The following is a 57,671-nucleotide window of genomic DNA, read 5'->3' as shown; positions in this document are numbered from 1 at the left end:
GCCAATACCAGCATCGACTTCATCAAATATGAGTGTGGGTGTAAATGATGCCTTGCTAGTGATGACGCTGATGGCTAAGCTAATACGCGCTAATTCACCGCCGGAAGCTACTTTTGCTAAAGAGCGCGGTGTGCTTCCAGCATGGCCTGCAACCAGGAACTCAATTTGCTCGAGACCATGAGTGCCACCTTCGGCCAAAGGTAGTAAGGCAATCTCCAGTTGTCCACCCGCCATCGATAGGTCCTGCATCGCAGTGGTAACTTGTTTACCCAAATCTAGCGCAGCCTTGTTACGTTTTTGTGAGAGTTGCTTTGCTTGTTTGAGATAGGCAGGCTCTTCTTGTTTCACTCTCTCACGTAAGGCCTCTATATTTTGCGAGGCCGTTAATGCCTCTAAACGTTCGGTAGTATCTAAAAGAAGCTTTGGTAAGTCATCTGCTTCGGTGCGGTATTTTCTGGCTGCACCATGAAGCGCTTGCATGCGCTCCTCCACCTCGCTAAGGCGTGCGGGATCTAAATCGAGTTTTTGTAGGTAGCGATTGAGACCATGCACTGCTTCATCTATCTGAATTTGGGCTGACTCTAAGGCTTGACTGATATCGCTCAGTCCGGAGTCATGCTCTGCTAGTGCGCTGATATTAGCGCTAGCCTTAGAGAGGGTAGATTCGACAGAGTTATCCGCATCACTCAGAGCATCAATTGCCTCTTGGCAACCGCTCATAATTTTTGCGCCATTGGCTAGGCGTGCATGCTCACTTTGAATGGTGGTCCATTCGCCTTCCTGTGGAGAGAGCTCATTGAGCTCCTCCAATTGCCATTCCAAACGCTCTCGCTCGCGTTCAATATCTTGTCCAGCATTTTCAGCTTGCTCTAGTCTGCGACGCGATTCATTCAGAGTTTTAAATAATTGGAAGACCTCAGTAACTAAATCTAGATGATTAGCATGGCGATCTAGTAGTTCGCGCTGCGCGCCACCTTTGAGTAAAAGTTGATGCGCATGTTGACCATGAATATCTACCAATTGATCGCCTGCCTCTCGCAGTTGCGCTAAGGTTGCTACGCTACCATTAATAAAAGCGCGGCTACGGCCATTGGCCTCTACAGTTCTTTTCAGTAAAAGACTTTGCCCATCATCTTCCAGTGGAAAACCTTGCTCATCCAGCCATTGATTGAAGTGTTTAATTTGCTGTGCGTCAATCCGAAAGAGTGCGCTAATTTCTGCACGACTGCAGCCTTCACGAATTTGGCTGCTATCTGCACGTTCGCCCAATACCAAAGCTAACGCATCTAAGAGGATGGATTTACCAGCGCCTGTTTCACCAGTCAGGACTGTAAACCCAGAGGAAAAGTCAAGTTCTAGCTGGTCAACAATGACAAAGTCGCGAAGCGATAGTGTTTGTAGCATGCTTTAGCGTACCAAAAAATTCGACATCAGAATGTCGATGGGTACTCATTCCAATGTAACTTCTCTCGCAAGGTTTTGTAGTCACTATGACTGCGAGGGTGAAGTAGGGTGATTGTTTTTTCAGATTGACTGACTTCAATGATGTCACCTGATTGCAAATGAGTTTGTGATTGCATGTCAAAGTTCACAATCACTTCTCTGCCATCAACCACTTCGATTCTCACCACAATGTCTTGAGGTAAGACGATGGGGCGATTAGATAAAGAGTGCGGTGCAATTGGTGCCAATAGTATTCCGGCAACCCGTGGATGCAGAATCGGCCCGCCAGCAGAAAGGGCGTAAGCCGTTGAACCGGTAGGGGTGGACACGATCAACCCATCTGATCGCTGGTTATACATAAATGAACCGTTGACGCGCACTGCGAGCTCGACCATTCCTGATATTCCGGAGCGATTAACCACTACATCATTCAGGGCGAGGGCTTGATTAATTTTTTTGCCATCACGCATCACCACTGCAGCTAGTAGCGTTCTGGTATCGGCTTCGTAATCACCAGCAATAATTTGCGGCAAAACCGCTTGAACGTTTTGGATGGGGATGTCGGTCATATAGCCCAAGCGGCCCATATTGATGCCAACCAGGGGGACATTGCTGCCGGCCAGTTGACGACCAATTCCAAGCATTGTCCCGTCACCCCCTAAAACTACTGCTAAATCAATAGCTCCCGCAAACTCCTCTACTTTTTTGATCGGGTAGGCAGTTAGGCTTAAGTGGCTTGCGGTGGAACTTTCAACGTAAACCTCGCAGCCTTGCTGTCCGAGTAGTGCTGCCAGGTCCTTAAGACGCTCTTGAATGCCGTCAGCCTGATATTTACCGACAAGCGCAACCCGGCCAAAGGCCTTTTTGCTGGAATTTGGGTATGGGCTTAACATATAACGATTAAACCATACGCATAAAATCCCTTCCACCATGGATGATCGTTCCCGCGCCTTACTGAAAACCCTCATCGAGCGCTATATCGAAGAGGGGCAGCCTATTGGCTCACGCACCCTATCTCGATTCTCGGGATTGGATCTTTCTGCGGCCACGATTCGCAATGTCATGGCGGATTTAGAGGAAATGGGCTTGGTAACTAGCCCCCATACCTCAGCGGGTCGCATCCCAACCCCAAGGGGCTATCGCCTCTTTGTGGATACGATGGTGACCGTTCGCCCCCTAGAAGAAATTGCCGCCCGTGAGATGGAAAAGGGGCTTTTGCCAGATTCACCCCAAAGGGTGCTCAACTCCGCTGCGCAAATTCTGTCTAATTTGACTCATTTTGCCGGGGTGGTGATGACGCCCAAGCGGGCTCAGGTCTTCAAGCATATTGAATTCTTGAGGCTTGGTGAGGGCAAAATCTTGCTCATTATGGTTACACCTGAAGGCGATGTTCAAAACCGCATCCTTCCGACCTCGCAGGACTACACCCCAAGTCAACTAGTTGAGGCTGGAAATTACATCAATACTCAGTTTGCCGGCAAGAGTTTTGCAGAAGTGCGTGCGCACCTTGCCTCTGATTTGGATAATTTGCGAAGTGATATCTCGGGGCTGATGGCTCTGGCATTGCACAGTGGCGTTAGTGATTACGGTATGGGTCAAGGAGATATGCTGCTATCAGGTGAGCGGCGTTTACTGAATGTTGGAGATCTCAGTACGAATTTGGATAAGTTACGCAAGATGTTCGATATGCTCGAGCAAAAGTCGGTCCTCATGCAGTTGCTAGACGTATCTAGTCATGCCGATGGTATTCAAATTTTTATTGGCGGCGAAAGTGATTTGCTGCCTTATGAAGATTTGGCGGTCATCAGTGCGCCTTACAGTGTAGATGGTCAGATCGTGGGAACCCTTGGCGTAATTGGACCCACTCGTATGGCATACGATCGGGTGATTCCGATTGTCGATATCACCTCTAAGTTGTTATCGGGCGCTTTAAGTGCGCCAATAAGTTCTTAGTAATATTTATATCTTTTAGCTCTCCTTAATAAAGACGGATCTTCCTTGAATCAAAATCCCCACTTACGCCCTTCTAAGACAGCAGTGTTGTTGCTCAACTTGGGTACTCCTTCTGCTCCAACCGCTAAGGCAGTCAGAGCCTATCTCAAAGAATTTTTATCTGATCCACGCGTCGTAGAAATCCCCCGCATTATTTGGTGGTGTATTTTGAATGGCATTATTTTGCCGATTCGTAGTGGGGCGTCTGCAAAAAAATATGCCTCAATTTGGTTGCCAAAATTGGGTTCACCTTTGATGCATTACTCCCGCCTGCAAGCAAAAGAGTTGGGCGAGAAATTCGCTCATCACGGTGAAGTAGTGTTGGTAGATTTAGCCATGCGTTATGGCCAACCCTCCACCCAGCAAGCCTTGGAAGCCTTGCAGGCACAGGGTATGGAGCGTCTTTTGTTGCTGCCGCTGTATCCGCAGTATTCGGCAACTACTACTGCGTCGAGTTTTGATGAAGTGTTTCGCGTGCTGAGTACTTGGCGCAATCAACCCGAGTTGCGTTTGGTTAAGTACTATCACGACAACCCTGCCTATATTTCAGCATTACGTGACCAAGTACTCGGCGCATGGGACAAAGATGGTCGCCCAGATTTTGCTGCTGGTGATCGCTTTGTAATGTCTTTTCATGGATTACCCAAGCGCAATTTAATGAAGGGCGACCCCTATCACTGTGAGTGCTTGAAAACTGGCCGCCTACTTGGTGAGTCATTGGGTCTAGTGCCTGGACAGTACTTAGTGACTTTTCAATCTCGCTTTGGTAAGGCAGAGTGGCTCAAGCCTTACACGGCTCCGATGATTGAAGAGTTGAGTAAAGCAGGCTGCAAACGAGTCGATATTTTTTGCCCAGGATTTCCGGCCGATTGCTTAGAAACCTTAGAAGAAATTGCGATGGAAGCACGTGAGATCTTTTTGGAGCATGGCGGCAAAGACTACCGCTACATTCCTTGCTTGAATAGCAATCCTAAGTGGATCGATGCAATGTACGACATTGCTCACCAGCATCTATCTGGTTGGAGTTTAGGTGTTGAGTCAGATGCGATATTGCAGGAGCGTGAGCGCTTAGCTGAGTTAGCTAAAGCGAGGATTGCGTAGCTTGGTGCACTTGAAATTGACTAAATCGGCCCCATATCGTTGAGAAGTAGCTATCCTGATAGAAAAGTGAATTTGTACCTATGACCCAAGAAAATCAAAATCCATCTCCCGAGCAAGAAAATACTGCCGCCGATCCTCAGGCTGAAACTGGTGCACAAGCAGCTCCTGCAAATGCCGAAGCAAAGACTTCAGAGCAAGAAATTGCCGAGTTAAATCAAAAACTCACCGAGATGCAGGATAACTATCTCCGCGCTAAAGCCGAGGGTGAGAATATTCGTCGCCGTGCCGCTGAAGATATTTCTAAAGCGCATAAATTTGCGATTGAGAGTTTTGCTGAGCATCTCGTGCCGGTAACCGACAGTCTGTACGCTGCCCTGAACGCAGAGACTGTAGACGCCAAAGCTTTTAAAGAGGGTCTAGAGATCACCCTAAAACAACTGCTATCCGCCTTTGAAAAAGGTCGATTGACTGAGATTAATCCTGCTGTAGGTGACAAGTTTGATCCTCACCACCATCAGGCCATTGCTTCAGTTCCCTCAGACCAAGAGGCTAATACCGTGGTTTCAGTCCTGCAAAGGGGTTATTCCATTGCGGACCGCATTCTGCGCCCAGCCTTGGTCACCGTCAGCGCTCCCAAATAAGCTATTAAAAGCCCCTAAATGGGGTTTTCTGGTTCAAAAAAGATAAAAAAGGCGGAAATCTGCCTTTTTTGCTTTTGAACCCTTGAATTTCTCTTCTTCGACCCCATTTATTCCACATCGAATGATTCGCAGTTTGACAAAGTTACACATAACTTAATTTTTTGGAGCCATTATGGGAAAGATTATCGGAATTGACTTGGGAACCACGAACTCGTGTGTTTCAGTTGTTGAAAACAATGCACCTAAAGTTGTCGAGAACGCAGAAGGCGGTCGCACAACTCCATCCATCATCGCTTATGTTGAAGATGGCGAAGTATTGGTTGGTGCGCCTGCAAAGCGCCAATCAGTGACCAATCCTAAAAACACCATTTACGCAGTGAAGCGTTTGATGGGTCGTAAATTTACTGATGCGGAAGTACAAAAAGACATCGGCTTGATGCCTTATAAAATTGTTCAAGCGGACAACGGCGATGCTTGGGTTGAAGCTCGCGACAAAAAAATGGCACCACAACAAGTGTCTGCAGAAATTCTGCGCAAAATGAAAAAGACTGCCGAAGATTACCTCGGCGAAGAAGTGACTGAGGCGGTGATTACTGTGCCAGCTTACTTTAACGATAGCCAGCGTCAAGCAACGAAAGATGCGGGTCGTATCGCTGGTTTAGATGTGAAGCGCATCATCAATGAGCCAACTGCTGCGGCATTGGCATTCGGCTTAGACAAGCAAGACAAGGTCGATCGCAAGATTGCCGTATATGACTTAGGCGGCGGTACATTCGACGTATCCATTATTGAGATTGCTAACGTTGATGGTGAGAAGCAGTTCGAAGTGCTTTCTACTAACGGCGATACCTTCTTGGGTGGTGAAGATTTTGACCAGCGCATCATTGACTGGATCATTGCTGAGTTCAAGAAAGAGCAAGGCGTTGATTTGAGTAAGGACGTATTGGCACTGCAGCGTTTGAAAGACGCTGCCGAAAAAGCCAAGATCGAATTATCCTCTGCACAACAAACCGAGATCAATTTGCCATACGTGACTGCTGATGCAGGCGGTCCTAAGCATTTGAACTTGAAGTTGACCCGCGCTAAGTTGGAATCTTTGGTAGAAGAGTTGATCAACCGTACGGCTGGTCCTTGCTTGACTGCAATTAAAGATGCTGGCGTGAATCCTGCTGATATTGATGATGTGATTTTGGTTGGCGGTCAAACCCGCATGCCTGCTGTTCAGGACAAGGTAAAAGAAATTTTCGGCAAAGAGCCACGCAAAGATGTGAATCCCGATGAAGCAGTTGCAGTTGGTGCTGCGATTCAGGGATCTGTATTGTCTGGTGATCGTAAAGACGTATTGCTTCTGGACGTAACTCCATTGTCTTTGGGTATCGAAACCTTGGGCGGCGTGATGACCAAGATGATTCCGAAAAACACGACTATTCCGACTAAGCATTCACAGGTTTACTCTACGGCGGAAGATAACCAGCCTGCGGTAACCATTAAGTGCTTCCAAGGTGAGCGTGAGATGGCCGTTGCCAACAAATTGCTCGGTGAGTTCAATTTGGAAGGTATTGCTCCAGCACAACGCGGTATGCCACAAATTGAAGTGACTTTTGATATTGATGCCAACGGTATTTTGCATGTAACCGCAAAAGACAAAACAACTGGCAAAGAGAACAAGATCACAATTAAGGCAAACTCAGGTTTGACTGAAGAAGAAATTTTACGCATGGTGAAAGATGCTGAAGCGAATGCCGATGAAGATAAAAAAGCATTGGAATTAGTAACGGCACGTAACACTGCTGATGCTTTGGCTCACTCAACTAAGAAAGCTTTGGAAGAGCACGGCTCTGCTTTGGAGGCTTCTGAGAAAGAAGCAATCGAAGCTGCCTTGAAAGAATTGGACGAGGCAATTAAGGGTAGCGATAAAGCTGCGATTGAGGCTAAGACTGAGGCTTTGGGCAAGGCAAGTCAGAAGCTGGGTGAAAAAGCCATGGCTGCTGAGCAAGCTAAAGCTGGCGGCGCTCCTGGCGCAGCGCCTGGTGGTGCACCAGGTGCAGCCCCCGATGCTGACGTAGTAGATGCGGATTTCAAAGAAGTGAATGACAAAAAGTAATCCCTTCATTGATAGCCATTTAACGTAGTTTAGAGGTACTTAAATAACAAGTCGGCCACGTGCCGACTTGTGTCATTCAGGTTGTTGAGAGGAATTTTGTGTCTACAAGTAAACGCGATTATTACGAAGTCTTGGGAGTTGCCAAAGGCGCTAGCGATGAGGAGCTAAAAAAAGCTTATCGAAAAATGGCGATGAAGCATCACCCTGATCGTAACCCCGATAGCAAAACAGCAGAAGCGCAATTTAAAGAAGTTAAAGAGGCGTACGAAACTTTAACGGACCCGAATAAGCGTGCCGCATATGATCAGTATGGTCATGCTGGCGTTGATCAATCTGGTGGTTTTGGTGGCGGCGGCTTTGGTGGCGGTGGTTTTGCTGACGCTTTCGGCGACATCTTTGGTGATATTTTTGGGCAGGGTGGCGGACGTCAGTCGGGACCACAGGTATATAAAGGTGCCGATTTACGTTACAACATGGAGATCACTCTGGAGCAGGCTGCCGAGGGTTACACAACTCAAATTCGGGTACCAAGCTGGAGTAATTGCAAGCCGTGTCATGGCACTGGCGCTGAACCTGGTAGCAAAGCCGAGAGATGTACTACTTGCGCAGGTCATGGCCAGGTCCGTGTCCAGCAAGGTTTCTTCTCCATGCAACAAACTTGCCCTAAGTGCCGCGGCACTGGTGAGTACATTCCTAAGCCATGCAAGACTTGCCATGGCAGCGGTAAACATAAAGAACAAAAGACGCTTGAAATCAAAATCCCTGCGGGTATTGATGATGGTATGCGTGTGCGCTCTGTTGGAAATGGTGAACCCGGCGTCAATGGCGGGCCATCCGGAGATCTTTATGTAGAGGTGAGAGTCAAACCTCATAAAGTATTTGAGCGTGATGGCAGTGACCTGCATGTCCAAATGCCGATCTCATTCGCAACTGCAACGATTGGTGGGGATATCGAAGTTCCAACGCTGTCAGGGCGCGTAGAGTTTCCGATTCCTGAAGGTACACAGACTGGAAAAACATTCCGTTTGCGTAACAAGGGCATTAAAGGTTTGCGCTCTACTATCGTTGGCGATCTCTTTGTCCACGTTGCTGTCGAGACTCCGGTAAAGCTGACCGATGAGCAGAAAAAATTACTGCAGAAATTTGATGACAGCTTGAAGTCAGGTGGCGACAAACACAATCCACATCAAAAGGGTTGGTTTGACGGTGTAAAGAGTTTTTTTAGTTAACTGCTAGCTCAGACTTAACCAGCAAAGCCGTGTTCGGGTCCGGGGAACTTTCCGGATTTCACTTCCCGAACATAGGCTTTGATTGCTGCCTCAATTGAGGCATGGCCATCCATAAAGTTTTTAACAAACTTTGGTGGCTTTCCAGGGCTGATGCCCAACATATCTTGCAGTACCAATACTTGACCTGAGCAATTCACGCCTGCACCGATTCCAATGGTAGGGATGGAAAGCGATTCGGTAATGAGCTTGCCTAATGAAGATGGAATGGCTTCGAGCACAATCATTTGTGCACCAGCCTGTTCACACGCAATGGCCTGCTCAAGCATGAGGCTGGCGGCATCTTTCGATTTACCTTGAACCTTATAACCACCCAGGATGTGAACGGACTGGGGTAGTAGTCCTAAATGGGCGCAAACAGGAACACTGCGTTCTACTAAATACTGAATGATGTCGATTTGCCAATCGCCGCCTTCAAGTTTGACCATGTCGGCGCCAGCACGCATGAGCTCTGCTGCTGAATCTAAGGCCTGAACAGGGTTACCATAGCTGGCAAAAGGTAGGTCGGCAATGATGAATGCATGCGTGTTAGCGCGAGCGACGCATTCGGTGTGATAGGCCACTTGCTTAACAGTTACGGGTGTTGTACTGGAGTGACCTTGAATCACATTGCCTAAGGAGTCCCCAATCAGGATGGTTTCTACTCCACTGCGATTTAACAGGGCTGACATGGTTGAATCGTAAGCCGTCAACATGGTGATTTTTTCACCTTCAGCATGCATGGCATGGAGTTTAGAAATCGTAATTGGCTTTTCGCCTTGTAAGTAACCCATGGCGTGAGTTTAATGAATTAATGCGCTGACTGGCTATAAACCTGTTTTTCACCGCAATTACAGTTGCGGCAAGAGAGTTTTTCAATACGCTGATCGGCTACATTGGGTAAATACGCCTTGAGTTCGCCCCAGTTGGGCAAAAAGAAATCTGGGGCAATTTCTAGTAAGGGAAGTAAAACAAATGAGCGCTCAATGATTCTGGGGTGGGGGATTGTGAGTTCTGTATCTGTTTGAGAAACGCCTTCAAACGCCAGGATGTCCAAATCAATTGTGCGAGGTGCATTTGCGTAAGGACGCTCACGGCCAAATTCTTGCTCGACTGCTTGGCAGACGTGCAAAAGGCCATAAGGGCTGAGTTGCGTTTCAATTTCAATCACAGAATTAATATAGTCTCCCCCGGTAGCTTGAAAGGGCGCGCTTTGGTAGAAACAGCTTTTGCTTAGGATTTGGAGTTCGCAGCGCTGCGCAAGACACACAATCGCATCTGTAATGAGCTGACGCGTGTCACCGATATTTCCACCAAATCCAATAAAAGCTCGAGCCATGCCCATTCCAAACAAGAGAGAGGTACAAAAAACTAGTAGAACTACTTTACTGAATTTTTCTCAAGTCTGCTTAGTCTGCTGCGCTTTCACTGGGCACGGCTACCTTGGCTTTTCTACGGCGACGTTTTTTTGTGGGGGCAGCGCTATTACCAGTCTCGTTTTTGACGCTGGCCATCAAGGCTTCTTGCTCTGCTGGATCGCTTGCGATGAAACTGCTCCACCACTCCCCTAAAGCAGGATTTTTCTCACCCGTGGCGCAACGCAGGAGCATAAAGTCATAACCTGCTCTAAAACGTGGGGATTCAATCAGGCGATAAGGGTAGCGTCCAACACGCTTTTCAAATCGGGACTGCATCGACCAGATTTCTCGCATGTCGCTCTCGAAACGACGCTGAATTACCATGCCGCTGCTTTGGCTGGCAATGGTCTCATCCATTGCATCATGCAATGCGGGAATATTAGAAATCCCTTTAGCGATATTCTTTTTCCAATTATTGAGTAGATCTGGCCACAGCAAAGTCGCAAACAAGAATCCGGCCGAAACACTTTTACCCGATTGGATGCGTTCATCGGTATTGGCGAGCGCAATGCGAACAAAATCATTTGCTTCTTGAGAGTCTGCACTCTGATCCAAGATGTGATCCAGCAAAGGCAGGAGGCCATGATGAAGTCCTGCATCCTTGAGGCCTTGAATCGCAGCCCATGAGTATCCAGACATGAGAAGTTTGAGAATTTCATCAAAGAGGCGAGCAGAAGGTACATCGTGAATCAATTTACCTAATTTGGCGATGGGTGCGCGCGTTGCTGCGTCTAAGGTAAAGCCAGTCTTGGCTGCAAAGCGAATGGCGCGCAGCATACGAATCGGATCTTCACGATAGCGCTTAGCCGGATCACCAATCATGCGCAAGGTTTTCTTCTGCATGTCAGCCATTCCGCCGTGATAGTCGAGTACAGTTTCAGTAGCAGGGTCGTAGTACATCGCATTAATGCTGAAATCTCTGCGCGCAGCATCTTCATGCTGGCTACCCCAGACGTTATCGCGCAAGATACGGCCATTTTCCGCTACATGTTCGCCAGCGTTCTCTAGCAGAGCCCTAAAGGTAGAAACCTCAATAATTTCAGGTTGGCCTTTGCCAAAAAAAGTGACATGCACAATCTGGAAGCGACGACCAATGAGGCGTGCTTTACGAAATAGTTTTTGTACCTGCTCAGGTGTGGCATTGGTTGCCACATCGAAGTCCTTAGGGCCGATGCCTAAAGCTAAATCTCGTACGGCGCCACCCACAATAAATGCATCATAACCAGCCTGCTGCAATGTTTGAGTTACCTTCACAGCATTTTTAGAAAGTAAATCTGGGTCAATGCGGTGAGTTTTTTTAGGGACTCGTTTCGGCGCACCAGAGGTATGGGCTGCAGTATGTCGGATCATGGGATCACGACGCAAAATACGTTTAATAAATTTGGTAATCATGCAAACAGTTCAAGTATGGGCCAGTGACGTTTTAAGGCTTCATCACGTAGGCGAGCATCCGGATTGGTGGCAACTGGATTGCTCACTTTTTCCAGGAGAGGTAAATCATTCATTGAGTCTGAATAAAAATAACTTGTTGGCAATTCATCAAATGTGAGCTTTTGGTTAGCAAGCCAATCATGAACGCGTTGAATTTTGCCTTCCCGAAAACTCGGTATACCCTTGACTTCACCTGTGAAATCAGCGAAAGGCTGATCTCCCACAGTGGCAGGTTCAGTAGCTACCAGATGTTCAATGCCAAAACTTTCTACGATGGGACGAGTAACAAAGCTATTAGTTGCAGTCACAACGCAGCAAAGATCGCCAGCATCTTGGTGGCGCTTCACGAGATCAACCGCCTGTTGACGGAGTTGGCCAGTAATGACCTCCTGCATGAAGGCGTCATGCCATTCTTTGAGCTGTGCGCGGGAATGTTCGGAGAGTGGCTTTAATGCAAAGCTTAGGAACTCTTGAATATTCAGCTTTCCATCTTTGTAGTCTTGATAAAAGCGTTCATTTTGCTGCGCATAGTATTTGCTATCGACTACACCAATGCGCGCCAAGAACTGACCCCATTCATAATCGCTATCGCAGGGGAGAAGAGTATGATCTAAATCGAACAGTGCTAATTGAGTCATGAATATTTATTTAGGCTGCAAGAGCTCTCTAACGAGGGGCAAGGTGACAGCGCGTTTTGTTTCTAGTGAGTAAGCATCTAAAGCATCAATCAATGCCATCAGGTTGGGCATATCTCGATAAAAGCGATTTAGCAACCAAGGCAATACATCTGACGATAAAACCAAGCCGCGCGCTTGCGCTGCTTGTTGTAAGGCTTCTATTTTCTCATCATCACCCAAAAGGTGGGTTTGAAAGACCAAGCCCCATCCCAGGCGGGTGCGCAGGTCTTCTCTCAGTCTTAATGCACCAGGGGCAGCATTACCTGCCATGAAAATATGTATTGCTTCACTACCCTGGATGGCATTCAGAATACGAAATAAGGACGCTACCTGGCGCTCATCAAGTCGATCTACGTCATCAACGGTAATGACTGAGGGTGCAGTACTGGAGCATAGAGCAGGCAGACTTTCCTCGAGATTCACCCAAGAAATGGGTTCATTGGGAGTTAGGGGGAAGTGCTTCAAGTCTAATTGCTGAGCAGCATTGCCGATTGCACCGAGTAAGTGGGTGCGACCAGAGCCTTCTGGCCCCCACCAATAGATCCAGCGTTCATTGAGAGGATTCTCACTGGCTAATCTTGGAGCATTCATTTCCCAGGATTTGGCTATAGCCAACAAGGTAGAGTGCAGCGCTAGATTTTCTCCGGCTAAAAAATTACTTAAGCTGGGTTTAGGTGTGTGACCGATGTCGAGTGCAAACTGTCTTGGTAGTGATGGACTATTCATTGCTGCAGGAATTTACTTTTGATACCACGGACTTTGGGTATAGCGTGACCAGCCATATTGCAAAAGCACTAAACCAACTGCGCTGATGGGTAATGCGAGTAGGATGCCAAAGAAACCAAATAACTTTCCAAATAACAATAGAGCAAAGAGCACAGCAACGGGGTGCAAGCCAATTCGTTCACCCACGAGGCGTGGCGTGAGAAAGAAGCCTTCAATAAATTGACCTAGTCCATACAGCACGAGGACTCCAACAATTGCGCCACCGGGCCCAAACTGCAAAAGGGCCGCAAGGACCGCTAGAGTAAAGCCCAAGGCAATACCAACGTAGGGAATCACAATCATCAGCGCAGTAAAGACGCCTAAGGCGACTGCACCTTGAACCCCAATGATGCTTAAGCCTGCGCTGTAGAAAACGGACATGATCGAAATCACAATCAGCATACCCCGGAGGTATTGCGAGAGTAAGCCATCAGCGTGCATTGCGAGATGGTGAACCGTATCTTGTGCGCGGACCGGAACAATCTTTCTAACAAGTTTGAAAAAATGATTCCAGTCGATCAACAAATAAAACATGACAAATAAGATCAGTACCGCATTCACGAATCCCGCAATAACCGAGCTGCCTGACATCAGTACAGTCTCCAAAGTGGAGGACATGAGCGCATCAGAATTATCGTTGAGGTGCGTGGTAATTTTTTGGGTAGCACTGGATTTGAGGGTGCCCCAATCCACATCAATATGAAATTCACTCAACTTGGGCCCGAGCCAAGATTGGGTGTTTTGGATCCAAGTCGGAAATTGAGCCTTAATTAGGGGGATTTCGGTTTTGACGAGAGTAATAAATAGAGTCAGTATTAAAAATACGACAAGCAGGCCAAAAATCATGGCAATCCCAGCGGCCGCTGCGCGGGGTAGGCGATGCCTCTCAAGCCACAAGCAAACTGGGCGCAAGGCATAAGCCAGAATAAATGCAGTCAGAAAAGGGGTAAAAATTTCAGCCATCGTCCTCGAATCCTCTAGAATTCAATGATTCTACCGACCAAGTAGCGTTTTTTACTAATCTTCTATCTCTGCCATGAACTCATCTACCGATTCTTCCTCAAAAGGCCTTTCCTACCGTGACGCAGGTGTCGATATCGATGCTGGTGATGACTTGGTGGATCGTATTAAGCCTTTGGCCAAGAAAACCATGCGTGAAGGCGTGCTAGCTGGGATTGGCGGCTTTGGCGCCCTGTTTGAGGTCCCAAAGCGCTACAAAGAGCCAGTTTTGGTATCAGGCACTGATGGGGTTGGTACCAAGCTCAGATTGGCCTTTGAGTGGAATCGTCACGATACGATCGGCCAGGATTTGGTGGCGATGAGCGTGAATGACATTTTGGTGCAAGGTGCTGAACCCCTCTTTTTCTTGGATTACTTCGCTTGCGGCAAGCTCACTGTCGACACTGCAGCCACTGTCGTTGGCGGAATAGCGACTGGATGCGAGTTATCTGGTTGTGCACTGATCGGTGGTGAAACTGCAGAGATGCCCGGTATGTATCCTCCAGGTGAATACGACTTAGCCGGCTTTGCTGTTGGTGCAGTTGAAAAATCTAAAATTATTACTGGTGCAACGATTGCCCCAGGAGATGTGGTCTTAGCAATTGCTTCAAGTGGCGCGCATTCCAATGGCTATTCACTAGTTCGTAAAATTATTGAGCGTGCCGGAGCTAAGCCGACTGATGATTTGGGCGGCCGACCTTTGGGTGATGTCGTAATGGCCCCGACACAAATTTACGTCAAGCCATTACTAAAGTTGATCAATGAAATCAATGTGAAGGGTATGGCCCACATTACTGGCGGTGGCCTAGTGGATAACGTGCCACGCGTGCTGCCAGAAAATACTCAAGCAGTATTGCACCGCGATAGCTGGCAAATGCCAGAACTGTTCCGCTGGTTGCAAATGAAGGGTGGCGTAGCCGATGCTGAAATGGTTCGCGTATTTAATTGTGGTATTGGTATGGTGGTGATTGTGTCTGCTTCCCAAGCTGATGCTGCAATTCAATCGCTCAAGGCTGAAGGTTTACATGCCTGGATGGTTGGCGAGGTTGTAGAGCGTCCAGCTGGTGCACCACAAACGATCGTTATTTAATGCCCAGTAAAGCCTATTTATTTAGGCTTTGCTTGCAGTACTCTAGGGCCGCGTTTAACTCGGTTGGGTTAAACGGGTCGAATGTTTTTCTTCCAGAGATTGCACGCAACCAAGTTAATTGTCGTTTGCCAAGCTGCCGAGTAGCTGCCAGCGCTTTGTAGCGCATTTCGGCTTGATCTACTTCACCAGATAAATATTCCCAAACTTGTCGATAGCCCACCGAGCGAATGGCAGGCAGATCACCATGCAGATCGGGATTTTTTTTCAATAGTGCAACTTCTTCTAATAATCCTCCAGTAAGCATTTCATCAAACCGTTTTTCTAAGTTCTGATGTAAGCGGGAGCGATCGCTTGGCTCTAATGAAATGAGATCAATCCATTCTGGAATAGCCGACCCCTCCCTACCATCTTCGCTTGGTGAATCTGCCAACAGTTCCGACATCGGCTTGCCCGTAATTTCATAAACTTCTAAGGCACGTTGTACTCGTTGAGAATCATTGGGTTGTAAACGCGCGGCAGTCATGGGGTCAACTTGAGCTAATTTAGCGTGCATCGCAGGCCAGCTAATTGCTTTACCTTGCTCATCGAGGCGGGCGCGGATTTCTGGGTCTGCTGGCGGTAGAGATGAGAGGCCATATGCCCAGGCTCGCCAGTACAACATCGTGCCACCCACTACAACGGGAATATTTCCCCGATCACGAATTTCCTCACTTAGCCGCTTGGCATCATTTGCAAAACGTGCAGCTGAATAGGATTCGGTGGGTTCCAAGATATCGATGAGGTGATGCTGAACAGCAGCTTGCTCAGCCTGAGTGGGTTTAGCGCTGCCAATATCTAATCCGCGATAGACCAGTGCGGAGTCCATGCTAATTAATTCAATAGTCTGGCCTATGGATTTGGCATGTTTAGCCAATGCCATCGCGAGATGGGTTTTGCCTGCGCCCGTGGGGCCAACAATACAAAGTATGGGTGGCTGATGAGGTAAATGCGTAGGCTGAATGTGAGGTTCAGTTTGCATACCCCATTATAAGAATGAAATAAGCAAGCACTATTGAGATTGAGTGCGCCCTGCCTAATGCAGTTTAGTTTGACTCTCTAGCGTGGCGATATGCTCACGAATATCTGCCGCATCTTCTGCGCCAGGCATTTCGCCTAAGTAGTGATGTAGATCAGCTATCGCAGGTCGCACATATTCTAGTTGTGCAAAGATCAAGCCACGGTCACGAACTTCTTCAGCTGAGTCTGGCAACAAAATCACTAGACGCTCTTGAATGCCTAGCAGACGCTCCCAGCGTTCATCTTCCGAATAAATCATTTTGAGATTTCTCATAAAGCGCGAGAGAATTTCTCGAGAGCTAGAGGCTCGCAAGAAAATATTGAGTGGCAGGCTGAGCTCACCGCGATACCCTTTGGCATCGAGATAGGGGTCGAGCATTTCTTGTAACTGATTTTTGGAAAGAGATTCGCCATTCAACGGATCCATGATGATTTCGCCTTGTTGCAAAGAAATACGCATCATGAAGTGATTGGGAAAAGATACTCCGCGAATATTTAAACCAATTTGCTGTCCAAGCTCCATCATTAAGATAGCTAACGAGATGGGAATGCCGCGGCGACTCTCAATGATCTGGTGGAGGTAAGAATTCTCAGGTGCGTAGAAGTCATTCTGGTTTGGGCCAAAGCCTAACTCGTTGTAAAAGAAATGTTTGAGCAACTGCAGGCGCTGAATCGGTGGTGTGTCCGGAGTAATACGCTGCTTGATTTTGTTGCCCCACTGATCGATCTGATCAAGTACGCCCTGAACATCGAGATCTGGGTAGGCATGTTGTGCAACTGCCACCGCCGCCTCAGTTAGAGGGAGGTGCTCGTCTTCGGCTACGAGGGATGTGAAATAGTCGAGTTGTTGTGTAGGCATAAAGGCTATTTTGCATGACGCAGGAATTTTTGCCAGCGAATTCCGACAAGCCATAAGGCTACGAAATACACTACTGCTGCAGCGGCTAGCCAGGCAGCCAATAAGCCCACTCGAATCCAAGGGCTAGATTGCAGTGCTATCCAATCATGTGCGGTGGCAGCGTAATACATCAGGAGCGCAAAAGGAATTAAGGCAAGCAATAACTGCCCTAAATACTTGAACCACGCAGCGCTAGGTAGGGCACCACGTCGATGCAGGCCTACCCACAGTAGTGCAGCATTTAAGCAGGCGCCAGCGCCAACCGAAAGTGCAAGGCCGGCATGACCTAACCAAGGAACAAACACTAAATTAGCTAATTGGGTTGCCACCAAGACCAGCAAACCAATCTTTACTGGTGTGCGAATATCTTGGCGGGAATAAAAGCCGGGAGCTAAGATCTTCACCAAAATAAGGCCAATTAGTCCAACACCATAGGCTGCCAGAGCACGCTGCGTCATTAATACGTCTAAGGCGCTGAACTTACCGTAGTGATACAAAACTGCTGCTAGCGGCTCTCCAAAAATAAAGAGAGCGATCGCACATGGCGCTGCCAATAAAAAGGTGAGTTGCAGCCCCCAAATTAACAGCTCACCCGCATGCACCAAATCATTTTTTGCATTTGCTTTGCTCAAGCTCGGTAGCAAGACCGTTCCAAGCGCTACCCCCAAAAGGGCTGTTGGAAACTCCATGAGGCGATCAGCATAGGAGAGCCAAGATACGCTACCGGTTTGTAAACGAGATGCAATGTTGGTATTAATGATGAGAGAAATCTGGGCGACTGAAACTGCAAACACTGCAGGCCCCATTAATTTCATGACACGACGGGCATCCGGATTTTTAAAAGCCGCTGTAATTGCCCCGGGTAGAAGTCCCACTCTTGGAAGTAAGCCTAATTGAGCGAGAGCCGGAACTTGAATGGCTAGCTGTAATACGCCGCCCAAGAGTACGCCGATACTCAGGGCATAAATTGGCTGATCTAGATGGGGTGCCAAAAAGATGGCGCTACCAATTAGGGCTAAATTGAGTAAAACTGGAGTAAACGCTGGAATGGCAAAACGGCCAAAGGTATTGAGGATCCCCGCGGAGAGGGAAACCATCGAAATAAGACCAATGTAAGGAAACATGATGCGGGTCATGACTACGCTTGCCTCATAGGCCTGGCCGCCCTCAAAGCCCGTAGCAATCACCAGAATCAATAGAGGAGCGCCGATAACCCCAAGGACTACCGTTAGCAGTAAGGCCCAAAATAAGAGCGTGGCAACAGCATTTACGAGGATTTGGGACTGTTTTACATCCCCTTGACTGGAGATTTCTCCCAAAATGGGCACAAATGCCTGAGAAAAGGCCCCTTCAGCGAAGAGTCTACGTAGCAAATTGGGCAGTCTGAAGGCTACATTAAAGGCGTCAGTCCACTCAGAAGCTCCAAAACTACGGGCAATCAGGGTCTCCCGAAGTAGTCCAGTCATTCGGGAGAGCATGGTGAGGGAGCTGACCTTAGCGGCAGCTGAAAGCAGATTCATGGGCTAATTTTCCCCTATTTATCAAGCGGCTGGGCTTTTTTAGTCCTTTAATGTAAAATCTTGGGTTTTGGTGAGTCAGCTTACAAATTTGGCGAACCCACACAGAATTTTAGTTAACCGTATTTTGTAATTTTTATATAGCAAGGTTTAAAAATGGCCAATACCGCACAAGCGCGTAAACGCGCACGGCAGGCAGTAAAACAGAATGAGCACAACTCTAGCTTGCGTTCAAAGCTTCGTACTTCCATCAAGGCGGTTCGCAAAGCAATTGAAACTGGCGACAAGGATGCTGCTGCTAAAGTATTCGCAGCAACTCAGTCCACAATCGACAAGATTGCCGACAAAAAGATTGCTCACAAAAATACCGCATCACGTCAGAAGTCACGTTTGTCTGCAGCTATTAAGGCGATGGCAGCGTAAGACTTTTATAGATTTAGGCAGACTCTAGAGTAATTTAGAGTCTAAGCCCGCTCCTTATCAGAGCGGGTTTTTGTTTTTAGGGTTGGGATTGTGGTTTCGGTTCGAATTCGCAGGCTTCTTCGATTGGCAGACAATTGTCTTTGGCAAAGTTGATGACAAAGTCGAGCGCTCTCGGATCGAGGTCTCTTAGTCTGGTGTCAATAACAACGCAGGTTACTTTTGCAATAACCACTGGTCTGGCATAAGGTGAGTAAGTAAAGCGGGGATCACCAGCATCGCCTGGTGGGCGAAAAGTGGCCATTACTCCGCAAAGACGTTCGGCCCAGTCGCTAGGTCGAAAAGGTTTGCCAGAGGTTGTAATGCCTTGAATGAAAAGCTTTTTGTGGTTCAAGTTGGCGTAGAAATCGTAGTAAGGAATCGGTGTTACTTAGACCTTAGCTTAACAGTCTGCGAAGGCCCTAAGATAACTTTAGGAACTATTTTCGTGCAGTTCGATGCCCCAAACAATAATGCAAGCTAAAACTCTAGTAGAAAGCTCAACAATGACATCTTTGGCAAAGCCCCAAGTGCCCGGCCAGGTTAAGCATTACTTGCAGTTTGCTGACCTGACGCGTGAAGAATATGACTATCTCCTCAAGCGCTCTGCTTGGCTCAAGACGAAGTTCAAAAGTTACGAGACTTGGCACCCCTTGCACGACCGCACGCTAGCGATGATCTTTGAGAAGCATTCAACTCGTACCCGCCTTTCTTTTGAGGCGGGCATACACCAGCTTGGTGGCCATGCCGTATACCTGAACACCCGAGATACCCAGTTAGGCCGTGGTGAGCCTGTAGAGGACGCTGCGCAGGTGATTTCTAGGATGACGGACATCATCATGATCCGTACTTTTGGCCAAGAGATTATTGAGCGCTTTGCTGCTAATTCTCGAGTGCCCGTGATCAATGGCCTTACCAATGAATACCATCCCTGCCAAGTATTGGCCGATATTTTTACTTTTGTAGAAGCACGTGGCCCGATTCAGGGCAAAACGGTTGCTTGGGTAGGTGATGCCAATAATATGGCCTACACCTGGATTCAGGCGGCGGAATGTTTGGATTTTCAAATTCGCTTTTCTGCCCCTAGCGGTTATCAGTTGGATGACTCCAGATTGACTGCGAAAGCTTTAAAGTATCTGACGATTTGCTCTGATCCAAAAGATGCTTGTAAGGGTGCCGACCTAGTTACTACTGATGTATGGACTAGCATGGGCTACGAGGATGAAAATACTTCCCGTATGTCTGCTTTTAAAGACTGGATGGTCGATGAAGAGCTAATGGCCTTAGCAAAACCAGAAGCTTTGTTTATGCATTGTTTACCAGCGCATCGTGGCGAAGAGGTTTCAGCAGAGGTGATTGATGGTCCTCAAAGCATCGTTTGGGAAGAGGCTGAAAATCGTTTACATGTTCAAAAGGCCTTGATGGAGTATTTACTCTGCGGCCGTTTGGACTAAGTGTTTGAGTAATTTATTTTTGTTATTTATTAGTTAATTTTTTGATTGAATAAAAATCATGTCTGATATTAAAAAAGTAGTTTTAGCGTATTCCGGCGGTCTTGATACTAGTGTGATTCTCAAATGGCTTCAAGATACTTATCAATGTGAGATCGTTACTTTCACAGCTGATTTGGGTCAGGGTGAAGAGTTGGAGCCAGCACGTGCCAAGGCATTGCAGTTTGGCATCAAGCCAAAAAATATCTTTATCGACGACTTGCGTGAAGAGTTTGTGCGCGACTTTGTATTCCCCATGTTCCGCGCTAATACGATTTACGAGGGCGAGTACCTTCTGGGCACTTCCATCGCACGTCCATTGATTGCGAAGCGTCAAATTGAAATTGCTCGTGCAACTGGTGCTGATTCTGTATCGCATGGCGCTACTGGTAAGGGTAATGACCAAGTTCGTTTTGAGTTGGGCTATTACGCCCTTGAGCCAGGAATTAAAGTAATTGCACCATGGCGCGAGTGGGATTTGCTTTCTCGTGAAAAACTCATGGCCTATGCAGAAAAGCATGGCATCCCAGTAGAGATGAAGCATAAGCAAGGCGGCTCACCATATTCTATGGATGCCAACTTATTGCACATCAGTTATGAAGGCCGTCATCTCGAAAGCCCGAATGCTGAAGCAGAAGAATCTATGTGGCGTTGGACGGTCTCTCCTGAGAAAGCTCCAGATGCCCCAGAAATTATTGAAATTGAATTCCGTTCCGGTGATCCGGTGGCAATTAATGGCAAAGCCTATAAGCCACATGAGTTATTAGCTGAACTCAATCGCATCGGCGGCATGCATGGCATTGGTCGTCTTGACTTGGTTGAGAACCGCTTTGTAGGTATGAAGAGCCGTGGCTGCTATGAAACCCCTGGCGGCACTATCTTGTTAAAAGCACACCGCGGAATTGAGAGTATTACTTTAGACCGTGAAGTGGCTCACCTCAAAGATGACCTGATGCCAAGATACGCAAGCTTGATCTACAACGGTCTATGGTGGGCGCCAGAACGCCTGGCTCTACAAACATTGATCGATCACACGCAACAAATGGTGAACGGTGTTGTGCGTCTGAAGCTCTACAAGGGATCTGTTTCTGTGATCTCGCGCGATTCAGCGAACACTTTGTTTGATCAGACTATCGCCACCTTTGATGATGATGGCGGTGCTTATAACCAAGCCGATGCGGGTGGATTTATTAAGCTCAATGCGCTACGTATGCGAATTGCTGAAACTGCAAGACGTAAGCGTGCTTAATAATTTAGATAATCAACAAACTAGTAATTCAGATTAGAAAGAATAAAGATGCAATTTGATCAAGTTTCTGTAGGCAAAAAAGCCAATATATTTTTTGATGGCAAGTGTGTATCCCACACTGTTACCTTGCCAAATGGTATTCGTAAATCTGTTGGCGTGGTGTTGCCCAGTACTTTACGTTTTGACCTAAGCACTAAAGAAATCATGGAGGTAGTTGACGGTAATGCGTTTGTCAGTATTAACGGCGCCCCAGAGGTGGAGTTCAAAGCCGGTCAAAGCTGGGAGGTAGAAAAAGGCGGTTATTTCATCATCCGCGCCGAGTCTCCAGTGCACTATGTTTGTCACTTTGAATAAGTAATTCAGCGAGCAAGGCGATGATTTCTTTTTCGCCCTAAAGAAAACGCAGACCTCGGTCTGCGTTTTTTATTATGGGCACTATTACCAACCCTTTATTTTTTAGGCAGTCCTTGAATGACCGTGCCAGGCAAGATGACTCTCTCCGAGAACCACTGTTTATTCATCTCAAGTGCATAACGTACCGCTGCCTTGGGGCAGTGGTTATTAGTGGTCTCCGCTTGCATCTCTTCAATATTCACAATCTTGCCATCATCGGCAATGAAAGCAATCGATAGCGGAATCTTTGTGTTGTTCATCCAGAAACAATGCCCTGCTTTTTGCTCAAAGATAAAGAGCATGCCGGAGTTGGTGGGCATGCTGGTGCGATTCATGAGTCCAAGCTCACGCGCTTTAGGTGTATCAGCTAACTCTGCCTGAATACGATAGATCCCAGTTTTGAGTTCAACCGTAGGCAGGCCGACATTCTGTTGTGCAAACGAGGGCGCTGAAATGATCCCAGCAATCGCCGTAAGCGAAAAAATGAATTGTTTCATGTGGGGTAAATGCATGGTGTTTTGAGTGGAGCGTCCTAAGTGTGTGAGGGTAATTCTAAGGCAGGGCTAGTAAGACAAGAAAATACAGGCGAAAAAAAACCCAGGAACAAGTCCTGGGTTTTAGTAATGATCTAAAGCAGATTAAGCTGCTTGGATATTAGTAGCTTGTTTGCCCTTAGGACCTTGGGTAATATCAAACGTTACCTTTTGGTTTTCCTTGAGTGTTTTAAACCCAGGCATTGTGATTGCGCTGAAATGCGCAAACAACTCTTCTTCACCATCATCAGGTTTGATAAAGCCAAAACCTTTTGCATCATTGAACCACTTAACAATTCCGGTCGCCATGCGAACTCCATTACATAAACTTAAAACAACCGTGATGAGGGTGAATACTTTTTAATCAGTCTCGCTCTACAACACGCCTAAATAGGACTTTAAATAAAGCCTACCCCTTGATTGTTTGCCCTTTATGGTGGGGTGTCAAGGGGGTGGGTAAATATAGTTACTATTAATCCCCCCTTTTTTTATCGAAAAATGCCCCAATATAGTGTTTAAGGGCCTTTCTTAATGGTTTTTTTGCAACAAAGCTCCGAAATCCTATTTTTTGTATCTGTGTTTAGAATGTTTCATATGAGTCGTACAACGAAAAATCCAACGGTTGGCAATCCAAACAACCCCCACATTGAAGACACTATTCTTCTCGAAAAGCAGGCTGAGAAATTAAAGTCACCTTCGATGTATAAAGTTTTACTATTAAATGACGATTACACGCCAATGGAATTTGTGGTGATGGTCATTCAGGAGTATTTTAATAAGGATCATGAGACAGCTACACGGATCATGTTGCAGGTTCATTTAGTTGGTAAAGGCATTTGCGGTTTATTTACACGTGATGTTGCAGCAACAAAAGTGCATCAAGTTATCGAGCTCTCCCGCGAAGCGGGTCACCCACTACAGTGCACTATGGAGGAAGCATGATTGCCCAGGAATTAGAAGTAAGTTTGCACATGGCGTTTGTTGATGCGCGAGCTTCAAGACATGAATTTATTACGGTGGAGCATTTGCTTGCCGCCTTACTAGACAACGCGACCGCAGTGGAGGTTTTAAAAGCCTGCGCTGTCAATATCGCTGAGCTTCGTGCACAGCTGAAAAATTTTATTAATGACAATACGCCTGTGGTTCCAGGTAGCGATGAAGTTGATACTCAACCAACCCTGGGTTTCCAGCGTGTGATTCAACGCGCCATCATGCATGTGCAATCTACCTCAAATGGTAAGAAAGAAGTTACCGGGGCAAATGTACTCGTAGCTATCTTTGGTGAAAAAGATTCGCATGCAGTGTATTTCTTGCAGCAGCAAGGCGTTACTCGTTTGGATGTAGTGAACTTTATTAGCCACGGTGTACGCAAAGATCAAGCTGAGAGTGTGAAGCCTGCTGAGGCTACCCAAGAGACCGAGGATGCATCGTCTGGCGGCAAAGAGAGTCCTTTAGAGCAATACACCCAGAACCTGAATGTGCTGGCTAAGCAGGGCAAGATTGATCCGCTGATTGGTCGCGATAGTGAAGTTGAGCGCGTCATTCAGGTACTGTGCCGTCGTCGTAAAAATAACCCCCTATTGGTGGGTGAGGCGGGTGTGGGTAAGACTGCGATCGCTGAAGGCTTAGCTTGGAGAATTGTGAAAGGTGATGTCCCTGAGATCTTGGCTGATGCCACTGTCTATTCACTCGATATGGGTGCGCTACTGGCAGGCACTAAGTACCGCGGAGATTTTGAGCAGCGCTTGAAGAGTGTTCTTAAGTCTTTAAAAGATAGCGCCCACGGCGTTTTATTTATCGATGAGATTCATACCTTAATTGGTGCGGGTGCTGCATCGGGTGGTACATTGGATGCAAGCAATTTACTAAAGCCTGCACTATCAAATGGTCAGCTCAAGTGTATCGGCGCAACTACCTTTACTGAGTACCGAGGCATTTTCGAAAAAGATGCTGCTCTATCACGCCGCTTCCAGAAAGTGGATGTGGTTGAGCCAACTGTCGATCAGACTGTGCAAATTTTGCGTGGTTTGAAGTCGCGTTTTGAGGAGCACCACGGAGTTAAATACGCTTCCGCAGCCTTAGTTGCTGCCGCTGAATTATCTTCACGCTATATCAATGACCGTCATTTGCCAGACAAGGCAATTGATGTGATTGATGAGGCTGGTGCAGCGCAACGCATTCTGCCAAAATCTAAGCAGAAGAAAACTATTGGTCGCCCGGAGATTGAAGAGATCGTCGCAAAAATCGCTCGCATACCGCCACAATCTGTAACGGTGGATGATCGTAGCAAGCTGCAAACACTAGATCGAGATATTAAGAGTGTGGTGTTTGGTCAAGATCCTGCCATTGAGGCTCTAGCGAGCGCAATCAAGATGACTCGTGCTGGACTTGGCAAAATCGATAGACCGATTGGCTCATTCTTATTCTCAGGCCCAACTGGTGTAGGTAAGACAGAGGTTGCTAAGCAGCTTGCTTACATCTTAGGTATTGAGCTTCTACGCTTTGACATGTCTGAGTATATGGAGCGTCATGCGGTCAGTCGTTTAATCGGTGCGCCCCCAGGATATGTGGGCTTTGATCAAGGTGGCTTGCTAACTGAGGCTGTTAACAAGAAGCCGCATTGTGTTCTCTTGCTTGATGAGGTTGAAAAAGCACACCCAGATATTTTCAATATCCTTTTGCAGGTCATGGATCATGGCACCCTCACGGACAACAACGGTCGCAAGACCGATTTCCGTAATGTCATCATCATCATGACAACGAATGCTGGTGCTGAAGCAATGCAGAAGTCCACCATTGGCTTTACTAATGCACGTGAGTCTGGCGATGAGATGGCGGATATCAAGAAGTTCTTCACGCCAGAATTCCGTAATCGTTTAGATGCGATTGTTTCCTTCAAGGCGCTTGATGAGACCATCATCATGCGTGTGGTGGATAAGTTCTTGATGCAGTTAGAAGAGCAACTCCATGAGAAGAAGGTGGATGCTACATTTAGTTCGGCATTACGTGCCCATTTGGCTAAACATGGCTTTGATCCACTCATGGGCGCAAGACCAATGCAGCGAATCATTCAAGATACGGTACGCAAAGCACTTGCTGACGAATTACTATTTGGCAAGTTGGCGCAGGGTGGTCACGTGGATGTCGATATTGACGCTGATGGTAAGGTTCAGCTTCAGTTTGATGCTCCAGCAATTCCGGGTAAGCGGCCAAAAGCTGATGTAGCTCCGGTCGAGGAGATTTAAGGAAAATAAAAAACCACCTACGGGTGGTTTTTTATTGGATAAGACTAAAGTATCTAAATTAGCTACGACCTGTACTGCCAAACCCACCAGCCCCACGACTACTCTCAGTAAACTCTTCAACAACTTTGAGTTCTACCTGTTGTACTGGCATGACTACCAATTGCGCTAAGCGCTCCATGGGCTCTAATTTAAATGCTGTGGAGCTGCGATTCCAAGTGCTCACCATCAGTTGACCCTGGTAATCCGAATCAATTAATCCCACTAAATTGCCAAGAACGATCCCATGCTTATGTCCAAGACCAGAGCGCGGCAAGATGAATGCGGCATAACATGGATCTTCTACATAAATCGCTAAACCCGTTGGGACGAGGACTGTTTGTCCAGGAGCAATTTCAATTGCTTGATCAATGCAGGCGCGCAGATCTAATCCAGCGCTTCCAGGGGTTCCATATGCAGGCAATTGATCGCGCATACGCTCATCGAGAATTTTGACTTGAAGTTGTTGCATAGAATTTCCTAAAGCGAGATTAAATTTTCTTGGCGACTAACTGAATCAGCTGACGTGCAAGCTGAAGCTTTTCGGCCTGAGCCATTTTCTTGCTACCACTTTCATCAACGATGAGTAATTGGTTGAGATCGCTACCAAAGGTATCTGGACCAATATTACCGACGATCATTGGAATGCCTTTACGCTTGCGCTTTTCTTCAGCATGCTTTTGGAGATCAGTAGACTCTGCTGCAAAGCCAACGCAGTAAGGATGCAACTTACCACCTTTAGTTTTGACCGTTTTTGCTACATCAGCAAGAATGTCTAGGTTAGCCACAAATTCTAAATCTGGAGCTTGCCTAACTTGGCGCTTAATTTTATCTTTAGCTGGCTTGGCAATACCCCAATCAGCGACTGCAGCAACTGCAAAGAAGATATCGCAGTCAGTAGATTGCATGGTGGCTGCATGCATTTCTTTGGCACTGACCACATTAGTGCGGGTAATTTTTCCAGTTGCCGCTAATGGCGTAGTGAGATCGCAGGGGCCTGTTATTAAGTGCACTTCTGCGCCAGCCTCAACAGCTGCGCGGGCAATGGCGAAGCCCATCTTGCCTGAACTACGGTTGGTGATGCCACGCACCGGATCAATCGCCTCAAAAGTAGGCCCAGCTGTAATCAGTACACGTTTTCCGAGGAGTGATTTCTTCTGAAAAAAGGCTATGAGCTGCTCGGTAATTTCTACGGGCTCAAGCATGCGCCCAAAGCCGACTTCACCACAGGCTTGGAATCCACTTGCAGGGCCGAGTAAGGTGACTTTGTCTGCAATGAGCCGTTCTGCGCTTCTTTGTGTAGCTGCATGCTCCCACATTTGTTTGTTCATGGCGGGAGCCAACAGGAGCGGGCAATCTCTTGCTAGGCACAAAGTACTCAGCAAATCATCAGCCAATCCGAGGGAAAGTTTAGCCATGAGATCCGCACTTGCGGGCGCAATCAAAATTGCATCGGCAGCTCTAGAGAGTTCAATATGTGCCATGTTGTTAGCAATGCTGCTATCCCATTGGCTCGTGTAAACGGGGTTGCCAGTAAGCGCTTGCATGGTGACGGGCGTCACAAATTGCTGTGCAGCTTCTGTCATTACCACTTGGACGCTGGCACCTTCTTGCATTAACTGGCGTGCTAGCTCTGCAGACTTATAGGCCGCAATGCCACCGGAGATGCCGAGAACGATTTTCTTGTTTAAAAGTGATTGCATGGCGCCAGCTTAAAGGGATTGAGGATTTTTGCCAAATGACTTGCGTAACTCGCCCCAAATGATGAGGGCTGCGCCGATACAAATCGCACTATCCGCAATGTTGAATGCTGGCCAATGCCAGTTAGCGTAATGCAGGTCAATGAAGTCCACCACAGCGCCATACATGATGCGATCTAGGACATTACCTAATGCACCACCCAAAATGAGACTAAGAGCCCAACAGAGCATCTTGTCACCTAAGCTCTTTCGCAGCAGCCAAAGAATGTAGGCTGACGCTGCTAAGCCGAGAACTGTAAAGAACCAACGTTGCCATCCAGAGCTTTGCGCTAAAAATGAAAAAGCTGCGCCTGGATTAAACAGCAACAACCAGTTCATAAATGGCAAAACGGGTTCAGGTACTCCTAACTGCAAGTTGCTTAAGGCAGACCATTTACTCAGTTGATCTAGTAAGAGCGTCACGATTGCAATCGCTAGATAACGGAGAAAGGAGAGATTTGTACTCATGATGGGGTGGCGATCTTTTTGCTATGTTCTTTATGCAAAAAGGCGGGATTCACCATTTCCAAAAAGATTGTTGATGCAACGATCGCACAATTCTGGATGCTCAGTGTTAGAGCCAACATCTTGAGTGTGATGCCAGCAACGACCACATTTCTTATATTGACTACCGCGCACGAGTACTTCAAGGCCTGCATTACTGAGCTCTAGTTTGGCGCTAGAAGTAATGGTGACAAAGCGCAAGTCATCTTCAAGAGAATGCAAAATTGCAAAATCGACATCGCCCACTTTGATCGTGAGTTCCGCTTGCAAAGATGAACCGACATTACCAGCTTCACGTTCAATCTCAATGGCTTTAGTGATCTCGGAACGAATTTCTCGAATACGATTCCATTTGGCGAGGAGCTCAGTAGCGTGAGCGATTTCTGGGAAAGTGCCGAAATCTTCCATAAAGATAGACTCTTTGGCTTTTTCATCCGCACCATGCGGGAATGACAACCAGGCTTCCTCAGCGGTAAAGGAGAGGAAAGGAGCTAGCCATTTGAGTAGATTACGGGTGATATGGAAGAGCGCGTTTTGAGCTGCGCGACGCTCTTTCGAGTCCGGAGCGCTCGTGTAAAGACGGTCTTTCAGAATATCTAAGTAAAAGCCGCCCAAATCTTCTGAGCAGAAGGTCAGCATGCGCGCTACAGCGGGCTGGAACTCATAAGCCTGGTAATGCGCTTGTACATCTTGCTGCAACTGATTGGCAAGTGCAACTGCGTAACGATCAATCTCTAACCATTCACTTGCAGGCATCGCATGCTTGCTGGGATCAAAGTCAGATAGGTTGGCCAACAAGAAGCGCAATGTATTGCGAATACGGCGATAGCTTTCTACTACACGTTTCAGAATTTCATCGGAGATGGTCATCTCGCCGGAGTAGTCGGTAGATGCTACCCAGAGACGAATAATCTCCGCACCCAACTTATCGGCAACTTGCTGCGGGGCAATCACGTTACCTACAGACTTGCTCATCTTGCGGCCTTGGCCATCAACCGTGAAGCCGTGCGTCAGCAGTGCTTTGTATGGCGGCTTGCCATCGAGCATGGCACCAGTAAGTAAAGAAGAGTGGAACCACCCACGATGTTGGTCTGAACCCTCTAAATAGAGGTCAGCTAAACGACCATCTGCATTTTCAGCTTCAGGGCAATAGAGTTCAGCACGATGCGAGCCACGAATGACGTGCCAATGCGTAGTGCCAGAGTCAAACCATACATCCAAGGTGTCGCGATTCTTTTCGTATTGAGCCGCTTCATCGCCAAGTAGTTCAGCTACCTCGAGTTTTTGCCAAGCTTCAATACCTTCTTTTTCAACGCGCGAAGCGACTTCTTCAAGCAACTCCACTGTGCGTGGGTGTGGCTCACCACTTTCCTTATGAACAAAGAAAGCCATGGGTACGCCCCATTGGCGTTGACGAGACAAAGTCCAATCAGGACGATTAGCAATCATGCTATTCAAACGTTGCTTACCCCATGCTGGGAAGAACTCGGTATTTTCAATTCCAACTAAGGCCGCTTCGCGCAGACTGGCTTTGCCATCAGATGGTTTTTTATCCATGCTCGCAAACCACTGTGAGGTCGCACGATAAATAATCGGCGACTTATGACGCCAGCAATGCATGTAGGAGTGGGTATAGGTCTGATCTCGCAAGAGGCTTCCTGCTTCACGCATGGCCTCCACAATCTTGGGATTGGCTTTCCAAATATATTCATTGGCAAAGAGTGGGAGCCAAGAGGCATAGACACCATTGCCCATCACTGGGTTCAAGATATCTTTATCAGCCAAGTTGTTTGCTTTACAAGACTTGAAGTCTTCTTCGCCATAGGCTGGTGCAGAATGTACTACGCCAGTACCAGTATCTAAAGTGACGTATTCAGCTGGGTAGATTGGTGAGAGGCGTTTGTATCCCTCATGCAATGCAGCCAGCGGATGCCAGAAAGAAATGTTGGCTAACTGGCTACCCAGACAAGTAGCAATCACTTTACCTGTAAGACCAAAATCTTCTAGACAAGTTTCTACTCGGTCTTTTGCCAAAATGAGCAATTTGTCACCTGTATCTACTAGCGCGTAAGTCAGCTCAGGATGAACATTTAATGCTTGATTGGATGGAATAGTCCAAGGTGTTGTTGTCCAAATCACAATCATTCCAGGCTTAGCTGGGATCTCAGATAGTCCAAATGCTTTTGCCAGTTGCGGGCGTTGCGCATCATCAAAAGCAAATCCCACATCTACTGTTGGATCAGTTTTATCTTGATATTCCACTTCAGCTTCAGCCAGTGCGGAGCCGCAATCGAAACACCAGTTCACTGGCTTTAGGCCTCGGAAAACATAACCTTTTTCCCAGATCTTGCCGAGTGCACGAATTTCATCGGCCTCATTACGGAAGTTCATCGTGAGATACGGGTTATTCCAATCACCCAGCACGCCCAAACGCTCAAAATCTTTTTTCTGCTTATCTACTTGTACCTTAGCGTAGGCACGTGCTTTTGATTGGACTTCAGCAGTCGGTAAATTTTTACCAAATTCTTTTTCAATCTGAATCTCAATCGGCATACCGTGGCAATCCCAGCCAGGAACATATGCAGAGTCAAAGCCCATTAACCAGCGGGACTTTACGATCATGTCTTTGAGAATCTTATTTACTGCATGGCCAATATGAATGTCGCCATTTGCATAGGGAGGACCATCATGCAAAATAAATTTTGGCTGGTGAGCATGTGCCGCACGAATCTTTTCGTAAAGCTTATTTTTCTGCCACTGTGCAACCCATTGCGGTTCACGTTTCGGTAAATCTCCCCGCATCGGAAACGATGTTTCTAGAAGATTAACGGGATAAGAGTTTTCTTTTTCAGACATAAGATTTTTTCTGGAAATAATTTCTGGCATGCGCTGCATCAGATGCAATCGCTTTGGTAAGTGTATCGAGGTCAGAGTACTTCGCCTCATCCCGAATTTTTTCTAAGAGCTCTACGGTAATAATTTTTCCGTAGACATCGGCGTTGTAATCAAAAATATGAGTCTCAAGCAATACGCGACCTTCATCTTCTACCGTTGGTCTCACGCCGAGACTGGCTACAGCAGGCAGTGGCTTATCTCCAAGCCCCAAGACTTGTGCAGTAAAGATGCCAGAGCAGGCAGGCTTGCGGTGATGCAGGTGATTAGCAACAGCGAGATTCAATGTTGGGAACCCTAAAGTACGACCTAGCTTTTGCCCGTGAATGACATGACCGGAGATGCCGTAAGGACGACCCAGTAATTTACTGGCTTGATCCATGTCCCCAATAGCCAAGGCATTGCGTAGTGCCGAGCTGGAAATTCTTTCGCCACCTTCTTGCACGGTATGAATGCTAGAAACTTCAAACCCAAATTGTTCGCCAGCCGCTTTGAGGCTTGCAAAGTTGCCCGCACGTTTAGCACCGTAGCAAAAATCATCGCCAATCAAAATCCATTTGGCATTGAGTCGCTTGACAATGATCTCAGAAACAAATTCTTCGGGAGTAAGGCGCGCAAATGCACTATTGAAATGCTCCACTACTACGCGATCAATGCCAATGTCAGCAAAGGCAGCCAGCTTGTCACGCAAGTTGAGGATTCGTGGTGGCGCCTGTTCTGGGGAAAAGAATTCTTTAGGGTGCGGTTCGAAAGTCATAACGCAGCTAACTAAACCGCGTGCTTGCGCGCCATCCTTCAGCTCTTTGAGCAGTGCGCGATGACCCCTGTGCACGCCATCGAAATTACCAATGGTTAAGGCACAAGCCGGTCCTGCAGAAAACTGGGTAGGGCCACGGAATACGTTCACTAAATCACTTTCAGGGTCGCTTTCGGGGTAACCATCAATTATATTGTGGGCATGCCATCTATCGTCACCTTAATCTCTGGCCGCGGATCTAATTTCGAGGCTATCGTCAAAACAGCTCAAAAAGAGCAGTGGCCGGTTACTTTTGCAGGGGTCATTGCTAACCACTCTGCCGCCAAGGGCCTTGATTTTGCTCGATCTCAGGGGATTCCGGCCTTTGCCATCGAACATCGCGAGCACGCTACTCGAGAGTCTTTTGATGCCGCTCTCATGGCAAAAATCGATGAATTAGGCTCTGATTTAGTGGTTCTAGCGGGTTTTATGAGGATTTTGACCCCGGGATTTATTCGTCATTTCGAGGGTCGCCTGATCAATATTCACCCCGCCTTGCTACCAGCCTTCCCAGGATTGCATACCCATGAGCGCGCTTTGGAGGCTGGAGTAGCTGAACATGGCGCCAGCGTGCATTTTGTTACCGAGGGTGTGGATGAGGGTCCTATCATCTGCCAAGCCTCGGTTCCAGTACTTCCTGGAGATGATGCAGATAGCTTGGCAGCGCGAGTTTTGGCTGCTGAGCATCAGATTTACCCGCGAGCCGTAAAATGGTTCCTAGATGGACGATTGCGAATAGTTGGTAATCAAGTTCAGGTACAACCACCGGAGTCGCAATTAATCAAATTATGAGTAAAGAACGTTCATCCCGCGCAGCTAGCGCTGGCAGTAAATCTGGATCAAGATCTGGGCCACGCTTAGGCCCACAAAAAAGTTATGCTGCTAAATCCAAAGATCCCTTGCGTCGCCCAGAGCGTCGCAATGCGAGTGGCAACATCATTGCACCAGAAGGCCAAAAAAACTTTTCTAATGCAAAGGCTTTGCCTCAGCATGCAATTCATTTAGAGCGCCTGCTTCCAGAGTTACTGAATTTCGAGCAACCAGCTGACCGTGTAGTAAGTCGCTATTTCCGCTCTGAGCCTCAGCTGGGTAACCGTGATCGCGCTTTGATTGCAGAGAGTGCTTTTGCGATCCTGCGTCGCAAGAATGAGTTCTCGCAATTTGCTTCCAGCGGCGAGGGTTCACAGGCTAGACGCTTAGCTCTATTGGGTTTGCTGTCCGCTTTGTCTGAAGGTGGTTTAGGTTCTGCTAACCGTGCTGAGAGTGCTATTGCCGACTTAGCTCACGTATTGAAGATAGGCGAGTACGAATGGTTGCAGCGTTTTGCCACGGTCGATCCATCGGCACTTAATCCCTTAGTTCAGAATAATTTGCCTGAATGGCTTTGGGATGCCTTTGGAAAATATCCCGGTGAAGAATCACGTGAGGCATTAGCTAAGTCACTCATGCATCCAGCCCTTTTGGATTTACGTGCCAACACCATGAAGACGACTCGCGAGCAATTGCTTGTCGAGATGAATGCTCTTGGTGGTCGCTATCAAGCCATTCCAACTCCGTACGCGCCTGATGGTGTTCGAATCATGGGAAAGCCCGCTTTGCAAAATACTGTCAGCTTTAAGACGGGGATGTTTGAGGTTCAAGATGAAGGTAGTCAGTTATTGGCTTACTTACTTGCGCCTAAGCGTGGCGAAATGGTGGTGGACTTTTGTGCTGGCGCCGGCGGTAAGACTTTAGCAATTGGGGCAATCATGCGATCCACAGGTCGTTTGTATGCCCTGGACACATCTGAGCGTCGCTTAGCTAATTTAAAGCCTAGACAAGCCCGTAGCGGCCTCTCTAACGTTCATCCCGTCTGGATTGATAGTGAGAATGACTCCAAGATCAAGCGCTTGGCTGGGAAGATTGATCGCGTCCTAGTGGATGCTCCTTGCAGTGGCATGGGCACATTGCGACGTAATCCGGATCTCAAATGGCGCCAGACTCCAGAGGGTGTTTTGGAGCTCAATCAAAAGCAGATGAATATTCTGGCCTCTGCAAGCCGTTTACTTAAGCAAGGCGGCCGCTTGGTTTATGCCACCTGCAGCCTCTTGCCACAAGAAAACCAGCAAATTGCAGAAGATTTCCTGATAAAGCACCCTAATTTTGAGGTTGTTCCTGCTGCTGAGGTTCTTAAGGCATTGTTTCCAAAGGATAAAATGCCTTTGGGTTGCAGTCCTGACAACCCGTGGTGGCAGTTATGGCCTCATATTCATGGGACTGATGGCTTCTTTGGGGCTGTTTTTCAGAAGAAAGCGGCTATTTCAGCGGCATCTGTCGATAAAGATGACGAAAAGTCGGTAAAAGTCAAAAGCAAGAAAGCTGATAAAGAACTAAAATAGGGTTTTAGACCTATCTGGGGATACCCTTTTGAACACAGTTTCTGGTTTTGATTTATTCCTCAATTGGCTTTCCAATGGCTATTTAAATTGGGCTTGGTGGCAAATCCTGGTTTTTACTTTAGTTGCAACCCATATCACCATTGCTGCGGTCACTATTTTTCTGCATCGCTGCCAAGCGCACCGCGCTCTGGAATTGCATCCCATCGTGTCCCATTTTTTCCGGTTTTGGCTCTGGCTAACAACTGGTATGGTGACCAAAGAATGGGCGGCGATTCATCGTAAGCACCACGCCAAGTGTGAAACTGTGGATGATCCGCATAGCCCGCAAGTTTTGGGTATTCATACTGTGCTTTCTCGTGGTGCTGAGTTATATAAAAACGAATCACGCAATCAGGAGACTTTAGATAAGTTTGGTCATGGCACACCCGATGATTGGCTTGAGCATAACCTCTATGCAAAGTATTCATGGCAAGGCGTAGCCTTGATGTTGATTATCGACGTACTCTTGTTCGGTGCAATTGGTTTAACTGTGTGGGCAGTGCAGATGTTGTGGATCCCTATTACTGCTGCTGGAGTTATTAACGGTATTGGCCACTTCTGGGGTTACCGTAATTACGATTGCGAAGATGCCTCAAGAAACATTTTGCCTTGGGGTATTTTGATTGGTGGCGAAGAGTTACATAACAACCACCACACTTTCGCTACTAGCGCTAAGCTCTCCAGTAAGTGGTATGAGTTTGATATTGGCTGGATGTACATTCAGATCATGAGTGCTGTTGGCTTGGCGAAAGTAAAAAAGACTTCTCCAAAGCCAGTGCTGAGTGACTTGCGTCCTGCGGATCAAAGCACACTCGAAGCCATCATTGCTAATCGTTATGAAATCATGGCCCGCTATAGTAAGACCTTGGGCACCTTCTTTAGCAACGAAGTTCAACACATGCACGTACTCGCAGCTCACTTAAAAGATGCGCGTACTTGGTTGGGCAAAGATGAGTCTCGTTTAACTACAGAAGAAAAAATGAAACTTGAAGAGTTGATGGCAACGAATGCTCAGCTACGAAAGATGATTGAGATGCGTCGTGATTTACAAGCAATCTGGGGCCGATCTAACGCCACAGGTGATCAGCTACTGACTCAATTGCATGTTTGGTGTCAGCATGCTGAAGAGAGTGGTTTATCGAGCCTGCGTGACTTCTCTTTGAGATTGCGTCGCTACGCTTAACGAAATCGAAGACAATAAAAAACCCGCTGATATAGCGGGTTTCTTATTTGCTAAAAATAAATATCAAATCGATGATTTACTTCAGCTTGGTTTCTTTGTAAGCAACGTGCTTGCGAATGGTTGGATCGAATTTCATGATCTCCATTTTTTCAGGTTTTGTACGCTTATTTTTTGATGTTGTATAGAAGTGACCAGTACCAGCTGATGACTCTAATTTAATTTTTTCTCTGCCGCCTTTAGCCATTTGTGCGCTCCTTAAATTTCGCCACGTGCACGGAGATCAGACAAGACAGCATCAATGCCGTTTTTGTCGATCACGCGCAAACCAGCATTGGTTAAGCGCAAGCTAATCCAGCGGTTTTCAGATTCAACCCAGAAACGGCGATTTTGCAAATTCGGCAAAAAGCGACGCTTCGTTTTATTGTTTGCATGGGATACATTGTTGCCAACCATCGGCTTCTTCCCAGTGACTTGGCAAACTTTTGCCATGACATAACTCCATTAATTGCGAAAAAAGAAGATTGTATCAGCCTCCAGCTACTTTGATCTACCCCTAATTGGCTTTAGTTTTGGGGATGAGGAGAAATAGTCGGTAATATTGCTTAAAAACTACCTTTAAGTTAGTAATTACTTCTATTTATCGTCATTTTTCATAAGACCCTCATCAGAAAATGAGAAAAAACCGCCATCACTCACAATGCAGTGATCCAGCAGGGGGATATCGATTAACTGCAAGGCTTTGGCTAGTGTCTTGGTTAATTCTTGATCAGCAATACTCGGTTTTGGGTTTCCGCTGGGATGGTTGTGTGCCACGATCAGAGCACTAGCGTTTCTGGCAAGAGCCTCCTTAAGGATTTCTCGTGGGTAAACGGCGGTATGGCTTAGGGAGCCTCTAAAGAGCTCCTGACACTCAATCAGGCGTAAGCGGGAGTCAAGGTATAGGCATAAGAAGACTTCGTGTGGCAGGCGTCCAAATCTGGCCTGCAAGAACTCTCGGACGTAGCCTGGTGAGGTAAGGACAGAGTCTTGGGAGAGGGTTTCTTCAAGGCTACGCTTTACAAGCTCATAGGCCGCCTGGATTTGTGACCACTTAGAAATGCCCATGCCATGAATCTGGGTTAATTCTTCTGGGGTGCAGGACATGAGACGCGGTAAATTGCCGAAATGATGGAGAAGATCCTCGGCCAGGGCTACGGCAGTTTTGCCTTTAACCCCAACACGAAGAAAAATAGCGAGTAACTCACCATCACTCAGGGCTGCGGCGCCAAGGGCGCGCAGTTTTTCGCGGGGCTGCTCCATTTTTGGCCAATCCGTAATCGGCAAGTGCACGCTACGGTCGGGCCTAGATACAATTACCTTATGACTAAGCTTACGGTTTTGCCCAACTCCTTCCTGACCCTCAACTATCGGCTGACTTTGCCGAGTGGGGATGACTACATCAATACTTTTATCGATCGCCCTGCGACGGTGTTGATGGGTTCTGGACAATTTGCGCCTTGTTTTGAAAAAGTATTAATCGGATTGGGTGTGGGTGATAAGAAAAGTGCCTTATTGCCACCAGAAGAAAGCTTTGGTGAGCGCAAAGAAGAATTAATTCAGTGGGTTTCTCTGAATGCACTTAAAGAGGGTCGCGATGATGATGCGCAATTTAACCCTGGCGATGTCATTGAATTTAATGCGCCTGGTGGCGCTCAATACGCTGGTGTACTGCAATCGATTAACGAAGAAGGCGCCTGGTTTGACTTCAATCACCCACTTGCTGGAAGGCCTGTTACCTTCGAAGCTCAAATTGTTGCGATTTTGTAGCCAATGAACAAACAAACTAATACTCAAGCAGGCGGAGAAAGCACCGCTGAAATTTTGATGGCGCAGCCCCGAGGCTTTTGTGCAGGTGTTGATCGTGCAATCAATATTGTGAATGAAGCGCTCACACGCTTTGGTGCCCCAATTTATGTACGTCATGAGATTGTTCACAATGCTTACGTCGTGAATGAGCTGCGTGATAAGGGTGCTGTGTTTGTTGAGGAGTTGCATGAAGTTCCTAAAGGCGGCATTGTGGTGTTTAGCGCCCACGGTGTTTCTCAAGAAGTTCGTCAAGATGCTGAGGCACGCGGCTTGCAGGTATATGACGCGACTTGCCCCTTGGTCACAAAGGTGCACGTTGAAGTCATTAAGATGTGCAAGGATGGCTTTACGGTGTTGATGATTGGCCATGCGGGGCACCCGGAGGTCGAAGGTACGATGGGTCAGGTTAAGGAAGGTGTTCATCTGATTGAGAAGGTGGCAGATATTGCTAAGTTGCCTTTTACTGAGCATGAAAAAATCGCTTTTGTTACGCAAACGACACTCTCCGTGGATGAGACGAAAGAAATTGTCGATGCCTTAATTCAAAAATTCCCCAATATCGTGCAACCTCGCAAGCAAGATATTTGCTATGCCACTCAAAATCGCCAAGATGCTGTGAAATTTATGGCCCCTCAAGTTGAGGTAGTTATTGTGGTCGGAAGTAAGGCAAGCTCGAACTCGAATCGCTTGCGTGAATTAGCTGAAAAACTAGGTGTACCGGCCTACATGGTCGATGCACCTGAGCAGCTTCAGGCCGAATGGTTTATTGGTAAGAAGCGCGTAGGCCTCACTGCAGGTGCATCAGCTCCTGAAAGCCTAGCCCTTTCGATTGTGGCAAAGATTCAAGAATTTGGACCACGTCACATTCGTAATCTAGAGGGCGTGGTGGAGGATGTCATATTCTCACTGCCAAAGAATTTAGTTGGCTAGTCAGTAAGACCTTTGTTGAGGTAATTGCTGTAATAAAAGATAAAGGGGCCTAGAGCCCCTTTATTGCATTTCATCTGAGTATTTTATTAGCTTAATTGCTTGAGCAACTCTCTCAAAATATTGCACATCTGACGGATTTCATCATCAGAAACATTGAGTGCTGGCATAAAGCGTAGCAAATTAGGTCTTGGTGAATTAATTAATAAGCCTTCTGGAGTTCTATCACGAGCTAATTCAACTAGCTTCGCGCCGATATCACTACTCAACATCAGGGCGCGTAATAGTCCTTCACCGCGCTCGCCATCTAAATTAAATTCTGCGGAGATGGCGAGGAGCTCTTTGCTCAGCAATTCCCCTTTGGTGCGTACAGACTCTAGGAAGCCTGGCGCCAATAATTGCTCGATCACGCTGACACCTACTGCGACCATCAGTGGATTGCCGTTATAGGTACCACCCTGATCGCCAGGAACAAAGCAAGCAACTGCATCAGTTGCCATCAGCGCAGCTAATGGCACGCCACCACCAATACCTTTGCCTAAGGTCATGATGTCTGGTTCGATGCCATAGTGCTGATAGGCAAAGAGAGTGCCAGTGCGACCACAGCCAGCTTGAACTTCATCGACGATCAGCAGAATATTATTTTCTTGGGTAAATTTACGCAGGCTTTGCATAAACTCCTTGGTGGTGGGAATAACGCCACCTTCACCTTGTACCGGCTCAAGCATGACTGCAACTGTTTTATCAGTTACTAGTTTTTTGACGGAATCTAAATCATTCAAATCCGCTTTAAGAAAACCAGGAACTTGTGGGGCAAACATGGTGTCCCAACCTGGTTTACCAGATGCGCTCATCGTCGCCAATGTACGACCATGAAAGCTATGGTCAAAGGTGATGATTTCAAAGGCGCCTGATTTATTCAGTTGCCCCCATTTACGCGCCAACTTAATGGCGCCTTCATTAGCCTCAGCTCCGCTGTTAGCAAAAAATACTTTGTTAAAGCAACTGTTTTCTGTCAAAAGATTCGATAGGCGAATCATTGGCTCGTTATAAAACGCAGGACTCGGATTAATGAGTTTCTTAGCTTGTGCGTTGAGCGCTTCAATCATGCCGGGGTTGCTATGACCGAGACAGTTCACTGCCCAGCCTTGCAAGAAATCCAAATAACGCTTGCCCTGGTTATCAGTCAGCCAGGAGCCTTTGCCTTCAACCATAGTCAACTCTGGTCGCGGGGTGATAAACATCACTGAGTGGGCATCTACGGATTGGGCTGGCTTATTCATATCGTATGCAAAGTGAAATCAAATGAGGTTTCTATTATCGCGCTTAGCAGACTAGTTTGTCGCGAGGTCAGCAGCGCTGGTAAAGGAGTCTGCAAAGAATTCCTCTTCGGGCAGGCTGCACTGGGATGAAAAGTCCTGGCGAGCCGAGTTAACCATTACAGGGGCGCCACAGGCATAGACCTGGTAAGGTCTCATATTGAGATGGTCGGCCATCACAGCTTGGTGCACAAAGCCTGTGCGTCCATGCCATTGATCCTCTGGCAGAGCATCTGAAATGACGGGGATGTACTTAAAGTCAGGGATATCTTTTGCCCATGACTGGCAGAGCTCATTGAGGTAGAGGTCGCTCGGGCGCCGTCCACCCCAATACAGATGCATCGGACGCTGGATCTTTTTGAGCTGCATTTGCTCGATGATGGATTTAATCGGCGCAAAGCCGGTACCCGCTGCAACAAAGATAATAGGTTTCTTGGAGTCTTCTCTTAAAAAGAAGCTGCCTAATGGACCTTCAAAACGCAAAATATCTTTTTCCTTTAACGCGGGGTCTTTTGCACCAAACACTAGGTCGGTAAAGAGTCCACCTTGCAAGTGGCGAATATGCAACTCGAGGGGACCTTCTTGATCGGGTGCATTGGCAATAGAGTAGGCGCGGCGCTGACCATCTTTGAGTAGGAACTCTAAATACTGGCCAGCTAAAAATTGAAAGCGCTCGGCAGCTGGTAATTGCAATTGAAGAATGGCCACATCTGCGCTTGGTTTTGTAATGGTGTTCACGCGACAAGGCACTTTCCGTATGGCGATATCACCAGCCCCTTGAACTTCACGAGCTTCAATGAGAAGGTCTGACTTGGGGTGGGCGCAGCAAAATAAGGTCCCACCGGTGGCCTCATCAGCTGGGCTTAAAGCGGCGGCACTATGCTGGCCATGCTCTACCTGGCCCTCCAGGATTTTGCCTTTGCAAGAACCGCAGGCACCGTTTTTACAGCCATAAGGAAGGGTGATGCCCTGTTGTAGCGCTGCTTCAAGAAGGGTTTCATCCTCCTGGACGGTAAATTGTTTGCCGCTCGCCTTGAGCGTGACTTGATAAGACACTCTCATTCCTTTCAATAAATCGTTACGATGTGATCTATGCAATCTTTTGGTAAATCTCGAATCCTGATCGTTGGCTGTGGTGACATTGGTCTGCGTATTGCCAAGCAGCTCGCTCGAAGTCATCGCGTATACGCCTTAACTTCCCAGAAAACACGTTTTCAGGAGTTGAGAGCGGTTGGCGCGATTCCGATTTTGGGGGATCTGGATAAGCCCGATAGCTTGTGGCGTTTAAGTGGATTAGCGCAAACCGTGATCCACTTGGCACCACCCCAAAATACAGGTCATCGTGATTGCCGAACTCGCAACCTCCTCCGAATTTTAGCCCAAGGCTCTGATACTGTTGGGCGCGTGATTTATGTGAGCACAACGGGCGTTTATGGTGATCACGCAGGCGCTAAGGTAAGCGAAGTGACGCCGGTTAAACCTCAAAGCGAGCGAGCTAAGAGAAGGGTGGATGCAGAAAACTGCCTACGTCTTTGGGCGCCAGCTCATGGAGTTGCCCTCACCATTCTGCGAGTGCCAGGTATTTATGCTGCTGACCGCTTGCCGGTTGATCGCATTCAGGCCGGCACCCCCGCCTTAAATCCAGCTGAGGATGCTTACTCAAACCACATACAGAGTGATGACTTGGCAAGATTAGTGTGTGCTGCCGTTTATCACGGCAAGCCACAACGCGTCATTAATGCTTGCGACGGTGGTGAAACCAAGATGGGTGATTACTTTGATGAAGTAGCTGATGCGTTTGGCTTGGAGCGGCCACCCAGATTGCCAGCTGAGCAGTTGGAGAAAATCGTATCCCCCATGCTGTGGTCTTTTATGCGGGAGTCACGGCGGGTAACGAATACACGGCTAGCAGAATTGAAAACCCCACTACGCTATCCTAGCGTGGCAGAGTTTCTGAAAACTATTTCCAAGAATCCTTAAGTCCGACCGTACGGTTAAATACCGGTTGACCTGGTTTTGATTCGCTTTGATCCGCAACAAAGTAGCCATGGCGCTCAAACTGAAAACGATCTTCCGCTTTGACGTCCTTCATGCACGGCTCTAAGTACGCAGTAATCGTTTGCTTCGAGTGAGGATTGATTGCGTCAAGGAAATTTTTATCCCCACTGTCTGGATGTGGGTCATTAAATAGGTGGTCATAGAGGCGAAGTTGTGCAGGCACAGCTTCCGCAGCGCTGACCCAATGAATATTGCCCTTGACCTTGTAATTATTTGAGCCGGGTGTACCACTCTTACTGTCTGGGAAGTGTGTTGCATTGACTTGAATCACCTTGCCATGAGCATCTACTTCAAATCCGGTGCACTCAATCACAAAGCCATGACGTAAACGTACACGTCCACCAGCTAGATCGCCTACTGGCGGGTAGAGCCTGAAGAACCCCTTGACGGGCTCTTGCATAAAATCATCTTCTTCAATCCACAATTCTTTGGTGAAATGAAACTCACGATTACCCCACTCAGGATGTTGTGGATGGCGCGGTGCTGAGCAAGCCTCGCTCGCGGATGCATCGAAGTTTTCAATCACAAGCTTGAGTGGCTTGAGAACCGCTGTGGCGCGCGGAGCCTTGGCTTCAAGATCATCCCGTAAAGCTTGGTCTAGGGTGCTCATATCAATCCAGCTATCTGCTTTAGAAACACCGATGCGTTCACAGAACAGACGAATACTCTCTGGCGTATAACCTCTGCGACGGATGCCTACAATCGTTGGCATCCTTGGATCATCCCAGCCATCAACATGCTTTTCTTCAACCAATTGCAAGAGCTTGCGTTTGCTAGTGATGGTGTAAGTTAAGTTGAGGCGGGCGAATTCATATTGATGTGGAACAGGACTTTTGAAGATTCCCAGCTCAGCTAATGAGGCAATAATCCAATCGTAGAGCGGGCGATTATTTTCAAACTCCAAAGTGCAGATAGAGTGCGAAACATTTTCTAGGGCATCAGAAATACAGTGCGTGAAATCATACAAAGGATAGATACACCACTTACTGCCAGTGCGATGGTGATCCGTATGGCGAATGCGATAGACCACGGGATCGCGCATCACAATATTTGGATGCGCCATGTCGATCTTCAGGCGCAGTACATGTTCACCATCTTTATATTTGCCATCACGCATCTCGCGGAATAAAGCTAGGCTCTCATCGGGTGTGCGATCGCGGTACGGACTATTTTTTCCAGCTTGGCCAAAGTTGCCACGATTGGTGTGAATATCATCCGCGCTCTGACTATCAACATAGGCCTTGTCATTTTGAATCAGAATTTCTGCGAACTCATAAAGCCGATCAAAGTAATCACTCGCGTGATACAGATGTGTTCCCCAATCAAAGCCAAGCCATTTAACCGCATCCAAAATACTGTCAGCGTACTCAATATCTTCTTTGACTGGATTGGTGTCATCCAAGCGCATATTGCAACGCGCACCGCCCGCTTGATTGTTGTAATCAGCAGCTAAGCCAAAGTTTAAGCAAATACTTTTTGCATGGCCAATATGAAGATAGCCATTGGGTTCTGGTGGAAAGCGAGTAATGATCGAGGGGATAGCTTGACCATCTCGATTAGTGCGATTCTGGTAGGCCCCACTCGCCAGGTCGTGATCGATGATCTGGCGCAAAAAGTTAGAGGGCTCAGCAAGAGTGCCGGCAGGTGATTTTGATGGTTTGCTATCTTGGGACATGCGCCCATTGTAGAGAAAACCCCTGCCTATAAAGAAAAAAGCCCGCAAACTGCTGCGGGCTCATTTCTGGGAGGCACTCGAGAATTACTCTTCTACGAATGCCTCTTCACGGGTTTTCTTAACTGCAGGTAAGGCCACGATCACAACTAGGAGCGCTGCTGCAATCAGCAAACCTAAGGAGAGTGGTCGGGTCACGAAGGTTGTGAAGTCGCCGCGTGATAGCAAGAGGGCGCGACGGAAGTTCTCCTCCATCATTGGCCCAAGCACGAAACCTAAGAGCAATGGAGGTGGTTCGCAACCCAACTTAAAGAAGAGGTAGCCAATTAAACCAAAGGCTGCGGTTACGTAAACGTCAAATACAGTGTTATTAACGGTATACACACCGATACAGCAGAACACCAGAATTGCTGGGTAGAGGAAGCGATAAGGAATCTTCAAGAGCTTTACCCAAATACCAATGAGTGGCAAGTTCAAGAGAATCAACATCACGTTACCAATCCACATAGAGGCGATCAGACCCCAGAACAAGGCTGGGTTACTGGTCATGACTTGTGGGCCAGGCTGAATGTTATGAATTGTCATCGCACCAACCATCAAAGCCATGACGGCATTCGGTGGGATGCCTAAGGTGAGCAATGGGATGAAGGAGGTTTGAGCGGCAGCATTATTTGCTGCTTCAGGACCTGCTACACCCTCAATCGCACCCTTACCAAACTCATGGCTGTACTTGGAAGATTTCTTTTCAACTGAGTAGGCGCCAAAGGCTGCCAAAGCAGCGCCTCCGCCTGGCAGGATGCCCAAAATGGAGCCGATCGTTGTACCGCGCAAGATGGATGGAATCATGCGCTTGATATCTTGCTTAGAGGGAACCATGCTAGTGAGTTTGTTGAGGAAGCCCTCGTCATCACCAGTTTTTTCTAGGTTACCCATAATTTCCGCAAAACCAAAGACGCCCATTGCAACGGCTACGAATCCAATGCCGTCACTTAATTCAGGGATGTCAAAAGCATAGCGTGATACGCCAGAGTTCACGTCAGTACCGATCAAGCCCATCAAGAGACCCAAGATGATCATGCCGATCGCCTTGATTAAGGAGCCTGAAGCAAGTACGACCGCACCAATCAGTCCTAGAACCATCAAGGAGAAGTACTCGGCGGGACCAAACTTAAATGCCAGTTGGGAGAGTGGTGCAGCAAATGCAGCCAACACTAGTGTTGCTACGCAACCGGCAAAGAATGAACCCATGCCGGCAGTAAATAGAGCTACGCCTGCTCGACCATTTCTGGCCATTTGATAACCGTCAATCGCCGTCACCACCGAGGATGTTTCCCCTGGGATGTTGAGCAAAATTGCGGTGGTAGAACCGCCGTACTGTGAGCCGTAGTAAATACCGGCCAACATAATCAAAGCGGCAATTGGAGGCAATGCGTAGGTGGCTGGCAAAAGCATTGCAATTGTCGCAATTGGACCTAGACCTGGCAAAACGCCAATTAATGTACCCAAGATACAGCCAATCAGGCAGTACATCAGATTTTGTAAGGTAAACGCCGTGTCGAAACCGAGCGCTAAATTAGCAAATAAATCCATTTTTAGAGTCCCGGTTCGTTATTGTTGTAGGAATGCTGGTAGTAGTGGGAACTGAAGCTTGAGGCCCACAACAAAGACTGAATAAGTAAAGGTGACTAGAAAGGCAGCATTGATCAAAGAACCTTTCCAAGTGAATTCTTTGCTGGCGCTAGCTGAAACCAGTACCAAGACCACTATAGCTACTAAGAAGCCCATGCGTGGCAGTAATAAGGCATAGAGCACTACCGAGCCTGTAATTTGCGTAATGATCTTCCAGTTGAACTTGGGAATAGACTCAATTGCAGCCTTGGCACCCATAGACTTAATCAGAACTAAAAGTCCTATAAGGGTCATCAGAATACCGAGCCAAAATGGGAAGTAGCCTGGCCCCATCTTGGCTGCAGTACCCATGGGGTACTGGGTAGCTACGATGGTAAAGAAAAGGCCAATAACCATGTACATGATTCCTGCGCCAAAATCCCGTTGATTGCGAATTTTCAAGTTGAGCTCCTCGTATCGACTTAATTGCCGATCTATTTATTGATGTTAGGGATTGTAAGGCAGGATTGAGGTGCTTTACGCAAGGTTTGCCCCCGGCTAGTGCCAATGCGATAATTATTGGCATGAAAGTCTCTCAAATTCGCCAGGCGTACCTGGACTACTTTGCCCAAAAAGGCCATCAAATTGTCCCATCCAGCCCTGTAGTGCCTGGAGACGACCCAACCCTATTGTTTACGAATGCGGGGATGAATCAGTTCAAAGACGTTTTTTTGGGTTTTGACAAGCGTCCTTATAGCCGTGCGACCACAGCGCAAAAATGTATCCGTGCAGGTGGTAAGCACAATGACTTGGATAACGTTGGTTATACAGCGCGTCACCACACCTTCTTTGAAATGCTGGGTAATTTCTCTTTTGGGGATTACTTTAAGAAAGATGCAATTCAGTTTGCCTGGGGCCTATTGACGGATGTCTTTAAGCTGCCAGAAGAAAAGTTACTAGTCACTGTCTACGCAGATGATGATGAGGCTTATGAGATTTGGAATAAGCAAATCGGTGTTCCAGCTGAGCGCATTATTCGCATTGGCGATAACAAAGGTGCTCGTTACGCTTCAGATAACTTCTGGATGATGGGTGATACAGGTCCATGCGGCCCTTGTACTGAAATCTTCTATGACCATGGTCCACATATTGCTGGCGGCCCTCCTGGTAGTCCTGATGAAGATGGCGATCGCTATATTGAGATCTGGAATAACGTATTCATGCAGTTCAATCGCGATGAAGCGGGCAATATGCATCCATTGCCTAAGCCTAGCGTCGATACTGGTATGGGGCTTGAGCGTATTGCGGCAGTGTTGCAGCACGTGCACTCCAACTATGAAATTGACCTCTTTGTGAATTTGCTCAAAGCAGCTAAAGAAGCTGTTGATGCAGCCGGTGGTGATAATTGCGATCCAACTAGTCCGTCTCTCAAAGTCATTGCCGATCACATTCGCGCTTGTAGCTTTATTGTGGTGGATGGTGTGATTCCAGGTAATGCTGGTCGTGGTTATGTTTTGCGTCGCATTACGCGCCGTGCGATTCGTCATGGCTATAAATTGGGCGCGCGCAAACCGTTCTTTTATCAACTCGTTCCCGCCCTCGTAAAAGAGATGGGTCAGGCTTATCCAGAGTTGCAGGCAGCAAAAGATAAAGTGGTTGAGGTAATCAAGCAGGAGGAAGAGCGTTTCTTTCAGACTATTGCTAACGGTATGGAAATTTTGGAAGGTGCACTTGCTGGTGGCGCCAAGACAATTGATGGTGAAACTGCCTTCCGCTTACACGATACCTTTGGCTTCCCATTGGATCTGACTGCTGACGTATGCCGTGAGCGCGATGTTACTGTCGATGCCGAAGGTTTTGACTTGGCAATGCAAAAGCAGCGTGACCAAGCAAGAGCAGCCGGTAAGTTCAAAGTGGCGCAAGGCTTGGAGTACTCCGGTAAGCCAACCCGGTTTCATGGTTACGATACTTTGAAGCATGAGGGCGCTAAAGTCACCGCACTCTATGTCGATGGTTCTGCAGTACAGTCCATCAAGGCTGGTGATGCAGCAGTGATTGTGTTAGACAACACGCCTTTTTACGCTGAGTCTGGTGGACAGGTTGGAGACAAGGGTGAGTTACGAAATGAAGTAGTTCGCTTTGCAGTTGAAGATACCTTCAAGATTCAGGCAGATGTTTTTGGTCATCAGGGTGAAGTACAAGAGGGTGAGCTCAAGGTAGGTGATGTGCTTAATGCCTTGGTAGATGCTCAGCAAAGAACAGAAACAATGCGTAACCACAGTGCTACGCATATTTTGCATAAAGCATTGCGTGAAGTCTTGGGTGATCATGTGCAGCAAAAAGGCTCATTAGTTGATGCCACTAAAACCCGCTTTGACTTTACTCACAATGCACCTATTACTGCGCAAGAAATTCGACGGATAGAGGATATTGTGAATGCTGAAATTTTGGCAAATACTGCGACTTCTGGAAAAGTGATGTCTTTGGATGACGCTCAAAAAACCGGTGCCACAATGCTTTTCGGTGAAAAGTATGCAGACGAAGTTCGTGTACTAGAAATCGGCAGCTCTAAAGAGCTGTGCGGCGGAACTCACGTTGGACGTACTGGTGATATCGGAAGCTTGAAGATTTTTTCTGAAGGTGGTGTAGCGGCTGGCATTCGTCGTGTTGAGGCGGTGACTGGGAAAAATGCCCTGATCTTTTTACAAGGTTTAGAAGACAAAATCAATGAAGCCGCTGCAGTTCTCAAAACTCACCCTGGTGATTTAGTGAGTCGTGTTACTCAACTTCAAGATAGTTTGCGTCAGGCTGAGCGTGAGTTAGATAAGGTGAACTCCAAGCTTGCTGCAAGCCAAGGCGATGAGTTGGCAACACAAGCAGTTGATGTCAATGGCCTTAAAGTATTGGCGGCTCGCCTAGATGGTGCTGATGCTCAGGTCTTACGCGAGACTATGGATGCCTTAAAAGGAAAGCTAAAGACTGCCGCAATTGTTTTGGCTTCAGTGCAGGGTGATAAGGTGAGTCTGATTGCCGGCGTGACTGCGGACTCGATTGCTAAGGTAAAAGCAGGGGACTTAGTCAACTTCGTTGCCCAGCAAGTCGGCGGTAAGGGTGGCGGTAAACCAGAGATGGCGATGGCCGGCGGTACCGACCCAAGCAAGTTAGGGGCTGCTTTAGCCGGCGTAAAAGATTGGGTGGCATCTAAATGAGTGACGTTATCGAATTTAATCTCGAGGTCGATGCGATCGGCATGAATTGCCCGCTCCCAATTTTGCGTACCAAGAAAGCTCTAGCTACCATGCAGTCCGGCGAAGTGCTGAAAGTGAAAGCTACGGATGCTGGTGCTGCGCATGACTTTCCTGCATTTGCAAAACAGACCGGTAATGAACTGCTCGCTAGCAGTACTGAGGGAGACGTATTGGTTTTCTTTCTCAAGAGAAGATAAGGCGCGCTGAGCCTAAAGCTCCAAAGAAAAAGGCAGAAATTATTTTCTGCCTTTTTACTTTTCTCGCACTGGAGATTGATTGTGATGCTTAGGTTAAAGAACGATTCTTTAAGTAAGCGGCAAACTCAGTCTTCACTTCTGGATGCCGTAAAGCAAATTCTACTGACGCCTTGAGGTAGCCAAGCTTGCTCCCGCAGTCATAGCGCACACCGTCGTATTCATAAGCAAATACGGGGTCTTCTTTGAGTAATGAGGCAATCGCATCAGTGAGCTGGATTTCACCGCCAGCGCCGGGCTTCAGATTGCGAATGTGACTAAAGATATCTGAAGAAAGAACATAGCGACCTACTACCGCTAGGTTGGATGGCGCATCCTGAGGCTGCGGCTTTTCCACAATGCCATTTAAGCGATAGATACCTTTGGATACTTCTACTCCGGAAATAATGCCGTAGGAGCTGCTTTTAGAGGGATCAATTTTTTCCACTGCCAAGACAGAGCCATTTTGCTCATCAAAGACTTTGAGCATTTGCTTTAGTACTGGCGGCTGGCCATCGAGCAAGTCATCCGCAAGGATGATGGCAAAAGGCTCATCACGTACGAGCTTTTCTGCGCATAAAACTGCATGACCCAAGCCCAAAGCTTCAGGTTGGCGTACGTAGACACAATCCACATGGCTAGGTTTTACACTTCGTACGATCTCTAAAAGAGCTTGTTTATTTTTTGCTTCAAGTTCGGCCTCAAGCTCGTAAGCTTTATCAAAGTGATCTTCAATGGCACGCTTACTGCGGCCGGTCACGAAAATCATTTCGGTGATGCCAGCAGCAATCGCTTCCTCAACCGCATACTGAATGAGTGGTTTATCCACTACATTGAGCATCTCTTTCGGGCTAGCCTTAGTGGCTGGCAAGAAACGAGTGCCCAAACCCGCAACCGGGAAGACGGCTTTGGTAACGGCTTTAGTGCTTAATGGCATTTCAACTCCGATCAGTTTTATTGAGGCTTTATTTCAGTCGTTCTAATTGTGCAACAAGTTTCTCGTGGTTTTGCTCAAAGCCAGTAAGACGTTGCTTTTCTTGAGCCACCACCTCTTCTGGAGCGCGAGCTACAAAGCTTTCATTGCCAAGCTTGCTACGTGCTTTGGTGATCTCATTAGCTAAGCGTTCGATTTCTTTGCCTAGACGAATTCTCTCGGCTGCCACATCTACTTCAATTTTGAGTAGCAACTTCAGATTACCAACCAAAGCCATTGGTGCGCCGGGGGCATCCTTTTCTAAAGCGGACTCGTCATCGTAGATTTTGACTTCAGATAGCTTGGCTAAAGCAGTTAGGTACGGACTTGCTTTGCTCAAGAAATCTTGTGGCCCACTAATCCAGAGGGGTACCTTGAGTGCAGGAGAGACTTGCATCTCGCCACGTAGATTACGGCAAGCGTCCACAATCGATTTAATCTGGGCAACCCAAGCTTCGCTTTGCTCATCAATCTTATCGAGTTGAGCAACTGGGTATGGCTGCAGCGCAATGGTTTGTTTATCTTGTTTAGCTAGCTCTTTACCAACCTTTGGCCCAACGGTTTGCCAGAGGGTTTCGGTAATGAATGGAATGAGTGGATGCGCCATGCGCAAGATCGTTTCTAAAACACGCAAGAGAGTGCGGCGAGTAGCGCGTTGCTGCGCAGGCGTTCCAGTTTGGAGTTGTACCTTGGCTAACTCTAGATACCAATCGCAATACTCATCCCAAACAAACTGATAGATGCTGTTAGCAATGTTGTCAAAGCGATAGTTCTGAAAGCCTTTAGCAACATCAGCCTCTGTTCTTTGTAATAAAGAAACAATCCAACGATCGGCTGGAGAGAAATCAAGCTGCCCCTCTGGACCGCACTGGCTGTCACAAGGAGCAAAGCCGTTCTCTTGGTCATTGCCAGGGCAATTCATCAGCACAAAACGAGTGGCATTCCAAAGTTTGTTGCAGAAGTTGCGATAGCCTTCACAGCGCTTCTGATCAAAATTAATATTTCGACCTAGTGATGCAAGTGAGGCGAAGGTAAAGCGCAGAGCATCTGTGCCAAATGCAGGAATTCCTTCCGGAAACTCTTTCTTAGTTTTTTTGCCAATGCTTTCAGCTTGCTTTGGATTCATCAAGCCAGTGGTGCGTTTAGCAACTAGATCTTCAATCTTGATACCGTCAATTAAATCGATCGGATCCAAAGTATTACCTTTGGATTTACTCATCTTCTGGCCTTCGGCATCACGTACTAAGCCATGAACATACACCGTATGAAATGGCACCTTGCCAGTAAAGTGACAAGTCATCATGACCATTCTGGCTACCCAGAAGAAAATGATGTCAAAACCAGTAACCAAGACTGATGATGGTAAGAAATGATTCAGGGCAGGCGTTTCTTCTGGCCAGCCTAATGAGCTAAAGGGTACCAAGGCAGAGCTAAACCAAGTATCCAAAACATCAGGATCACGATTCAGTTGACCGGTATAGCCAGCAGTAGCAGCCTTCGCTTTCGCCTCTGCTTCGGAGCGTGCTACAAAAATCTGTCCGTCATCACCATACCAGGCGGGGATTTGATGCCCCCACCAAAGTTGTCGAGAGATGCACCAATCCTGAATATTTTCCAGCCACTGGGAGTAGGTGCTAATCCAGTTTTCTGGAACGAGCTTAATGTCACCATTTTTTACTGCATCTAGCGCAGCGCCTGCGATAGAAGAGCCTGGTTGATATTGGTTATCAGGACTTGGTTTAGATACGGCGACAAACCATTGGTCAGTGAGCATCGGCTCAATGATGGTTTGGGTGCGATCACCACGAGGTACCATCAATTTATGTGGCTGTACTTTTTCTAATAAACCAGCTGTATCTAAGTCTGCAACAATTTGTTTACGGGCAGCAAATCGCTCAAGGCCTTGATAAACCGCAGGTGCATTCTCATTAATCTTGGCATCTAGAGTCAAGACATTGATGAGTGGCAACTGATGGCGTTGTCCAACGGCATAGTCGTTGAAGTCATGTGCAGGTGTCACTTTGACGACACCAGTACCAAAAGCCAAATCAACATAGTCATCGGCAATGATCGGAATCTCGCGATCGCACAGCGGTAACTGTACTGATTTACCAATGAGGTGTTTGTAGCGCTCGTCTTCTGGATTGACCATGACGGCCACGTCACCCAATAAAGTCTCTGGGCGCGTGGTGGCAACGGTTAGGTGTCCGGAGCCATCTGCTAATGGATAGCGGATATGCCACATGGAACCATCTTCTTCCTCACTCACTACCTCTAGATCTGAAACAGCAGTACCGAGGACTGGATCCCAGTTCACCAAACGTTTACCGCGGTAAATTAATCCTTGTTCATGCAGGCGAACGAATACCTCAACAACTGCTTTGGACATCTTGCTGTCCATCGTGAAATATTCTTTACCCCAATCAATTGAGGCACCTAAGCGACGAATCTGACGGGTAATGGTATTGCCAGAAGTTTCTTTCCACTCCCACACTTTTTCTAAGAATTTCTCGCGACCTAAATCATGGCGAGAGATCTTCTGTACATCAAGCTGGCGCTCAACGACAATTTGTGTGGCGATACCAGCATGGTCGGTACCAGGAACCCATAAAGTATTTTTACCGGACATACGGGCATGACGCACCAAGCCGTCCATGATGGTTTGATTAAAAGCGTGACCCATATGCAGTGTGCCGGTCACATTCGGTGGCGGCAACTGAATTGAGAAATCTCCCTTGCCCTCATCTAGGGTAGCGTCGGCAATGCCTCGGCGTTCCCATTCCGGACCCCAATAAGCTTCAATTGGGGCAGGTTCGTAGGATTTGGCTAGTTCGTCTAGTGAACTGGCCGCTGATGAATTAGGGGTATTCGAAGCATTTGGCATAAGAGGCAAATTATAATTGGGGCGATGTACTCAGACCTACTCGCAAACCTTAATCCAGAACAACGCGAGGCAGTGACCCTCCCGCCGGTAAATGAAAATGGCCAAGCCCAGTCAGCCCTGATTTTGGCTGGCGCTGGCAGTGGAAAAACCCGCGTTCTCACGACCCGTATAGCTTGGTTGATCCAAACAGGCCAGGTTTCACCTATTGGCGTCCTAGCGGTGACCTTTACTAATAAGGCCGCTAAAGAGATGATGCTGCGCTTAAGCGCCATGCTGCCTATTAACACTCGAGGCATGTGGATCGGTACTTTTCATGGTCTTTGCAACCGTTTATTGCGTGCGCATCACAAAGAAGCAGGTTTGCCGTCTACTTTTCAGATTTTGGATACCCAGGATCAGCTTTCCGCCATTAAGCGCCTTTTGAAGGGCTTAAAGGTCGATGATGAGAAATACCCACCTAAGCAGTTGCAATATTTCATTGCCCATGCCAAAGAGCGTGGTCAGCGCGCTAAAGAATTATCCGTAGGGGACGACTTTCAGGCGAAGATGGCTCAACTCTATGAAGCCTACGATGAGCAGTGCCAGCGTGAAGGTGTAGTCGACTTTGCTGAACTCTTATTACGTAGTTATGAATTGCTCAAACATAACGAGGCCATTCGGACGCACTACCAAGAGCGCTTCCGTCATATTTTGATTGATGAGTTTCAAGATACCAATGCCTTGCAATACGCTTGGCTCAAATTACTATCTGGTCATGATGCGAGTCGTGTCAATGTCAGCGGCATGGGAAGTAGTGCAGTTTTTGCGGTAGGCGATGATGATCAAAGTATTTATGCATTCCGCGGCGCAGATGTGGAGAACATGCGTTTGTATGAAAAGCAATATCACCCGATGATGGTCAAGCTTGAGCAGAACTACCGCTCACATGGCCACATCTTAGATACGGCCAATTACCTCATTTCCAATAATACGGATCGTCTAGGCAAGAACTTGCGTACCGATGCAGGTCATGGTGAGCTCGTTCGCATCTATGATGCGCCGAGTGATCATGCTGAAGCTGCATGGCTTGTAGATGAAATTAAAGCCCTGGTGAGTAGTGGTATCAAACGCACTGAAATTGCCTTGCTCTACAGAAGCAATGCTCAGTCACGCATTATTGAGCATGCCTTATTTTCTGCAGCGATTCCATATCGGGTTTACGGTGGACTGCGCTTCTTCGAGCGCGCAGAGATTAAACATGCCTTAGCGTATTTACGTCTGCTAGAAAATCCGAATGACGACACCTCCTTCTCGCGCGTAGTGAATTTCCCAACACGCGGTATTGGTGCAAGATCGATTGAGGCTGTGCAAGATGCAGCTCGTGCACAAAATAGTTCTTTGTATTTAGCGGCATCGACATTAGACGGTAAAGCTGGTGCCTCCTTAGGTGGCTTTGTACGCCTGGTGGACCATATGCGTGAAGCTACTCGTTACAACACATTGCCTGAGACAGTGGAATTCGTGATTCAAAACAGTGGTTTGATTCAGCACTACCTTTCAGAGCGCGAAGGCCAGGACCGTGTAGAAAACTTACAAGAATTAATTAACGCTGCAACCGCATTTATTGCAGAAGAAGGTTATGGTCAGGATGCCACTGCTGCCACATTGCCTGGTGAGAATGCCCCTGGCGTAGTCGAGGTCTCGCCGTTGGCTGCATTTCTCTCGCACGCTTCACTTGAGGCCGGTGATAACCAGGCCCAGGCAGGCCAAGATGCTGTGCAGCTGATGACAGTGCACTCTGCTAAAGGCTTGGAGTTCACCTCTGTATTTATTACTGGCTTAGAAGAGGGGTTATTCCCACATGAGAACAGTATTAATGAGCAGCATGGTTTAGAAGAAGAGCGTCGCTTAATGTATGTGGCGATTACACGCGCAAAAGAGCGCCTCTATCTCTCTCACACACAGTCACGGATGTTGCACGGTCAAGTTCGCTACAACATGCCATCTCGCTTCTTAGAAGAGTTGCCATGTGATTCGCTGAAGTGGCTCACTCCAAAAGTCAAAGATGCCCGTTGGGGTGGTACTGGCAATGGAAATGGCGGTCGCTCAGGGTCAACTTGGCAAGATGGCTATACACGTCAGCGTGAGTTTGGATCGAATGATTTCTTTGACAGTGGTAATGAACGCGAGCGACCTGCAAGGCAAATTGGCCGAGTAGGCTCTGCCTCAACCGCCGTAACTAGAATGGCCGCACCACCACGAGGAAATTACCCATTTACGATTGGGCAAAATGTATTCCACACCAAGTTTGGTGAGGGGCGCGTTACAGGCCTAGAGGGTAATGATGCTGATGCGCGCGCTCAGGTAAATTTCAAGCGCCATGGCGTGAAATGGCTGCAGCTCAGTATTGCTAAGCTTGCTGCGATCGATTAAGCGATCAAAGTAGCCGATTCTTTTTCGGCAAAGCATGCCTTCCAAGTAGCAAAGAAAGAGCAGTGCATTACAGTGAGCCCCGCCATAGAAATGGGGGCGATGATAAATGATGCAGCTTGGCCTAGGTCGAGAGCATCAAAGATGGAGCCAATCGTCAAAGGGATGGCGATTAAGATTGCACCCCAAATTGCGAGATAGATGAAGAATGCACCTCGATTAGTCCAGCAAGCAACAGCACTGGAAAAAAGCGCTTGCGCTATGGGCATATCAGACCAAGCAACGAGTACGGGGGAAAACCACATCAACATCGCAACTGGCACATACAGAAGGCCGCCAAAAAAGAGAATTAGATAAATCTGATTAATGGCTTCCGAAGTGATGGGCTTGTCGTTAGTCATCAGTGGGATAAGCAGCTCAAAATCTACCAACATACTTAAGATAAAGCTGAGAGCTAGTATGAGTGCGGCGTAGACCAATCCCAATTGGAGAATACGTTTTCGAACCAAGGGGGTGGATTGCAGGGCAATCACGTATACCGAGGGTCGAATACGCTCTTTTTGAATTGCCAGGCGACAGGCAGTCATAAAGCCCACCGACAAAGTAGGCGTGAGTAATAAGACGGCAAAGATGCCAATCACAGGTACGAGCACTGCAAGTTGCGCTACAAATATATACATGAATACCAGCATCAAAAACCCCAAAGGATTTTGTTTAAAAAGCCAAATGCCTTGACGTATCCAGGTGTAGCCCTCTTTTGGAGCGACGGAGTTCAGTTTCATATTGCCTTACGACTTAAAAGAATATTTTCGAAATGACGGGGGTCATGTGGGGTGAGCATTTGCGCATCACGTGGCAAATAAAAATCCCACAGGCGGGAAATCCAGAATCGCAGAGCTGCAGCACGCACCATCAGGGGCCAGCTTGCCTGTTCTTCTTTGCTTAGTGGGCGAACAGCTTGATAGGCATCCATTAGTGCCTTGAAGCGAGCGGGATCTAAGTCTTGCTTGTTGTCAGCAAGACACCAATCATTTGCAGTAACTGCTAAATCAAATAACCACTTGTCTGTTCCAGCGAAATAAAAGTCGAAGAAACCACCTAGCTGATCTTGAGAGCCATCGCTTGTGCCTTGAGGATCAAATAGCACATTATCTCTAAAAAGGTCGCAATGGCTTGCTCCCTGAGGAAGCAATGCATAAACCTCTGAGGTAAAGAATTGTTCTTGAGTTGCGAGCTCGCTAGTCAGCAATTCTTTTTGTGCATCACTTAAGTGTGACAACACTTGCGGGACTGTTTTTTGCCACCAAGCAAGACTGCGAAGATTCTCTTGAGTATGCTTAAAGTCGCTACTAGCCAAATGCATTTTGGCTAAGTACTCGCCAATCAGAGCGCAATGCTTAGCTTCGGGTGCAAGCCTAGAAACGCCGGGAAGCTTGCTCACAATTGCTGCAGGCTTACCTTTCAGTGTAAATAAAATTTGCCCCTGTTTATTTTCAAGTGGCTTAGGTACTGGAATACTTTTATTAGCCAAGTGGCGCATCAGATCTAGATAGTACGGAAGTTGCTCTGCAGACAGTCTTTCGAAAATAGTCAGAACATACTCTTGTTTTTTGCCATCTTTTTCGGTGTCGAGAAAGAAGTTGGAGTTTTCAATACCACCATGAATTCCACGAATATCGAGAGCCTGTCCGATATCAAAGTCACTTGATATCCAAGCGGAGATATCGCTCAGTTCAATGGGGGTAAAGACGGCCATGAGTAAAGATTAAAAAGGAACTCGGATACTCGGTACGCTGATCAGGTCAGTTTCTTTTGGTACGCCAGGCATGACCGTTGCCGGAGGTGCCATTTCGTAGTTGGTGTAGCGAGTCTTCACATCCACCTGAGTGGGCGCATTGGTATCTTTGTACTCGGTAATTTCAGTACCAGTAGATTCTTTGTGTTGAAAGCTCGGTTTACGACTTTTAGGCGCGCTGGTTGCTTGAGAAGCGCTCACTGCAGGCGCTAAAGGTTGATTATTAATACGCTGCAACTCGGAGGGGCTGAGCGCTTGCGAGTTATTTTGGGCGTGTGCTGAATTTAGGCTAAAAGAGGCGAAAGCCATTAAAAAGCTTGTCAGAACAAGGGTTTGGCTCAAAGAAGAGTGGAGTAAGTTAGTTAGTGCGTGCATCATTTTTCACCTTTTTTAGGCCTCTTTTCAGGAGGATTTGAACCTGATCTGTAGGCAGTTAGCAACTAGATTGTACGATTGCGGTATGACTAAACATAGACTCTTGTTGGTAGACGGCTCTAGCTACCTCTATCGCGCCTTTCATGCCATGCCAGACCTCAGAAATGGGGCAGGTGACCCAACGGGAGCCATCTATGGAATGGTGAATATGATGCGCCGAGCCCGCTCAGAACTCAAGGCTGATCACATTGCCTGTGTTTTTGATGCCAAAGGCAAGACTTTCCGGGATGAAATGTATCCCGAGTACAAAGCGCATCGCTCCCCCATGCCTGAGGATTTGGTAAAACAGATTGAGCCGATCCATGCCATGGTGAAAGCCTTGGGCTGGCCGGTATTAATGGTTTCTGGGGTTGAGGCTGATGATGTGATTGCCACCTTGGCTAGTCAAGCAACTCAGGCTGGCTGGGAGACCATTATTTCTACTGGCGACAAAGATTTGGCCCAGTTAGTGAATGCCTCTGTCACCTTAATTAATACGATGACCAATGAGAAGTTGGACATCAATGGTGTGATTGAAAAATTTGGCGTACCTCCAGAGCGCATCGTAGATTACCTCTCCATCATTGGCGACACGGTCGATAACGTACCGGGCGTTCCTAAGGCCGGCCCTAAAACAGCAAACAAATGGTTGGCTGAGTTTGGTGATTTAGATAATTTGATGGCGAATGCCGATCAAGTAAAAGGTGTTGTAGGTGAAAACTTACGAAATAGTTTGGAGTGGCTTCCACAAGCACGACAACTCATTACCGTCAAAACCGATTGCGATTTATCGCCGCATCTTCCAGGCTTAGATGACCTGCATGCGAAACCTGAAGACGCGCCGCTCTTGCGTGAGTTGTTTGAGCGCTATGCATTTAAGACTTGGTTACGTGACGTGGAGAGGCAGTTAAGTGGTGCAGTTCCTGAGGCCGTCAGTGATTTTGATTTGGCTG

At 47.4% G+C, this 57,671-nt stretch carries 54 protein-coding genes (2 of these 54 only partly in view); 22 read left to right on the top strand and 32 right to left on the bottom strand.

Going from position 1 to position 57,671, the window contains the following annotated elements:
* Together recN and CL55_RS08870 are read right to left on the bottom strand one after the other, a co-directional pair.
* Positions 1 to 1,404 carry the 5' portion of a DNA repair protein RecN gene (gene recN, locus CL55_RS08875; RefSeq protein ID WP_046330759.1) on the bottom strand. The gene continues 267 nt to the left of window position 1, outside the view, so the window shows 1,404 of its 1,671 coding nt (coding positions 1-1,404); the start codon lies at positions 1,402 to 1,404; its stop codon lies off the left edge, out of view.
* Positions 1,405 to 1,430: 26 nt separating this feature from the next.
* A complete protein-coding gene (locus CL55_RS08870) occupies positions 1,431 to 2,336 on the bottom strand; it encodes an NAD kinase (protein WP_046331282.1) in 906 nt (301 codons plus the stop codon).
* Between the two features lie 37 nt (positions 2,337 to 2,373).
* Between CL55_RS08870 and hrcA the strand changes: the two genes are divergently transcribed.
* From hrcA to dnaJ, 5 genes are all read left to right on the top strand, one after another.
* Positions 2,374 to 3,396 carry a heat-inducible transcriptional repressor HrcA gene (hrcA, locus tag CL55_RS08865; RefSeq protein ID WP_046330758.1) on the top strand — a complete coding sequence of 341 codons (1,023 nt, stop codon included), beginning with the start codon at positions 2,374 to 2,376 and terminating at the stop codon, positions 3,394 to 3,396.
* A gap of 45 nt (positions 3,397 to 3,441) precedes the next feature.
* Positions 3,442 to 4,536, top strand: coding sequence for a ferrochelatase (gene hemH, locus CL55_RS08860; RefSeq protein ID WP_046330757.1), 1,095 nt, complete (start codon positions 3,442 to 3,444; stop codon positions 4,534 to 4,536).
* A gap of 80 nt (positions 4,537 to 4,616) precedes the next feature.
* On the top strand, positions 4,617 to 5,177 hold the full coding sequence (grpE, locus tag CL55_RS08855) for a nucleotide exchange factor GrpE (RefSeq protein ID WP_046330756.1): 561 nt from the start codon (positions 4,617 to 4,619) through the stop codon (positions 5,175 to 5,177).
* Positions 5,178 to 5,349: 172 nt separating this feature from the next.
* A complete protein-coding gene (dnaK, locus tag CL55_RS08850) occupies positions 5,350 to 7,281 on the top strand; it encodes a molecular chaperone DnaK (RefSeq protein ID WP_046330755.1) in 1,932 nt (643 codons plus the stop codon).
* Between the two features lie 98 nt (positions 7,282 to 7,379).
* Positions 7,380 to 8,510, top strand: coding sequence for a molecular chaperone DnaJ (gene dnaJ / locus CL55_RS08845; RefSeq protein ID WP_046331281.1), 1,131 nt, complete (start codon positions 7,380 to 7,382; stop codon positions 8,508 to 8,510).
* A 14-nt stretch (positions 8,511 to 8,524) separates the two neighbouring features.
* Here dnaJ and panB read toward each other — a convergent pair whose 3' ends face one another.
* The 6 genes from panB to CL55_RS08815 all read right to left on the bottom strand — a co-directional run bounded on the left by panB (position 8,525) and on the right by CL55_RS08815 (position 13,800).
* Positions 8,525 to 9,340 (bottom strand): 3-methyl-2-oxobutanoate hydroxymethyltransferase, encoded by an 816-nt coding sequence (gene panB / locus CL55_RS08840; RefSeq protein ID WP_046330754.1) that lies wholly within the window; start codon positions 9,338 to 9,340, stop codon positions 8,525 to 8,527.
* A gap of 17 nt (positions 9,341 to 9,357) precedes the next feature.
* On the bottom strand, positions 9,358 to 9,885 hold the full coding sequence (gene folK, locus CL55_RS08835; RefSeq protein ID WP_046330753.1) for a 2-amino-4-hydroxy-6-hydroxymethyldihydropteridine diphosphokinase: 528 nt from the start codon (positions 9,883 to 9,885) through the stop codon (positions 9,358 to 9,360).
* 70 nt (positions 9,886 to 9,955) lie between these two features.
* Positions 9,956 to 11,356: a polynucleotide adenylyltransferase PcnB gene (pcnB, locus tag CL55_RS08830; protein ID WP_046330752.1), complete on the bottom strand. Its 1,401-nt coding sequence runs from the start codon at positions 11,354 to 11,356 to the stop codon at positions 9,956 to 9,958.
* The gene (locus CL55_RS08825; protein ID WP_046330751.1) at positions 11,353 to 12,033 is read right to left on the bottom strand and encodes a histidinol-phosphatase; all 681 of its coding nucleotides are present in this window, start codon (positions 12,031 to 12,033) and stop codon (positions 11,353 to 11,355) included. Before CL55_RS08825 ends, pcnB begins: the two co-directional genes overlap by 4 nt.
* 6 nt (positions 12,034 to 12,039) lie before the next feature.
* A complete protein-coding gene (hda, locus tag CL55_RS08820; protein WP_046330750.1) occupies positions 12,040 to 12,798 on the bottom strand; it encodes a DnaA regulatory inactivator Hda in 759 nt (252 codons plus the stop codon).
* Positions 12,799 to 12,810: 12 nt separating this feature from the next.
* Positions 12,811 to 13,800: an AI-2E family transporter gene (locus tag CL55_RS08815; RefSeq protein WP_046330749.1), complete on the bottom strand. Its 990-nt coding sequence runs from the start codon at positions 13,798 to 13,800 to the stop codon at positions 12,811 to 12,813.
* Between the two features lie 73 nt (positions 13,801 to 13,873).
* Between CL55_RS08815 and purM the strand changes: the two genes are divergently transcribed.
* Positions 13,874 to 14,926 carry a phosphoribosylformylglycinamidine cyclo-ligase gene (purM, locus tag CL55_RS08810; RefSeq protein WP_052728813.1) on the top strand — a complete coding sequence of 351 codons (1,053 nt, stop codon included), beginning with the start codon at positions 13,874 to 13,876 and terminating at the stop codon, positions 14,924 to 14,926.
* A 13-nt stretch (positions 14,927 to 14,939) separates the two neighbouring features.
* Here purM and miaA read toward each other — a convergent pair whose 3' ends face one another.
* Genes miaA through murJ form a run of 3 tightly spaced genes read right to left on the bottom strand, consistent with a single transcriptional unit; the run spans position 14,940 to position 18,400 of the window.
* On the bottom strand, positions 14,940 to 15,944 hold the full coding sequence (miaA, locus tag CL55_RS08805; protein WP_046330747.1) for a tRNA (adenosine(37)-N6)-dimethylallyltransferase MiaA: 1,005 nt from the start codon (positions 15,942 to 15,944) through the stop codon (positions 14,940 to 14,942).
* A gap of 54 nt (positions 15,945 to 15,998) precedes the next feature.
* Positions 15,999 to 16,841 carry a SirB1 family protein gene (locus tag CL55_RS08800; protein WP_046330746.1) on the bottom strand — a complete coding sequence of 281 codons (843 nt, stop codon included), beginning with the start codon at positions 16,839 to 16,841 and terminating at the stop codon, positions 15,999 to 16,001.
* 5 nt (positions 16,842 to 16,846) lie between these two features.
* The gene (murJ, locus tag CL55_RS08795) at positions 16,847 to 18,400 is read right to left on the bottom strand and encodes a murein biosynthesis integral membrane protein MurJ (protein ID WP_046330745.1); all 1,554 of its coding nucleotides are present in this window, start codon (positions 18,398 to 18,400) and stop codon (positions 16,847 to 16,849) included.
* A gap of 153 nt (positions 18,401 to 18,553) precedes the next feature.
* On the opposite strand from murJ, the gene rpsT reads away from it, so the two are divergent.
* The gene (gene rpsT / locus CL55_RS08790; protein ID WP_046330744.1) at positions 18,554 to 18,820 is read left to right on the top strand and encodes a 30S ribosomal protein S20; all 267 of its coding nucleotides are present in this window, start codon (positions 18,554 to 18,556) and stop codon (positions 18,818 to 18,820) included.
* A gap of 76 nt (positions 18,821 to 18,896) precedes the next feature.
* Here the strand turns inward: rpsT and CL55_RS08785 are convergent, their stop codons facing one another.
* On the bottom strand, positions 18,897 to 19,211 hold the full coding sequence (locus tag CL55_RS08785) for a DUF3579 domain-containing protein (protein ID WP_046330743.1): 315 nt from the start codon (positions 19,209 to 19,211) through the stop codon (positions 18,897 to 18,899).
* A gap of 151 nt (positions 19,212 to 19,362) precedes the next feature.
* On the opposite strand from CL55_RS08785, the gene argF reads away from it, so the two are divergent.
* Genes argF through ppnP form a run of 3 tightly spaced genes read left to right on the top strand, consistent with a single transcriptional unit; the run spans position 19,363 to position 21,949 of the window.
* Positions 19,363 to 20,310, top strand: coding sequence for an ornithine carbamoyltransferase (argF, locus tag CL55_RS08780; RefSeq protein WP_205621270.1), 948 nt, complete (start codon positions 19,363 to 19,365; stop codon positions 20,308 to 20,310).
* A gap of 58 nt (positions 20,311 to 20,368) precedes the next feature.
* Positions 20,369 to 21,595, top strand: a complete 1,227-nt coding sequence (locus CL55_RS08775; RefSeq protein WP_046330741.1) for an argininosuccinate synthase — start codon at positions 20,369 to 20,371, stop codon at positions 21,593 to 21,595.
* A 48-nt stretch (positions 21,596 to 21,643) separates the two neighbouring features.
* The gene (gene ppnP, locus CL55_RS08770) at positions 21,644 to 21,949 is read left to right on the top strand and encodes a pyrimidine/purine nucleoside phosphorylase (RefSeq protein WP_046330740.1); all 306 of its coding nucleotides are present in this window, start codon (positions 21,644 to 21,646) and stop codon (positions 21,947 to 21,949) included.
* A 95-nt stretch (positions 21,950 to 22,044) separates the two neighbouring features.
* On the opposite strand, the gene CL55_RS08765 is transcribed toward ppnP, so the two are convergent.
* Positions 22,045 to 22,485, bottom strand: a complete 441-nt coding sequence (locus CL55_RS08765) for a DUF192 domain-containing protein (protein ID WP_046330739.1) — start codon at positions 22,483 to 22,485, stop codon at positions 22,045 to 22,047.
* A 141-nt stretch (positions 22,486 to 22,626) separates the two neighbouring features.
* Entirely contained in the window at positions 22,627 to 22,830 is a 204-nt protein-coding gene (locus CL55_RS08760) for a cold-shock protein (protein ID WP_011903586.1), read from the bottom strand.
* Positions 22,831 to 23,106: 276 nt separating this feature from the next.
* Between CL55_RS08760 and clpS the strand changes: the two genes are divergently transcribed.
* Both clpS and clpA read left to right on the top strand, forming a co-directional pair.
* Positions 23,107 to 23,463 carry an ATP-dependent Clp protease adapter ClpS gene (gene clpS, locus CL55_RS08755; protein ID WP_046331280.1) on the top strand — a complete coding sequence of 119 codons (357 nt, stop codon included), beginning with the start codon at positions 23,107 to 23,109 and terminating at the stop codon, positions 23,461 to 23,463.
* Positions 23,460 to 25,766 (top strand): ATP-dependent Clp protease ATP-binding subunit ClpA, encoded by a 2,307-nt coding sequence (clpA, locus tag CL55_RS08750; protein ID WP_046330738.1) that lies wholly within the window; start codon positions 23,460 to 23,462, stop codon positions 25,764 to 25,766. Before clpS ends, clpA begins: the two co-directional genes overlap by 4 nt.
* Positions 25,767 to 25,824: 58 nt before the next feature.
* On the opposite strand, the gene dut is transcribed toward clpA, so the two are convergent.
* Genes dut through CL55_RS08725 form a run of 5 tightly spaced genes read right to left on the bottom strand, consistent with a single transcriptional unit; the run spans position 25,825 to position 31,844 of the window.
* On the bottom strand, positions 25,825 to 26,274 hold the full coding sequence (gene dut, locus CL55_RS08745; RefSeq protein WP_046330737.1) for a dUTP diphosphatase: 450 nt from the start codon (positions 26,272 to 26,274) through the stop codon (positions 25,825 to 25,827).
* Between the two features lie 19 nt (positions 26,275 to 26,293).
* The gene (coaBC, locus tag CL55_RS08740; protein ID WP_046330736.1) at positions 26,294 to 27,505 is read right to left on the bottom strand and encodes a bifunctional phosphopantothenoylcysteine decarboxylase/phosphopantothenate--cysteine ligase CoaBC; all 1,212 of its coding nucleotides are present in this window, start codon (positions 27,503 to 27,505) and stop codon (positions 26,294 to 26,296) included.
* A gap of 9 nt (positions 27,506 to 27,514) precedes the next feature.
* A complete protein-coding gene (gene lspA, locus CL55_RS08735; RefSeq protein ID WP_046330735.1) occupies positions 27,515 to 28,009 on the bottom strand; it encodes a signal peptidase II in 495 nt (164 codons plus the stop codon).
* A gap of 30 nt (positions 28,010 to 28,039) precedes the next feature.
* Positions 28,040 to 30,901 (bottom strand): isoleucine--tRNA ligase, encoded by a 2,862-nt coding sequence (gene ileS, locus CL55_RS08730; protein WP_046331279.1) that lies wholly within the window; start codon positions 30,899 to 30,901, stop codon positions 28,040 to 28,042.
* The gene (locus CL55_RS08725) at positions 30,894 to 31,844 is read right to left on the bottom strand and encodes a bifunctional riboflavin kinase/FAD synthetase (RefSeq protein ID WP_046330734.1); all 951 of its coding nucleotides are present in this window, start codon (positions 31,842 to 31,844) and stop codon (positions 30,894 to 30,896) included. Before CL55_RS08725 ends, ileS begins: the two co-directional genes overlap by 8 nt.
* A 51-nt stretch (positions 31,845 to 31,895) precedes the next feature.
* On the opposite strand from CL55_RS08725, the gene purN reads away from it, so the two are divergent.
* From purN to CL55_RS08710, 3 genes are read left to right on the top strand one after another with little or no spacing between them, the layout of a single operon-like run.
* On the top strand, positions 31,896 to 32,525 hold the full coding sequence (gene purN / locus CL55_RS08720) for a phosphoribosylglycinamide formyltransferase (RefSeq protein ID WP_046330733.1): 630 nt from the start codon (positions 31,896 to 31,898) through the stop codon (positions 32,523 to 32,525).
* The gene (locus CL55_RS08715) at positions 32,522 to 34,111 is read left to right on the top strand and encodes an RsmB/NOP family class I SAM-dependent RNA methyltransferase (RefSeq protein ID WP_046330732.1); all 1,590 of its coding nucleotides are present in this window, start codon (positions 32,522 to 32,524) and stop codon (positions 34,109 to 34,111) included. The genes purN and CL55_RS08715 overlap by 4 nt, the downstream gene beginning before the upstream one ends.
* 28 nt (positions 34,112 to 34,139) lie before the next feature.
* Positions 34,140 to 35,333, top strand: coding sequence for a DesA family fatty acid desaturase (locus tag CL55_RS08710; protein WP_046330731.1), 1,194 nt, complete (start codon positions 34,140 to 34,142; stop codon positions 35,331 to 35,333).
* 76 nt (positions 35,334 to 35,409) lie between these two features.
* Here CL55_RS08710 and rpmG read toward each other — a convergent pair whose 3' ends face one another.
* From rpmG to radC, 3 genes are all read right to left on the bottom strand, one after another.
* Positions 35,410 to 35,577, bottom strand: a complete 168-nt coding sequence (gene rpmG, locus CL55_RS08705; protein ID WP_015421876.1) for a 50S ribosomal protein L33 — start codon at positions 35,575 to 35,577, stop codon at positions 35,410 to 35,412.
* Positions 35,578 to 35,588: 11 nt separating this feature from the next.
* Positions 35,589 to 35,822: a 50S ribosomal protein L28 gene (gene rpmB, locus CL55_RS08700; protein WP_011903570.1), complete on the bottom strand. Its 234-nt coding sequence runs from the start codon at positions 35,820 to 35,822 to the stop codon at positions 35,589 to 35,591.
* 144 nt (positions 35,823 to 35,966) lie between these two features.
* Positions 35,967 to 36,662: a RadC family protein gene (gene radC / locus CL55_RS08695; RefSeq protein ID WP_335337478.1), complete on the bottom strand. Its 696-nt coding sequence runs from the start codon at positions 36,660 to 36,662 to the stop codon at positions 35,967 to 35,969.
* A gap of 30 nt (positions 36,663 to 36,692) precedes the next feature.
* Between radC and CL55_RS08690 the strand changes: the two genes are divergently transcribed.
* Together CL55_RS08690 and ispH are read left to right on the top strand one after the other, a co-directional pair.
* A complete protein-coding gene (locus CL55_RS08690) occupies positions 36,693 to 37,139 on the top strand; it encodes an FKBP-type peptidyl-prolyl cis-trans isomerase (protein WP_046330730.1) in 447 nt (148 codons plus the stop codon).
* A gap of 3 nt (positions 37,140 to 37,142) precedes the next feature.
* Complete coding sequence (ispH, locus tag CL55_RS08685) at positions 37,143 to 38,108, top strand: 4-hydroxy-3-methylbut-2-enyl diphosphate reductase (RefSeq protein WP_046330729.1); 966 nt, start codon at positions 37,143 to 37,145, stop codon at positions 38,106 to 38,108.
* 86 nt (positions 38,109 to 38,194) lie between these two features.
* On the opposite strand, the gene CL55_RS08680 is transcribed toward ispH, so the two are convergent.
* Positions 38,195 to 39,388 carry an acetylornithine transaminase gene (locus CL55_RS08680; RefSeq protein ID WP_046330728.1) on the bottom strand — a complete coding sequence of 398 codons (1,194 nt, stop codon included), beginning with the start codon at positions 39,386 to 39,388 and terminating at the stop codon, positions 38,195 to 38,197.
* 51 nt (positions 39,389 to 39,439) lie between these two features.
* Complete coding sequence (locus CL55_RS08675; protein ID WP_046330727.1) at positions 39,440 to 40,480, bottom strand: CDP-6-deoxy-delta-3,4-glucoseen reductase; 1,041 nt, start codon at positions 40,478 to 40,480, stop codon at positions 39,440 to 39,442.
* A gap of 36 nt (positions 40,481 to 40,516) precedes the next feature.
* Between CL55_RS08675 and CL55_RS08670 the strand changes: the two genes are divergently transcribed.
* Positions 40,517 to 41,404, top strand: coding sequence for an SDR family oxidoreductase (locus tag CL55_RS08670; protein WP_046330726.1), 888 nt, complete (start codon positions 40,517 to 40,519; stop codon positions 41,402 to 41,404).
* On the opposite strand, the gene CL55_RS08665 is transcribed toward CL55_RS08670, so the two are convergent.
* The 3 genes from CL55_RS08665 to CL55_RS08655 form a co-directional block, all read right to left on the bottom strand.
* Positions 41,385 to 43,157 (bottom strand): glutamine--tRNA ligase/YqeY domain fusion protein, encoded by a 1,773-nt coding sequence (locus CL55_RS08665; protein ID WP_046330725.1) that lies wholly within the window; start codon positions 43,155 to 43,157, stop codon positions 41,385 to 41,387. The genes CL55_RS08670 and CL55_RS08665 overlap by 20 nt on opposite strands.
* Positions 43,158 to 43,241: 84 nt before the next feature.
* Entirely contained in the window at positions 43,242 to 44,744 is a 1,503-nt protein-coding gene (locus CL55_RS08660) for a tripartite tricarboxylate transporter permease (RefSeq protein WP_046330724.1), read from the bottom strand.
* 18 nt (positions 44,745 to 44,762) lie between these two features.
* Positions 44,763 to 45,224 carry a tripartite tricarboxylate transporter TctB family protein gene (locus tag CL55_RS08655; RefSeq protein ID WP_046330723.1) on the bottom strand — a complete coding sequence of 154 codons (462 nt, stop codon included), beginning with the start codon at positions 45,222 to 45,224 and terminating at the stop codon, positions 44,763 to 44,765.
* A 122-nt stretch (positions 45,225 to 45,346) separates the two neighbouring features.
* Here CL55_RS08655 and alaS point away from each other — a divergent pair, with 122 nt between their 5' ends.
* The gene (gene alaS / locus CL55_RS08650; RefSeq protein WP_046331277.1) at positions 45,347 to 47,971 is read left to right on the top strand and encodes an alanine--tRNA ligase; all 2,625 of its coding nucleotides are present in this window, start codon (positions 45,347 to 45,349) and stop codon (positions 47,969 to 47,971) included.
* A gap of 8 nt (positions 47,972 to 47,979) precedes the next feature.
* Positions 47,980 to 48,207, top strand: a complete 228-nt coding sequence (locus CL55_RS08645) for a sulfurtransferase TusA family protein (RefSeq protein ID WP_046331276.1) — start codon at positions 47,980 to 47,982, stop codon at positions 48,205 to 48,207.
* Positions 48,208 to 48,295: 88 nt separating this feature from the next.
* Here CL55_RS08645 and galU read toward each other — a convergent pair whose 3' ends face one another.
* Positions 48,296 to 49,180 (bottom strand): UTP--glucose-1-phosphate uridylyltransferase GalU, encoded by an 885-nt coding sequence (galU, locus tag CL55_RS08640; protein WP_046330722.1) that lies wholly within the window; start codon positions 49,178 to 49,180, stop codon positions 48,296 to 48,298.
* Positions 49,181 to 49,208: 28 nt separating this feature from the next.
* Positions 49,209 to 52,100: a valine--tRNA ligase gene (locus CL55_RS08635; RefSeq protein ID WP_046330721.1), complete on the bottom strand. Its 2,892-nt coding sequence runs from the start codon at positions 52,098 to 52,100 to the stop codon at positions 49,209 to 49,211.
* A 24-nt stretch (positions 52,101 to 52,124) separates the two neighbouring features.
* Here CL55_RS08635 and CL55_RS08630 point away from each other — a divergent pair, with 24 nt between their 5' ends.
* Positions 52,125 to 54,512 (top strand): UvrD-helicase domain-containing protein, encoded by a 2,388-nt coding sequence (locus CL55_RS08630; RefSeq protein WP_046330720.1) that lies wholly within the window; start codon positions 52,125 to 52,127, stop codon positions 54,510 to 54,512.
* Here the strand turns inward: CL55_RS08630 and CL55_RS08625 are convergent.
* The 3 genes from CL55_RS08625 to CL55_RS08615 are packed head-to-tail and all read right to left on the bottom strand — an operon-like array spanning position 54,509 to position 56,682.
* Positions 54,509 to 55,291: a BPSS1780 family membrane protein gene (locus tag CL55_RS08625; protein WP_046330719.1), complete on the bottom strand. Its 783-nt coding sequence runs from the start codon at positions 55,289 to 55,291 to the stop codon at positions 54,509 to 54,511. The genes CL55_RS08630 and CL55_RS08625 overlap by 4 nt on opposite strands.
* Positions 55,288 to 56,265 carry a homoserine kinase gene (locus tag CL55_RS08620; protein WP_046330718.1) on the bottom strand — a complete coding sequence of 326 codons (978 nt, stop codon included), beginning with the start codon at positions 56,263 to 56,265 and terminating at the stop codon, positions 55,288 to 55,290. The genes CL55_RS08625 and CL55_RS08620 overlap by 4 nt, the downstream gene beginning before the upstream one ends.
* Before the next feature lie 9 nt (positions 56,266 to 56,274).
* Entirely contained in the window at positions 56,275 to 56,682 is a 408-nt protein-coding gene (locus CL55_RS08615; RefSeq protein WP_237150493.1) for a hypothetical protein, read from the bottom strand.
* 82 nt (positions 56,683 to 56,764) lie between these two features.
* Here CL55_RS08615 and polA point away from each other — a divergent pair, with 82 nt between their 5' ends.
* Positions 56,765 to 57,671, top strand: partial view of a DNA polymerase I gene (polA, locus tag CL55_RS08610; RefSeq protein ID WP_046330717.1) — the beginning only. 1,919 nt of this gene lie beyond the right edge of the window; only the first 907 of its 2,826 coding nucleotides appear in the window; the start codon lies at positions 56,765 to 56,767; its stop codon lies beyond the right edge, outside the window.

This window comes from Polynucleobacter duraquae, assembly GCF_000973625.1.
Classification (GTDB): Bacteria; Pseudomonadota; Gammaproteobacteria; order Burkholderiales; family Burkholderiaceae; genus Polynucleobacter; species Polynucleobacter duraquae.
Note: the sequence above shows the minus strand (reverse complement) of the source record. Positions and strands in the feature narration are given on the sequence as shown.

Coding starts and splice junctions, on each gene's coding strand:
- CL55_RS08665 (WP_046330725.1), bottom strand. CDS start 43,157: ATGTCCCAAGATAGCAAACCATCAAAATCACCTGCCGGCACTCTTGCT.
- CL55_RS08800 (WP_046330746.1), bottom strand. CDS start 16,841: ATGCCTACACAACAACTCGACTATTTCACATCCCTCGTAGCCGAAGAC.
- galU (WP_046330722.1), bottom strand. CDS start 49,180: ATGCCATTAAGCACTAAAGCCGTTACCAAAGCCGTCTTCCCGGTTGCG.
- rpsT (WP_046330744.1), top strand. CDS start 18,554: ATGGCCAATACCGCACAAGCGCGTAAACGCGCACGGCAGGCAGTAAAA.
- coaBC (WP_046330736.1), bottom strand. CDS start 27,505: ATGCAATCACTTTTAAACAAGAAAATCGTTCTCGGCATCTCCGGTGGC.
- hda (WP_046330750.1), bottom strand. CDS start 12,798: ATGAATAGTCCATCACTACCAAGACAGTTTGCACTCGACATCGGTCAC.
- miaA (WP_046330747.1), bottom strand. CDS start 15,944: ATGCAAACTGAACCTCACATTCAGCCTACGCATTTACCTCATCAGCCA.
- lspA (WP_046330735.1), bottom strand. CDS start 28,009: ATGAGTACAAATCTCTCCTTTCTCCGTTATCTAGCGATTGCAATCGTG.
- purN (WP_046330733.1), top strand. CDS start 31,896: ATGCCATCTATCGTCACCTTAATCTCTGGCCGCGGATCTAATTTCGAG.
- murJ (WP_046330745.1), bottom strand. CDS start 18,400: ATGAATCTGCTTTCAGCTGCCGCTAAGGTCAGCTCCCTCACCATGCTC.
- CL55_RS08625 (WP_046330719.1), bottom strand. CDS start 55,291: ATGAAACTGAACTCCGTCGCTCCAAAAGAGGGCTACACCTGGATACGT.
- rpmG (WP_015421876.1), bottom strand. CDS start 35,577: ATGGCTAAAGGCGGCAGAGAAAAAATTAAATTAGAGTCATCAGCTGGT.
- CL55_RS08660 (WP_046330724.1), bottom strand. CDS start 44,744: ATGGATTTATTTGCTAATTTAGCGCTCGGTTTCGACACGGCGTTTACC.
- alaS (WP_046331277.1), top strand. CDS start 45,347: ATGAAAGTCTCTCAAATTCGCCAGGCGTACCTGGACTACTTTGCCCAA.
- CL55_RS08615 (WP_237150493.1), bottom strand. CDS start 56,682: ATGATGCACGCACTAACTAACTTACTCCACTCTTCTTTGAGCCAAACC.
- clpS (WP_046331280.1), top strand. CDS start 23,107: ATGTTTCATATGAGTCGTACAACGAAAAATCCAACGGTTGGCAATCCA.
- CL55_RS08635 (WP_046330721.1), bottom strand. CDS start 52,100: ATGCCAAATGCTTCGAATACCCCTAATTCATCAGCGGCCAGTTCACTA.
- grpE (WP_046330756.1), top strand. CDS start 4,617: ATGACCCAAGAAAATCAAAATCCATCTCCCGAGCAAGAAAATACTGCC.
- CL55_RS08620 (WP_046330718.1), bottom strand. CDS start 56,265: ATGGCCGTCTTTACCCCCATTGAACTGAGCGATATCTCCGCTTGGATA.
- ileS (WP_046331279.1), bottom strand. CDS start 30,901: ATGTCTGAAAAAGAAAACTCTTATCCCGTTAATCTTCTAGAAACATCG.
- pcnB (WP_046330752.1), bottom strand. CDS start 11,356: ATGATTACCAAATTTATTAAACGTATTTTGCGTCGTGATCCCATGATC.
- CL55_RS08670 (WP_046330726.1), top strand. CDS start 40,517: ATGCAATCTTTTGGTAAATCTCGAATCCTGATCGTTGGCTGTGGTGAC.
- CL55_RS08765 (WP_046330739.1), bottom strand. CDS start 22,485: ATGAAACAATTCATTTTTTCGCTTACGGCGATTGCTGGGATCATTTCA.
- CL55_RS08715 (WP_046330732.1), top strand. CDS start 32,522: ATGAGTAAAGAACGTTCATCCCGCGCAGCTAGCGCTGGCAGTAAATCT.
- ppnP (WP_046330740.1), top strand. CDS start 21,644: ATGCAATTTGATCAAGTTTCTGTAGGCAAAAAAGCCAATATATTTTTT.
- CL55_RS08775 (WP_046330741.1), top strand. CDS start 20,369: ATGTCTGATATTAAAAAAGTAGTTTTAGCGTATTCCGGCGGTCTTGAT.
- CL55_RS08680 (WP_046330728.1), bottom strand. CDS start 39,388: ATGAATAAGCCAGCCCAATCCGTAGATGCCCACTCAGTGATGTTTATC.
- rpmB (WP_011903570.1), bottom strand. CDS start 35,822: ATGGCAAAAGTTTGCCAAGTCACTGGGAAGAAGCCGATGGTTGGCAAC.
- ispH (WP_046330729.1), top strand. CDS start 37,143: ATGAACAAACAAACTAATACTCAAGCAGGCGGAGAAAGCACCGCTGAA.
- purM (WP_052728813.1), top strand. CDS start 13,874: ATGAACTCATCTACCGATTCTTCCTCAAAAGGCCTTTCCTACCGTGAC.
- clpA (WP_046330738.1), top strand. CDS start 23,460: ATGATTGCCCAGGAATTAGAAGTAAGTTTGCACATGGCGTTTGTTGAT.
- hrcA (WP_046330758.1), top strand. CDS start 2,374: ATGGATGATCGTTCCCGCGCCTTACTGAAAACCCTCATCGAGCGCTAT.
- dut (WP_046330737.1), bottom strand. CDS start 26,274: ATGCAACAACTTCAAGTCAAAATTCTCGATGAGCGTATGCGCGATCAA.
- CL55_RS08815 (WP_046330749.1), bottom strand. CDS start 13,800: ATGGCTGAAATTTTTACCCCTTTTCTGACTGCATTTATTCTGGCTTAT.
- CL55_RS08870 (WP_046331282.1), bottom strand. CDS start 2,336: ATGTTAAGCCCATACCCAAATTCCAGCAAAAAGGCCTTTGGCCGGGTT.
- panB (WP_046330754.1), bottom strand. CDS start 9,340: ATGGGTTACTTACAAGGCGAAAAGCCAATTACGATTTCTAAACTCCAT.
- CL55_RS08630 (WP_046330720.1), top strand. CDS start 52,125: ATGTACTCAGACCTACTCGCAAACCTTAATCCAGAACAACGCGAGGCA.
- CL55_RS08825 (WP_046330751.1), bottom strand. CDS start 12,033: ATGACTCAATTAGCACTGTTCGATTTAGATCATACTCTTCTCCCCTGC.
- CL55_RS08690 (WP_046330730.1), top strand. CDS start 36,693: ATGACTAAGCTTACGGTTTTGCCCAACTCCTTCCTGACCCTCAACTAT.
- CL55_RS08760 (WP_011903586.1), bottom strand. CDS start 22,830: ATGGCGACCGGAATTGTTAAGTGGTTCAATGATGCAAAAGGTTTTGGC.
- folK (WP_046330753.1), bottom strand. CDS start 9,885: ATGGCTCGAGCTTTTATTGGATTTGGTGGAAATATCGGTGACACGCGT.
- argF (WP_205621270.1), top strand. CDS start 19,363: ATGACATCTTTGGCAAAGCCCCAAGTGCCCGGCCAGGTTAAGCATTAC.
- dnaK (WP_046330755.1), top strand. CDS start 5,350: ATGGGAAAGATTATCGGAATTGACTTGGGAACCACGAACTCGTGTGTT.